The sequence below is a fragment of the Lysobacter sp. 22409 genome (assembly GCF_052045105.1).
Lineage (GTDB): Bacteria > Pseudomonadota > Gammaproteobacteria > Xanthomonadales > Xanthomonadaceae > Lysobacter > Lysobacter antibioticus_B.
Genome location: NZ_JBQEOE010000004.1, coordinates 1 through 57,671 on the forward strand (window position 1 = coordinate 1; position 57,671 = coordinate 57,671).

A 57,671-nucleotide genomic window follows, 5' to 3' on the forward strand; every position below is an offset into this window, starting at 1 on the left:
TGCAGCGGCGAAGACGGCTTGCTGTTCAAGCTGCGTACGCGCAGCTACAGCAAGCCGGTGACCGAGGGCACGACGGCGAAATCCTCGTCTGAAGCCCTGCAGCCGGACCGCCGCGTGTCGGTGGCGCTGGAGCAGCCGGGCAAGGCCGTGGCGATCGGCAAGTGGTCGGTCAGCCTGCCCAACGGCGGGGTGATCTGGGCGACCGAGGATCCCACCCTCGGCCGTCCGGAGATGAACATCAGCAGCACCAGCCTGGTGTCGTTCGACGGCACCAAGGTGCTCAAGCCGGTGCGCTTCTACGCGTACAACAACTACTCCTCGTTCATCCAGCGCGCCGAAGTGTTGATCTACCGCGCCAGCGACACCGACCTGGTCGATCCCTTGGCCAAGGTCGAATTGCCGGTGGGCGCGATCAGCGAAGCGGAATGGGACGGCACCCTGCCGGCCGGTTACGAAGCGCGTGCCGGCGACGAACTGCTGTACCTGGTGCGGGCCTACGGCGCCGACGGCAGCGTCGACGAGACCTATCCGCAACGCATGCAACTGGTGCGGCCGGAGGAAGCCGAACGCGGCCTGCAGACCATGCGCAACGCCATGGAACGCAAGCAGGGCACCTCGCTCGGCATCGAAGAGGCGCAACGCAACAGCCTGACCGAAGCCGTGTTCGGCAGCAGCACCCTGCGCCAGCAGAACATCGGCATCTACGGCTCGCGCATCCGCATCCAGGGCCGCAACATTCCCGAGAATTACTCGGTCACGATCAACGGGCGCAATTTCCCGGTCGATCTGGAACGCAAGCTGGTCGCCGAATACCTCGAGCCGATCGGCCGCCATGAGTACGACCTGCGTCTGAAGGGCGAGGGCGGCGAGATCAACCATAAGCTCGACATCGACGTCAGCGGCCGCTACATGTTCGCCGTCGCGATCGCCGATGTGACCGCGTCCAAGGGCAGCACCTCCGGTTCGATCGAACCGCTGGCCGGCGACGAGCATTTCGACAAGAGCTTCCTGCTCGAAGGCCGCCTGGGCTTCTATCTGAAGGGCAAGATCAAGGGCAAGTACCTGGTCACCGCCCAGGCCGACACGCGCGAGCGCGAAGTCAGCCAGTTGTTCAACGGCTTCTGGAAGGCCGACCCGCAGGACATCTTCCGCCGCCTGGATCCGGACCTGTATTACCCGGTCTACGGCGACGACTCGACCACCTACCGCGACGTCGACACCATGGGCCGGCTGTACGTTCGGGTCGACTGGGACAAGAGCCAGGCGCTGTGGGGCAACTTCGAGACCGGCATCACCGGCACCGAATACGGTCAGTACAGCCGCTCGCTGTACGGCGGTGCGCTCAACTGGCGCAGCCGCCGCAGCACCGTGCTCGGCGAGCCGGGCAGCGAACTGCGGGTGTTCGGTTCCGAGGCGCAGACCGCGCCCGGCCATAACGAGTTCATCGGCACCGGCGGCAGCCTGTACTACCTCAAGCACACCGACGTGCTGCCGGGCTCGGACAAGATCGTGCTGGAAGTCCGCGACGCCACCACCGGCCGGGTCGAGAACCGGGTCGACCTGGTGCGCGGCGCCGACTACGAGATCGACGAGATGCAGGGCCGCATCCTGCTGACGCGTCCGCTGGCGCAGGTGACCCGCGAGAACATCCCGACCCTGACCCGCGACACGCCCCTGGACGGTTTCACCCAGGTGCTGCTGGTCGATTACGAGTTCATCCCGAACGGCTTCGATGCCGACTCGGTCACCGCCGGTTTCCGCGGCAAGCACTGGTTCGGCGATCACGTCGCGCTCGGCGCGACCTATGTCGACGAGAACCGCGCCGGCGACGACTACACCCTGAAGGGCGCGGATCTGACCCTGCAGGCCGGTCGCGGCACTTACCTCAAGCTGGAGCAGAGCCAGACCGAGTCGACCAGTTCGCCGATCTTCTTCTCCGACAACGGCGGCCTGAGCTTCAACGAAATCAATTCCGGCCTCGACAACCGCAAGGGCACGGCGCGCTCGGTCGAAGCGCGCGCCAACTTCAAGGAACTGGGCTGGACCAAGCTGGACTGGTCGGCCGGCGCCTGGTGGCGTCGCGTCGATCCGGGCTTCTCGATCTCGCGTTACGACCTGGGCCAGGAGGTTCAGGAGCACGGGTTCGAGGTGCTGGGCCAGTTCAATCCGGCTTTCAACATCTACGGCCGCTACAGCCGCGCCGAACGCGGCAGCGAATCGCTGACCCAGGCGCAGTTGACCGGCGAATGGCGGATCAGCGACTCCACCACCTGGGCCGCGGAAATCCGTCGCGTCGAAGAAAATCGCGCCACCCTCGACGCCGCCGGCGTGTTGGGCGCCCTGCAGTACAAGCGCCGCTTCGGCAGCAGCTTCGATCTGTACGGCACCGCCCAGGTCACCCTGGACGACGACAACGGCCGTTACGCCGACAACGACGCCTTCACCCTGGGCGGCAAGTACGTGTTCGGCAATCTGTCGAGCGTCGGCGCCGAGCTGACCACCGGCGACCGCGGCGACGCGGCGCAGATCAATGCCGAGTACCGCATCCAGCCCGACCACACGGTCTACGGCAGCTATACCTACTCGACCGATCGCACCGACTTCGATCCGCTGTTCAACAACCGCCTCAACTCGGGTTGGACCCTCGGCCAGCGCTGGCGCCTGTCGAACCAGGTCAGCATGTACAACGAGAGCCAGTTCCTGAAGGCGCCGAACGAATCCGGCCTGGCCCATACCTACGGCATGGATTTCTATCCGAGCCAGGGCTGGAACCTCGGTTTCACCTTGCAGAGCGCCCGCCTGGACAAGGCGATCGGCGAAGTCGATCGTCGTGCGGTCAGCCTCAGCGGCGGCCACACCTCGGCGGCGACGCAGTGGCAGAGCAAGCTGGAATGGCGCGAGGACACCGGTGCGGAGCGTCGCGAGCAGTGGGTCACGACCAACAACCTCACCCACAAGATCAACGAAAGCTTCCGCATCGCCGCTCGCTTCAACTACTCCAAGACCACCGACCAGATCAACGCCGAGGCCGGCGCCAAGTTCATCGAAGGCAACGTCGGTTTCGCCTGGCGGCCGTGGAACAGCACCAAGTACGCGCTGCTCGGCAAGTACACGTATCTGTACGACGTGTCGGCACTGCCGCAGATCGGCGACAACGTGGCGTTCTACGATCAGCGCAGCCAGATCCTGTCGCTGGAAGGCATCTACAACCCGAACCACCACTGGGAGTTCGCCGGCAAGCTGGCGCGTCGCGAAGGCGAAGTGCGTTACGGCCGTCTGGAAGGCCAATGGGCCGATTCGGCGACGACCTTCGCTGCGGTGCAGGCGCGTTACGAGTTCGCCGAAACCTGGCATGCCCTGGCCGAGTATCGCTGGCTGGGCGTGAGGGACGGCGGCGATCGCCAGGGCTTCCTGATCGGTGTCGACCGCGACATCGGCCGCAATTTCCGCGTCGGCGTGGGCTACAACTTCACCGAGTTCAGCGACGACCTGACCAACTTCGATTACGACCACAAGGGGTGGTTCTTGAACATGGTCGGTACGTACTGATCGCAACCGGCTGTATCTCTTTTAGCCGCCTCCGGAGCTCAGGAGGCGGCCTTACGAAGGCGCGTCGACACGGCTTCCCCTGTCGTTCCAGGCATGACTTGGACGCGGAGCTCGAGAAGATCTCACGGCGCGCCATCGAACAGTGGCGCTGGCCTATTTGAGTGGACTCTTTGAGAGCTTGCTATGAAAGATGAATCGTCGGTGGAACAGAACGTCACCATACTGAATGACTTGGAGTGGCGCCGGATCAATGAGGCGCTTCCGTCGAACCTGGCCGCCAGGGCGAGAAACCAAAAGCAAAAATATCGCGGTTTCGTCGAAGCGGTGCTATGGGTGGCCTGCAACAAGGCCTTCTGGTCCGAGATTCCGGCGATGTACGGCGCTTGGCGGCCTATCTACGTGCGCTACATGCGTTGGTGCAAAGCTGGGGTATGGAAGGTAGTGGAAAAGTCGATCGGCCATGAAAAGGCGGTGGTGGCTCAGGCGCTGGGATCGCTCCTGGGGCAGCAGCAGTACTCCCAGCAGAAACGAAGCCTGCGCAGCGCCCGCGGCGTTTCCGAAAGGGTCGATTTCGACCGATAGGGGCGCGAAGATCGAATGCCATGGCCGATTGCGACTCGCTCAGAGCCGCTTCGAAGGTCCCGAATGCCGTCGCAACAGCCGGATGATCGAGTCGTAATCGGCGGACTCGATGGCAGAGCCTCATTGAAGCAGGTGGCCTAGCCCGTGCTTCTCGAGATAGCGAAACAGCTCGTCCTTCGATTTCAAGCCCAGCTTGCGCAGGGCGTTGTACTTGTGGGTCGTGACGGTCTTGTAGCTGCGATTGCTGTCCAGGGCGATCGCTTGAAGATTCTCGCCGCGAGCCAACGCCAGGACGACCGCTTGCTCTGAAGAGCTGAGTTGACGCCATGGGTGACTGTTCGCCGAGGCGATATCGATCGCAGGGTCGGTGTAGGTATTGCCGCGCATCACCGCCAGGACTGCCTCGACTATCGTGCTCGGGTGGCTCGACTTCGAAACGAAGGCGCGGGCTCCGGTTTCCAGCGTGGTCAGCGCAAGGGAGGGAAGTTCCGTCCCTGTGTAGATGATCACTTGAAGGCGAGGCTGTTTCTTCAGTACGGCGCGCAGGAGCGGCACGCTTTGGAGTTCTCCGGGCATGTGCAAGTCCATGACCAGATAATCGAAGCGGTCATCCTCGAGAGCCTGCAGTAGACGTTCCCCATCCGAAACCGAATCGATGCGGATACTGTCCGTATCCAAGGCGCTGCCCAGCATTTCGGAGAGCGCGGCGACGATGACCGGGTGATCGTCCGCGATGAGTACCCTGTCGGGGGGGCGCTGGGTACTCACCGGGGTAGCCTGGCGGCAGCCGGAACGTGGCTATCAATAAACACGGAACTTGTCTCCATTTTTCTTGTCACTCACCTCCGCCCTCGCGAGTCGGTGCTGTGCAGTCGGCCGGATGAACTTGTGAGCGTCGCCGATGTGCCGGCAATGAGCTCGGTTCCGACAGGATCGGCCCATCGGCAAGACGCTTCCAGTAAGTGGGCAATTCTACTAGCTGGACACCATGGCGACTGCCCCGTCGGATACTACCAATCGGCTATGCAGGCGGTCGTGCCAGGGAGCCGGGCGTTTCGTCGAGCCGGATGAGGGGGCATGTGCAGCGATTTGGCGGCCGGTGGTGCGTTCGACCTGAGTCCCGACTTCAGCCGGACGCGATGCTTGTGGGCAATAAGGAACTTGTAGCGGCGGTCGCTGATGGGCGCAATCGCATGAAGATGATCGCTACGTGTTAAAGCCAGCATCGCGTCACGTTATGGCGAAGTCGGCGGATGATCAGGACAGTTCTCCTCTGAGATGGCATCGATGGCAGGATCTGCACAAGGTGTATCGGGAGTAATCGCAGGTAGGCGATCGGCGTTGACGGATCGCGAAGCCTTCGAATGAACAGTTCTCCTTCGAATTCGGTGTTGTCGGCGCAGGGCAAGGAATAAGACCCGGGGGCATGTCGGCTGATCCAGGCGAGGTCGCCCTTCGCGCACGGCATCGCGAATGGGCCGGATTCTTCAGCCGGTTCTGCGTAGGCTCGGCAGGGATCGGATGGCCGATTCGACCGACCTGCGTCATCGGAAACGAAGTCGGGAAGGAACTCCGGCGATTCTTCTGTGCCGAGCGACGGTGCCTAAGACAATTCCCAATTTCCATGCATTGATGTCGAGCATAGTCTGATGAAGCGTACTCCGATAGCGAACTCAATATCGTGCGTTCACCGCGACCTCTCATGTGTGGGCAAACGATTATCGAGCGCAGGTCATGAGGTTGGGTGAAGAGAGCTACGAATTCCCTTCGCGGGGGGATGTCCTCGTCGACGTGGTGGGAATGACCGCATTCGTGGCCGTCGTAGGCGCGGGCAGCTTCACCCGAGCGGCCCAATCGCTGGGCGTGTCGAAATCCGTGATCAGCCGGCGCATAAGCGGCATAGAGAGCCGGATCGGTATGCGGCTGATAGATCGCAGCAGCGCGCGCGTCGGTCCTACCGAGGCCGGAGCGGCTTACTATCTCAAGTGCCAGAGTATTCTCGAAGCGATAGAAGAGGCCAATCACCAGATTGCGAGCTGGAACAGCGGCTTGCGAGGGACGATCGTAGTCTCCGTTTCTTCTTCGCTATGCGTGCCCGCGGTGACGCGGCCGATTGCGGAGTTCGCGCGCTCCTACGCCGATATCAAGCTGAAGATCGATATCGAAGAGCGAGATTCGTCGGTTCGAGAAGCCCGGTTCGACGTCGCGATTCGAAGCGGCAGGTCGGCGGACGCCAGTATGGCGGCGCGGGTGATCGGACATAGCGAAAACATGCTATGTGCCAGCCCGGACTATCTCGAGATGAACGGAACCCCGACATCCGCCGATATGTTGAAGGACCATGATGGGCTTGTACATGCGCGCGAGCACGGGCACGTCGGCGCGTACTGGCTATTGCGCGACGGCGCTCAGTTGCGCTCCTATCCGATCCGCGAGCGGATGCGAAGCGAATGCATACTCCACCTCATGGAGGCGGTGAAGGTCGGTCTCGGCATAGCGCAGTTGCCGGACTACCTGGTGGCAGATGCGTTGCGGAATGGAGAGCTAGTGGCTTTGCTTCCGCAATGCTCGCCTCCTGCAGACCCTATCTCGCTCGTCTATCCGGTCAGTCGCAAGGCCTCGCAGAAGGTGCGGCTCCTGGTCGAGTATCTTGCCGAACGAATGCTGGGTGCGCTGAGCCAGAAAACCGGCGCCGAAGCGATCGCCGAGGCCGGAAATCGTCGTGGTGCGCCGATGAGGCACGAGAAACAGACCTTCAGTTCGAATCGATAGGCGTATTTCATCATCGGCTCCATGAGGCCGACCACAGCTTGATTCTGCGATAAAAGCCGCGCGGGCCCAGCGCGGCGTTTCTTTTGTGCGATCGATAAGCGGCTAGGTTGCTCGCGATGAATGCAGTCGTTGCCGTGCGCGCAACGAGTGCCGAGGCAATCACTCTTATGAATTGAACCAATCGCGTAAATGTATTGGACGAGGGCGGTCGCCTAAGAAAGTCTATCTCCAGATCTTTCACTCAACGAGTAATCAGATGTACAAGCGAAGTTCGCTTTTCCTCATTGTCATCGCCCAACTCTTCATCGGTCAGGCGCTCGCTCAGTCCCCTCTGACCCAGGACAATGGCGCTCCGGTCGGCGACAACCAGAACTCCCAGACGGCCGGGCCGGATGGGCCAGTCTTGCTTCAAGACGCGCATCTGATTCAGAAGCTGCAGCGATTCGATCGCGAGCGAATTCCCGAGCGTGTCGTCCACGCCAGAGGCACCGGCGCCCACGGGCGGTTCGAAGTCACCGGCGACGTGAGCAAATACACCAAGGCCAAGGTGCTGCAGCCGGGTGCGGTTACTCCGGTATTCGTTCGATTTTCGACCGTGATTCACGGCAATCACTCGCCGGAAACTCTGCGCGATCCGCGCGGGTTCGCGACGAAGTTCTATACTAAAGAAGGCAACTGGGATTTGGTTGGGAACAATCTTCCGGTGTTCTTCATCCGCGATGCGATCAAGTTCCCGGACATGGTGCATTCGCTGAAGCCGAGTCCGGACACCAATCTGCAGGATCCGAACCGCTTCTTCGATTTCTTCTCGCACGTTCCCGAGGCCACGCATATGCTGACCCGGGCCTATTCCGACTACGGAACCCCGCGCAGTTATCGCGAGATGGACGGCAGCAGCGTCCACGCCTACAAGCTGGTCAATGAACGTGGCGAGTACGTCTATGCCAAGTTGCGTTGGGATAGCCGTCAAGGCGAGCACAATCTGACGGCGAAACAGGCGGAGCAAGTTCAGGGCCGGGACTTCAATCACGCCACCAACGATCTGATCTCGTCTATCAAGCGCGGCGACCATCCGCGCTGGGATCTGTACATGCAGATCCTCACGCCCGGTCAACTGGACGATTTCGACTTCGATCCGCTCGACCCGACCAAGGTCTGGTCCGGAGTGCCCGAGGTCAAGGTCGGAACCATGGTTCTGGACCGGAACCCGGCGAATATCTTTCAGGAGACAGAGCAGTCGGCGTTTGCTCCGTCCAACCTGGTTCCAGGCATCGAGCCGTCCGAAGATCGATTGCTCCAGGGGCGCTTGTTCGCCTATGCCGATACTCAGTTGTATCGCGTCGGGACCAACGTGGCTCAGTTGCCGATCAACGCTCCGAAGTTGCAGATCAACAGCAACAACCAAGACGGCGAATCGAATGCCGGGGCGCGCACCGGAAGCGTGAACTACGAGCCCTCGCGCCTGGCGCCGAAACCGCAGGACAGCAAGCACAAGTACAGCGAGCTGCCGCTGTCCGGGACTACACAGCAGAAGCGGATCGCGAAGACGCTCAATTTTCGCCAGGCAGGCGAGTTCTATCGGTCGCTATCCGCGACGGACAGGAACAACTTGATCGCCAATCTGTCCGGGGATCTGGGGCGTGTAAGCGACGATGTCGCGCGCTACACGATGCTCTCGTACTTCTACAAGGCCGACGCAGGCTACGGCCAAGGTCTCGCCAAAGCGTTGAAGGCCGATGTCGCCCGCGTGAAGTCCCTCGCAGACGCCTTGAGTGAATAAGGCCTGGTCTTCAGTGGAGTGCGCTATGCAGCGATTTGTATGGGTAATGACTCTTGTACTGGCTCTGCCGGCGGCCGCTCTGGCAGAGGAACCCGCCGGCACGGCGAGGAAATCCAGGCAGGAACTCGCGGAGTATCTGTTCGAAGCGGCACGAATCGGAGACGCCGATCTGATTCGTAGCCTCGCGAAGAGCGGCGTCGATCTCGATGCTCGGAACGCAAAGGGGTTTACGCCCCTGATCCTGGCGACCTACCACGGACGGGACGCCGCGGTTCAAGCGCTGTTGCAAGCTGGCGCTTCCCCCAACGTGGCCGATGGCGAGCGCGGAAACACCGCGTTGATGGGGGCTCTGTTCAGGGGCGTGGACGATGCGGTCCGGCGGTTGTTGGACGATCCTCGCACCGAGGTCAATCAACGCAATAGCGCAGGTCAGACTGCGGCAATGTATGCCGCACTGTTCTCGCGCGACCAATGGCTGGACGCCTTGGCTAAGCGGGGCGCGGATTTCGGTTTGCGGGACGACGCCGGCGCCGATGCGGAGCAATTGGCGCGTCGGCAAGGCAAGGACGAGCTTGCCGAACGTTTATCCGGCTTGGTCAAGGACGGTCGATCGGCAGAGGCGCCTGCGCATAGGTGATCGACATCTTCCGCTGCCCGCTGCCCGCAGGGGGAAGCCGACACTGAGTTCGATGTTCGTATGACGGATAAGAAACGTGCCCGGAGCGGCGCACCTGAGAAAAGGGGCGCCGCAACACCGGGTTCCGACGGCCGCGAAAGTATCGAGTCGTTTCTCGCTCGGGGCGGAGTCAACGACAAGCTTGCCCCTGGAGAGTTCGGCCAATCGGCCAGGACGGGGCGTGCGGGCAGAGCCGGGGCTTCGTAGCCGCTATTGCTGCCGATGGCCACTGCGGCACCGAAGGAATGCCGCTGGGCAGCAACAGCACAGGCTCGTATGTCGCGGCGTGCGGCGACTCGGATCGGTTCAGTCCCTCGGATCTCGGAAGACGGGGGCTGCGCTGCAGCGAAAGGACGAAAAGTAAGTGTAAGGAATAGTGGGTTCTCGGTGTTTCCAACACCGCCCGATGCGAGCGAGAAATTAGACATGACAGAACTGAAGTGCGCCATCTCCTTGTTGATCGCTTTGATTGCGGTGCCGGCTCAGGCCGAGCGGAAGAGCGCTGTGCGTTTGGCCGAACCGGGCGTGCTTTGCGATCGCTACGTATGCGCGAACAAAAAGGGGCTTTCGCGGGTGCTGACCGAGAAGCATAACGGCATGAGAACGGCAATGAATGCATTCGCCGATAAGGACATGGATACGTCCGAGTTCACTTTCGCTAACGGAATATTCTGCGATGCGAAAGAGAAGTCGTGCCATAGGGATCGCTACTACGGGCCGAACGGGCAACGCAGCGCGGTATCCGTGGAATACACGGAACTCCTGTTCGGGAAAAAATAACTTGTCGAGGCTATGACAATGAGCAGAATCAAGGCAATAACGCGTAGATATGTACGCATCGGCATGGCCTTTGCAGTAGGCCTGGCGATCTCCGGGTGCGGCAATGCCGAGAGGCCATCGCTGTCGGGTGCTGGAGAAGAGGATCAGGTGCTGGCCACGGTAGCGCTGCAGCCCGCCTCGGGGAGTAGCGTCAAGGGGCATCTTTCGGTTTCTCCCAATGGACAGACGATGGCCGTGGCCGGAACCGTCACCGGCTTGACGGCCAGTGGGGTGCATGCGATCCACATCCATGAGAAAGGCGACTGCAGCGCGGCCAATGCCAGCAGCGCCGGGGATCACTTCAACCCATACGGGCATCGGCATGGCAGCGTAAAAAATGGCGAACACCATGTGGGCGACATGGAGAATATCGTCGCCAACGCCCAGGGAGAGGCCATCGTCAAGGCAATCGTGCATGGGGCCAGTCTCGGCGGCGGTGGTCCGAACGACATCGGCGGGCGAGCTTTGGTCATCCACGCGATGCCGGACGACTACGCCAGCCAGCCGAGCGGCAAAGCCGGCAAGCGGATAGCTTGCGGAGTGCTGGAGGTGGCGCAGATCGGGGCCGGGAATTCGGCGTCGGGCTGACGGGCGCCGAGAGAGGCCAGCTCTCGCGCGCGACGACCTGAGCGCCGCCGCACGATTGCATAGATCGCGCCGATTGCAACGGCCGCGGAGCCGCGGCTTCATCGGGTCTCGTGACCCACCGCGCCGCTAACGATTACGCGGGCATGCCACCGCTTGCCTGCCGAACAGACCGAGTAAGGAGCGCCCATGGAAGCGCTCGCATGACGATCCAGTCGAATTCTCTGTGTTCCCAGTCACCCCCCGAATGAGCGACTCCTCAATGAATACCGTTCTAATTACTTCGCTGGTCGCCGCCGCGATGGTGCTCTTGCCCGCATCGATGCCTGTGGGGGCCCGCGCACCGATGGAATCGGCTTGTGTCCAGGTTACCGAGCCCCAGGTCGCGGCTTTGTTCAACCGCTGGAACGATTCGCTGCGCACGGGCGATCCGGACAAGGTTCTTGCCAACTATGCCGAGGACGGCGTGCTGTTGGCGACGCTGTCGAACGAACCGCGTACCAGCCGCGCCGCCATGCGCGACTACTTCGTCAAGTTCCTGAAATCCAAGCCGCAAGGATCGATCGACAAGCGCGTCATCAAGATCGGCTGCAACGTGGTCCAGGACCTGGGCACCTACGCGTTCAAGTTCGCCGACGGAAAAACCGTGCATGCCCGCTATACCTATGTGTACGAGTGGCGCAACGGCAAGTGGCTGATCGCGCACCATCATTCTTCGGCCATGCCGGAGCCGATGGCGGGCGCGGACGGTGCTAAACCGCGTCGATGATCGCGGTTGTCGGCGACGCCTGCGAGCCTCGCGATGAGCGCTTCATTCTTCGCTGGCTTCGCGCGAGTCACCGCAGATCCGGCGCGATGGAGCAAGCGCTCGGTATGCCGTCGTCGGTCCATCGAAACAACGGCCGCGTTGCTGTCGGGTTCGCATATGCGGTGGGCCACACTGGTAGAGGCATGGCGGCGACTGGATCTCGGAGATGTAGCTCGACTCCCTTCCGGTTCGTCCGATGCAATGCGTATTCGCATGAGCGTAATAACGCCTTCGCGCACGATCGTTTCGTCGCTTTATGTGATTCGTTGGCTTGAGAATATTGATGAACTAAGAATATTCCTAAGTCTAAGAATGTTCTTAGGGATAAGAATATTCCTATGTCTGGGAATGTTTCCGTGCCGAGGAGCGATGCTGAAAATAAGAGTATTCCCAATATTTTTCTCCGTGGCTGCGTGCCTAAATGCTTCCAGGCCATGGAGTCGCATCCGCATCTTGTGGGTGTTGGGGCAAGTCCCGGCAAAGTCATCGGTTCGATGACGGACCCCTCGATCGAGCTTCCAGTGGCTACAAGCCGGCAGTGATTGATAGCTGCCTCTGATGACGCACCGGCCGCGTCTGCTGTATGCCCGATCGGTATGGATGGCAGTCCGTGACGCCGGAACTGGTAAAGGGAGTTTTACGATGTTGCAGCGTTCAAAGAAGAAAGTCGGCTTTGCCGCGGTAGGCGCGGCACTGCTAAGTTTCGTTCTGGTCGGTGTATCCAGTGAGGGCGACGGAAGCTCTGTCTCCGGAGTCCGCGAAGGGGCGGCCGGTCCTGTCGCTGCCGCGGATGCTTGGCTGACGAAGCTGCTCGGCGCGGAAAAATCGGTTCCTTCCAAGGCGCAGAGTGCGAGCTACGCACTTATCAGCCCCGATGGCGCTCCATTGCAAGCGCGCAATTTGTATGCGGCGAATGGACAGGGCAGTGAGTACCCTCGCTCGGGGTACTCGCATCATCCTGCGGGCATGCGCTCTCGTCCAGGTCCTGCGGCCTCGATGAGCGAAGCGATGTTCGGCGGCGCCCATGTTCAGGGTCAGCCGCTGGAACCGGCCATGGTGCCGCCGAGTCGCGACCCGCAAGCCTATCGGGTCAAGATCGGCGAGGAACAGGAAGCGATAGAAGAGTTCGATCGCAAGCGTCCGTCCCAGAAAGCACAGGCGAAGCGTGCAAGAGAAGGGGCGGGTGCGCTGCACGGGGCCGCGGGAAGCAGCCCGCAGCAGGGGGCCGCCGGACATACAGGCTGCGCATTCGCCGATGCGGTCGGCGCGGATCTGCTGGACAAGCTGAAGCATGCTGACACGGCTTGCGCGAATTCCCAGTTCAATCTCTCCAGGGACGACGCGCTGCGGACCTTCACTAACGAGAAGATGGTCACCGTCGCCGATGAAATCGCCCGGTTAGCCCAGACCTACGACGGCGACAACGACCAGGACATCCTGCAGTTGATCCTCTTCGTCCGAGCCGGATATTACAACCAGTTCAAGTACCGGGATCAGGGCCTTGGGGCGTTCAATGCGGCGGTCGGCCAGTCCGTGCGCGCTGGGCTCGATGCGTTCTTCAATAACAACGTGACCATGGCTTTAGAGAACGATGCGCACGGCGAAGTCCTTGCGGAAGCCGTGATCCTGATCGACTCTGCTCGCGAGAACACCCGGTTTCTTTCCAAGATCCGTACCTTGCTCGGCAACTACGACGCCGCTTACGACAATATGTATTTCATGGAGCGGGCGATCAACAACTGCTTCCATGTCCTGTTCAACCAGGGGGTCGAACTGCCCGACTTTACGAGTCAGGTCGCCGCCACGCTGGCCGATACGCTCTCGGGCTTCATCCGCAGCAATATCGGCAAGCTCGGCGGCGGAAAAGAGTATCTTGTGCTCAACGCAGCGCGCGAACTCTCCCGCCAGATGCGGTATTCGGCAACCATCAAAAACTACGCCAGCACCAAAGTCGACGAACTGGCGGACCTGACGGCATTCAACAACTCGACCGCGCCGCTACGCACTATATTCGGGCAGTACGTCGAAACTTACGATCGCGAGAACTGCCAAAGATACGGCCTGTGTAACTACAAGGAGGAGCTGCGTGCGGCCGTCCTGCCGGTCCAACATGCCTGCAGCCCGACCATCAGCATTCGCGCGCAGAGCATCTCGGCCGAGGAGCTCCGCAAGGCCTGCGATTCCGTCGCCGGCGAGCAGGCCTACTTCCACCGAGTCCTGGCCACCGGCAACCAGGCCGTCCCAAACGACAACAACACCTCGTTGGAAATGGTGATCTTCGATAGTTCGTCCGACTACGGTAGATACTCCAGCGCGATCTACGGAAACGATTCCAACAACGGCGGCATCTATCTCGAGGGCAATCCCGCGGTAGTCGGCAATCAGCCCCGCTTCATCGCCTACGAGGCCGAGTGGATCCGTCCGACGTTCCAGATCTGGAACCTGGAACACGAGTTCGTGCACTACCTCGACGGCCGCTACAACCTGTACGGCGACTTCATGGCGGGCTTCAGCCAAGGAACCGTTTGGTGGACGGAAGGGCTGGCGGAATACATTTCCTGGTCCTACCTGAATCAGGACAATGCCCGTGCTCGCGAACAAGCCGCGCGCAAGCCCTGGACGCTGAGCCAGTTGTTCAGGACCGAGTACGGCGACCAGTCGCGGGTCTATCAGGGCGGCTACTTGGCCGTGCGCTACATGTTCGAGAAGCGCGCCAGCGATGTGAACACGATCCTGTCCTACCTGCGGCCAGGGAACTACGCCGAGTACAAGAACCGCATCGCGGCCATCGGTACGAGCTACGACACGGATTTCAGCAACTGGCTGACCTGCGTTGCCGACGGTACGGCCTGCCAGCAGGTTCCGGAGTGCACCGCGACGGACACGCGTCAGCTCGACAGAAACTGCGCACGGAGCAACATCTCGCAAACGCGCGGCAATCACGCTCACTTCTACATCCTGGTTCCGGCCGGAACCGCCAGCATGCGGGTCACCGCAACGGGCGGAAACGGTAATGCCGACCTGTTCGTCAATACCTTGGGCGGCTCTGATCCCTGGGCATACAAGACCCGCCACAACTATTGGTCGATGAATGCGGGTAACGAAGAGTCGATCGTGGTGAACAACCCGCCGGGCGGTCAGTACGTCTACATCAGCCTCTATGGGGAGCAGGACTTCAGCGGTGTGCGTTTGACTGTCACCTATTGATCGTAAGGGCACGAAAGAAGGGGCGGGCCGTGGCCCGCCCCTTCTTTGTTGCGGAGAAATAGCGAGAAATACCTGCCGACCAGTACGGTGCCAAGAGCATTCCGTATGCCGGGGTCGCCACATCCTCGGTATGCGTGTACGAGTGGCGCCATGGCAACCGCCGCCGGGGCATTACATGCTGTTCGCGATCAGCCAGCCAGGACGGCGTGTATTCGGAAGGGTCCGTGGTGGGGGTGGACGTTTAACCAGCCGGGCACCGGCACCTCGACGAATGAGCAGGTCGTGGGCCGGTGCTTGAGCGATCTATTATCCTCCTCGCCCGACGATTGGATCAGTGGGGGGGGCTTTTAAACTGGCATGGAGCCAGGTATCGGATAAGAACTACTCTGCCGCCGCGCGATTTCGATACGCCTGTACGCGCTCCAAAGTGCGTTGCATTTCGAGCAGCGCGTAATCGGCCCGAGCGTGGAACTCGGTGACGGTGCCCGAATGCTGTTCCAGCGCTTCCAAAGCCGAGGCCGCCGTATCCTCGCCGAGTTGCCGGTATCCCGACTTCAGCTTGTGCGCGAGTTTGCGCAGGGTGTCGCGATCGTCGCTATCGCGGGCGCGGTGCCAGTGCTCGAGATCCGCCAGCGTGCTGTCGGCGAAAACCCCGAGGAGGCGCTGGAGCTTCGCCTCGTCGTTGCCGACGAGCTGTGCGAGTGCGGCGAAGTCCGCCCCGGTCGTGGCCGGTCGGGATGGTTCATCCGCCGGTAGGGGCGGCACGACTTTGGGCAGCATGCGTTCGAGTATCCGTTTCAGGTCCGGCATCTGCAGCGGTTTGGCGAGGTAGGCATTCATGCCCAGGGCCAGACAGCGTTCGCCCTCGCCCAGCAGGGCGTTCGCGGTGATCGCAACGATGTTCAAAGGCGGGCGTCCGCCGGTGGCTTCGGCGCGGCGAATGCGTTCGGTCAGGGCATAGCCGTCCAGGCGCGGCATGTGGCAGTCGGTCAGCAACAGGCGATAACGCTCGGGCTGGGCCTGCAGGAGTTCCCAGGCCTGTTCGCCGTCGATCGCCACATCGCAGCCATAGCCGAGGCGCTGCAGCTGACGGGTGATCACGTCGCGGTTGGTGGCATTGTCCTCGGCAAGGAGGATCTGCGCTTCGGCGTGGTCGCTGCCGGGTATTGCCATGTCCGCGCTGGGCTCGGCCGCGACGGCAGGCACGATCGGGCTGGCCAGACCCAGCGCCTCCTGCATGCCGCGCAACAACGCGCCGCTGGTCAGCGGACTGCCGGCAACCACGGTAATCCCGGGCTCGTCGATGGGTGTCTTTCGTTGGAAATCGGCCCGCACCACGATGAGCGGCAGGCGCGCCGCCGAGGACTGCTGACGCAGCGGGCGCAGCAGCGTGTCGAGGTCTTCGGCGTAGCCTTTGTCGAGCAGGATCAGGCGACGTCGAGAGGGTTCGTCCCCGGCGGTCTCGGCCAGATCGATCCGGCCAAGCAGCTCGCCGAGCGAACCGATGACGTCGATCCGCACGCCGATATCGGCGCACAGATTTGCCAGCAACATGGCTCGCTCGGCCGATTCGCATAGCGCGAGCGCATGTACATCAGGCAACACGTGTTCCTTGGCTTCGAGGTGCGCCATCGCTTCCATCGGAATGATGGCGCTGAAACGGCTGCCCGACGCGACCGCGCTGTCGCATTCGATCCTGCCGCCCATCAGGGTCGCCAGGTGTTGCACGATCGTCAGGCCCAGGCCGGTGCCGCCGAAGTGGCGGGTCGTGCTTGCGTCGGCTTGCTGGAAGGGCTGGAACAAACTGTCCAGCGTGCGGCGGTCCATGCCGATACCGGTGTCGATGATGTCGAAGCGGATCAGGTAGTGCCCACCGTTTCCGTTGCCGGCGTGCGAGGCGCTCACATACACCCGCACGCCTCCCGTCTCGGTGAACTTGACCGCGTTGCCGATCAAGTTGGTGAGGATTTGACGGACGCGTACGCGGTCGCCAAGCACTCGGCGCGGCACGTCCGCGGCGACGAACACATCGAGATCGGTGCCTTTCTGGGCGGCCTGGCCGCGCAGCGATTCGGCCACCGATTCGGTCAGGCGGCGCAACGACAACGGAGTGTAATCGAGCTTGAGTTTGTCGGCTTCGATCTTCGAAAAGTCGAGGATGTCGTTGATGATGGTCAGCAGCACATAGGCGGAATCCTTGCAGACCCCAAGCAACTGCTGTTGCTCCTGGTTCAACGGGGTTTCGAACAACAGCTCGACCATGCCGATCACGCCGTTAATGGGCGTGCGGATCTCGTGGCTCATCATCGCCAGGAAGCGGCCCTTCGCCTCGGTCGCGAGTTGGGCGTCGTGCCTGGACTGCTCCAGCTCGATCAGCTCGCGCTTTCGTTGTGTCGCGTCGCGGTTCACGCCGATCACATACGCGGATTTCCCGGGCCGCCGGTACGGGACGGCATGGCCTTCTATCCAGCGCCATTGGTGCTCGTCATCGGTATCGGCCAGACGGAATTCGAAAGCGACGGGGGCATCGTCGCGCAATGCGCCGGCGATGACATCGCGGACGTGGTTCAAATCGTCCGGATGTAAGCGCGCAAGCACGGTCTCGGCGGATTGGGCGCCGGCCGGGACGCCCAGGATCTTCGACGCGTGCACATCGAGCTCGGCGTCGTCCGTGGTTACGTCCCAGGCCCAGGTCCCAAAACCGGCTGCATGCAGGGCGACGGACAGGCGAGCGTTGCTTTCCTTGAGCTGCTCGCGCAAGGCGCGGTGCCGCCAAGCGACGAACGCACGCCCGATGCCGACCAGCAATGCGATGGCCGCGATGGAATAGAGCAGGTAGGCCCAGGCCGTGCGCCAAAGCGGCGGCGTGATTTCGATCGGCAGCGAGAGTTCGGGGCGACCCCAGCGGCCGTCTCGTTGCAACTGGCGGATTTGCAGCGAATAGTGGCCCGGCGGCAGCCGGTAAAAGCTGACCCTGAGGTCGCTGGGCATGTCGTGCCAGCCGTCTTCGAGGCCGTCGAGGCGATAAGACAGGCGACGCGCGTCGCCCAGCACCGCGATGCGGAAGGCCACGTGGCTGTCGCTGTACTGGGCCTTGATCGGCGACAAGCCCTTGCCCTGAAGGTTGATGGTGGAACGCCCGCCGACCTCGTAGCTGCTCAGCACGACCGGCACCGGGGCCGCAAGGCGTATCGTCTGCGGATCGATCCGCCACAGGCCCGTCCAGGTGCCCAGGTACAGGCTCCCATCCACGCTGCGCAGCATCGCCTTGGGATAGATGTCGCTGTCGGGAATGCCGTCCGCGGGCAGGTAACTTTGAAACCGATCGGTCTTCGGGTCCCAGCGCGCGATGCCGCGATAGGTGCCGACCCATAGCCCGCCTTGAGCGTCGTTGGCGACCGCCGAGGCGGTGATGTCGGGCAGCCCTTCGGCGAGGCCGTAACGCTTGAACGCCGGGCGACCGTCGGGGCCGGTGATCAGCCGATTCAGGCCCGCGCGAGTCGCGACCCACAAGCGGCCGTCCTTGTCGGTGTAGGCCTGCACCACATCGTTGTCCGACAGCGTGCTGGGATCGTTGGGCTTGTGCTCGAAGCGGCGCATCCGACCCGTATCGGGCTGGAAGTTGACCAGGCCGTTGACGGTGCCGAGCCAGAGCGACCCGTTCGGCCCTCCGGAAACGTCGTTGACGATGTAGAACCGGTCGCCTCCGACACTGCGCAGCTCTTGCGCTTCGCGATCGAGCAGCGCGAGCCCGCGCAGATGCGAAACCCAGACACGTTTGCGGTCGTCGATATAGATGCCGCTGATGAATAAATGCCGGTTTTCCCTGCCCTTGAGGAAGTAGCGGCTGGTGGATCCATCGGGGCGCCAATGGAGCAAGCCTTCGCGAAGGCTGCTGATCCACAAGCCGCCTTCGTTGTCGCCGATGATGGCGCGCGACCGCTCCGGCAACGGGGTCGAAGCCGTCAGCGGCCGTTGCTCTCCGGTTTGCCGGTCTACCTCGACGATGCCTCCCGGGCAAAGCCCCATGACCAATCTGCGCCGGTCGATCTCGCCCAGCGAGCAGATCTTCAGACCGCCCTTGATGCGGTAGTGGGCGGGGGGCGTCTGGCTCAGACGCAGGCGCGCCAGCCCGGCGCCGCCCATCGCCACCCACAGGTTGTTGCTTCGATCCAGGGTGATTCCGGTGATCGAGCCCGGACGCAGACTGCGCAGGTCGTTCGGGTCGTGGCGCGCGACCGACAGGGTGCCTCGCGCCGGATCGTACCGATACAGTCCGCTGTCGTAGCCGCCGAACCAGAGTGCGCCGTCGTTCGCGCGGACCAGCCCCGTGGTGAGGGACATCGGCACCGGCATCTGCACGAACTGCGCCGAGCCCGATGCCCAGTGGATGCGCCAGATACCGCGGTCGACCGCGACCCACAGGCCGTCCGCGTCGGCGGTCATCGCATTGACCGGGCCCTGAAACTGTTCGGGCAGCGCGAGCGACTGCGCGATCTTCGAAGGGGCCGCGGTATCGATCGCGATCGCGCGCTCGGGGTAGATCACGAACACTCGCGATCGGTCGGGATTGAGCGCCATCGCCAAGCCGGGTGGCCCGACGCGCGTGGCGACGCCGGTCCGCTCCACGCGCACCACTCCGTCCGGGTTGAGGTACCAGAATCGGCCTTGCGCGTCGGCTTCCAGCCATTCGATGTCGTTCAGCCGGGCGCCGCGCACGGCGAGCTTGGTCAGCTTGCCGGTGCTCGCATCGAGAACCTGCAGCGTGGTGTTGGGCGCAACGATCCACACCGCGTCCCTGGAGGGCGCCAGCAGGTAGTTGAAGCGACTCTCGAGAGTGTCCGGACGAGTGGGGTCGCGATCGAGATCGAAGAAGGTGTGACCGTCGAAGCGATGAATGCCGCGATCGCCTCCGAGCCAGATGAAGCCGTGCGGATCGCTGCGTATGTCGAACAGCTGCGTGCTCTGCAGGCCGTGGGTACGGTCGAAGTACTCGAATTCCGGCTCGCCGGCCGACACCATCCTGACCGGAGGGAGCTGTGCGCCGTTCGATGCCAGGCCCAGGCCGGGCATTGCCCCTGCCATGCACAGCGCGATGATCGGACCGAGCAGGAACCGTCGCATTCAACCTTCCAAGGCAACGCGGGCGACCCGCTCCACGTCGTCTGTTCGCTAGTTCGAGTGAGCCATCCCGGGCTCGCATCGCCGTCGCCAGATTGCGGGGTGGTTCGAGCCGATGTCAAGGTTAAAAGCACGAACAGGCCTTGATTTCAAGGCGTTTTCTGGTTGTTCGTCGCGACTCGGGAAGCTGCCTGCGGTGGCGTTGGATCGAAGCGGCGCCATGCGGATGGTCGGCGAGACCAGACGGCTAGTCGCCCGGGCCGGTGCGGCACAGGCAATCCGGCCGATGAGGGGCTGATGGAGAGGGTGCGCAGGTTTCGAGGCCGATCGGGATCAAGGCTGCGACCTGTCCATGCGCCGCGAGATCCTCGGTGTTCGCCTGTTCGGAACCACGAGGGGGCATGGAACAGCCGATACGGTCGCATGCGAGCTTTGCGAGCGCATATCGTGAATTCCGCGAACGCGCATTTGCCTTGCAAATGCGTCGAATGGCACGAAAGGCGCCGCTCGTCGGAAACTTCATGCGGGCCTTATGAGCTGTCGGGTCGTGAAGCGTCGCTCGGTCGGCCGCGTACGGTTTGAAGGGCGGCGCAACGTGCAATCGCGCCTTGGCATTACTCGGGTCAGCCATCTCGCTTTGGCCATTGCCGGAGTTGGTGGTGCGAGCGCTTGCATCGGATAGCGATGGCAGGCCGGTCCATCGGCATCTTCTCTATGCCCTGCGCGCGAAACGCGAAGCGAAGTCTTCGCCATCGAGTCCCGCACAGCCCGGGCTGTGCGGAAGACTTCACCAGCGGCCGGCTGAACCGGCCGCGTCGAGATCGGCGGCCTTCGTGTACTCGCTAAGTCCGGAAGTACACGAAGGCGGCATGGCGCCGGTTACCAGATCTTGATGCGCTCGGCCGGCGCCAGGTACAGCTGCTCGCCCGGCTTTGCGCCCCAGGCGTCGTACCACGCGTCGATATTGCGCACGGTCTGTGCGCGCTGTGCCGCCGGCGCGTGGCCGTCGGTGAGCAGGCGCTGGCGCAACGCGGCGTCGCGGATCTTGCCGCGCCAGGTCTGGGCGTAGGCGAGGAAGAAGCGCTGGTCGCCGCTCAGGCCGTCGATCACCGGCGCGGGCTTGTCGCCGAGCGATTTGCGGTAGGCCATGTAGGCGATGGTCAGGCCCGACACGTCGGCGATGTTTTCGCCGGAGGTCTGCTTGCCGTTGACGTGTAGGCCGGGCAGCGGCTCATAGGCGCTGTACTGGGCGGCAAGCTTCTTGGTCGCTTCCTGGAAATGTTGCGTGTCCGACGGGGTCCACCAGTTGGCCAGGCGGCCCTGGGCGTCGAATTCCGCGCCGGTGTCGTCGAAGCCGTGGCTGATCTCGTGGCCGATGACCGCGCCGATCGAGCCGTAGTTCGCGGCCGGGTCGGCCTCGGGATCGAAGAACGGCTTGTCGAGGATCGCCGCGGGGAAGTTCATCGCGTTCTGCAGCGGCAACTGCACTGCGTTGACCGTCTGCGGCGTCATCCACCATTCGCCGCTGTCGACCGGTTGGCCGAGCTTGCCGAGTTGGTGCCGGTACTCGTGCAGCTCCGCGCGCAGGCGGTTGCCCAGGGCATCGTCGGCGCGGACCTCGAGCTTGGCGTAGTCGCGCCAGCGCTCCGGGTAGCCGACGCTGACGCGCATCGACTTCGCCTTCTCGCGGGCCTTGGCCTTGGTCTGCGGCGTCATCCAGGCGAGCGAGTCCACCCGTTCGTCGAATGCGGCGAGGATGTTGTTCACCATTTCCTCGACCTTCGCCTTCGACGAGGCCGGGAAGTATTTCTCGGCGTACAGCTTGCCTACCGCGTCGCCGAGCGAGTGGCTGGTCGCGTCGAGCGCGCGCTTGCCGCGCGCGCGCGCCTGCGGCGTGCCCGCGAGGGTGGTGCCGTGGAAGCCGAAGGCGAGGTCGATGTAAGCCTTGGGCAGCTCGCCGGGGCCGCGCAGGGCCTCGTTCCAGGCGGCATGATTCAGGGCGTGGAAAGCGAGGTAGTCCTTCCATGCCGGCAAGGGTTCGCTGCCCACCAGGGCGGCGATGCCGGCGATCGCGCCCGGCTGCCAGACCACGATCTTCGGCTGCGCATCCAAGCCGGCCGCGGCGAAGAACGCGTTCCAGTCCATGCCCGGGGCGCGTTGTGCGAAGGCCACGGTTTCCCAGGGATTATTGGCCTTGTGCACGTTCTGCGAATCGATCAGCGGCGCATGCGCCTTCGCGATCTTGGTTTCCAGTGCGAGGATCGACTTCGCCTTGGTCTCGGCATCGGCGATGCCCGCCTGCTTCAGCAGCGCGGCCACGTAGGTTTCGTAGGCCTTGCGTGCGTCTGCCATCTCTTTGTCGGCGGACAGGTAATACTCGCGGTCGGGCATGCCCAGGCCGCCCTGCATCAGGGTGGCGACATAAGCCCGCTCCTGCAGGCCCTGGGCGACGAACACGCCGAACAGATTGGCGGTGTGGAAGTTGGTGGCGTTGAGCGGGTCGGTATCGGCGCGCACGCTGGCGCCGAGCACGCGCGACAGGTCGCCGCGCGAGGCGATCGCCTCTACCGCATCCAACTGCGGCTGCAGCGCCTGCAGGCCGCGCTTCTCGATGCCGGCTTCGTCCAGATAGGCGGCGTGGAAATCGGCGATGCGGCGCGCGTCGCTGCCGGGTGCCGGTTTGGCGGCGGCCAGTTCTGCGATCAGCGCGGCGTTGCGTCGTTCGGCGGTCTCCAGCAGCACGGTGAACGCGCCGTAGTTGGAGCGGTCCGCGGGGATCTCGAAGGTCTTGCGCCAACCGCCGTTGGCGAACGCGTCGAAGTCGTCGCCCGGCTTCACCGCCTTGTCCAGGCCGGTCAGGTCGATGCCGGATTTCGCCGCCGCGGCCGCGGCCGCGGTCTTCGCTTGGGTGGAGGTAGAAGCGGTGTCGGTCGGGGCCGGCTTGCACGCGGTGAGGCTGGCGGCCAGTGCGAGGGTCAATCCGAGGCACAGAACGTTCGGTCGGTAGGGCATCGTCGTTTTCCGGGGCGGAAGCTTGGAGGGATGGCCGACGTCATCGCCGAAACCCTAGTCGCCGCTCGCGGGGCGGCAGGTTCCGGCCGGCGATCGGCTGACGGTCGGCCGGCGATCCGGGATCGACGGCCGGCGGCCTTCGAATAGCGGCCCATTGTGCTTCAGCTTGTCCTCGGCTTGGAAGTGCGCGGATATTCATAACCGAGCGGAAGCCTCTGATGAGGTTCCACCCGAGCGCGCAAGCGCCGCATCCGGGCGATGAGCCCGTATGCCGGAATGCGCGAGCCGGCTTCGTCGCCCGACTTGCGCAGCGATCTATGAGCCTCGTCGAGTGCGGGCGGATCAGCCCGATTCAGGCCACGCCTCGACTACCATCGGGCATTCGGCGCAGAGCTCAGGTCTTCGTATAGCCCAAGCACGTCGTTGTCATCCACGCCCGGATCGCCGATGGCGTACAGCGATCCGAAAACCGCCTCGTAGGTGGCGCTGCGATAGAGCAGGCACAGGTCGGCGGCCGAAACGCCGGCCGCCAGCGCCCGCTCGATGGCCGGGCCGACCTCGCCGAAGCTGCTATCGGGGCGACGCCTGCAGTTGGCGATGATGGTGTCGAGCCTGGAGGGATCTCCCCGCGGATTGATGATCTCCCGCCAAAGATGCTCGATCAGTTCTTCTCTCGTAGGCATGGGGAACTCCCGTCCGCGATCGGCCCAGGATGAATCATGGATGGGAGGGCGCACAGGACGCCCTCCTGCTATGTGCGAGCTCAGGGTGCGAACTCACGACCGAGTTGATTGAGCCGCTGCGTTGAAGCTCGCGAGCGCGTCCACTACGGCGAGTGCATCAGCGGCGGCCAGGCGGTGTCGCTGCCGACGCCGCGCTGGTTCCATCAGCACGATTGCGTAGCCGCGGAAGTTCGGCGACTACGGCTGTCATGGCGCCGTTCTTCGGATTGCCTGCCCGAAGAGGCGGTGCTGCACTACGACGCTGGCCTCAAGCCTTCGCTTCGACGTAGCGCCCGAAGTTGTCGAGGATGGCCTGCCAGCCGGCGCGTTGCATCTCGGCCGGGTTTTCCGACTCCGCATCGAAGGTGGACTTCACCCGGACGCCGTCGGGGCCGTCGATGAATTCGGATTGGACTTCGCGCCCGTCGTCCATGCGATAGGCGATGGTCCGGTAAGGCTCGATACGGGTGTAGGTGCCCTCGAAGTCGAAGCCGAAACTACCGTCCTTGGCTTCCATGCGCGACAGGAATCGACCGCCTTCGCGCAGGTCGACGGTGCTGCGCGTGGTGTGCCAGTCCTCCTGGGCGGTATTCCACTGTTTGATGTCTTCGGGGGTGTTCCAGGCGGTCCAGACCTGGTCCAGCTTTGCGTTCACGAGGGTCTCGATGGTGATCTTCATTGCATTCTCCTTTGATGCCCGGGGTGGGCTTTCATTACTACGTCGAACAGGGAGGGGTCAAAACGACACGCGCCCGAAAATTTTTTCCGGTCTCGATGAGGCGAGCCCCGACCCGTCGTCCCAGGGGTGAGCCCCTGTCGGCTTGATGTCCCGAGGCGCCGGATGGTTTATCCCGATGCAGGCCGCTTCCGGTTCGGTTCCACTCGGCCATCGACGGGTATCCGCCGGGGCAACGGCGGACGTCGGCCTGACTTGGATCGGGTGCTGCCATGCCTCGCTGGTCGTGGGCGGGCGGATACCATCCCGATCTCAGTCGAGTAGCATGGGCGCAACTACTCATTCGAGCCGAAGCCGCTTGCTGTCTCGGCTTAATTACGGAACTGGCGAGCATGGAAAGCGTTTGGCGCCCGGCAATGTGGGTCTTGGCCAGCATGCTGCTGGCGGGCTGCACCGATGAGGTAATGGATGCCGGTTACCCGGCGACCTCGGATGCGGTAGCGAGCGGTGCGGTAAGAAGGGGCTGGGTTCCTGCGTGGGTGCCGGCCTCGGCCAGGAACCTCCAGGAAGTCCATGACGTGGACACCAACCAAAGCGCGCTTTCGTTCACCCTGGAACGCTCCGGGTGGCGACCGCCCGCGCCGTGTCGACCTGCGGAAGGTGGCGAGTTTTCGGAGCCCGCGTTCGATCGTTCCTGGATTCCCTCCGGGCAGGACCTCACCGCCGCCTATGACTTTTACGGCTGTCCGTCTGGCCATGATGAGCCCATGCTGGAGGCCGTGGCCGTGCAAAGGGAAGGGACGCATGTGCTGCACTGGCGCGTGTTTTCCCGTTAGCGACTCATCCAAGCCGATGCCGCCTCGCGGCTCGGCTTAACACCGGCATCAGCCTGCAGGAGAGCATCATGCGCAGCTTGTGTCTCACCATATTCTTATGCCTTGTCGCCGCTTCGGCGCCCGCACAGGCGCGCGAGCCGATCGTTGGCCTGCCCTGCGAAGGCTGCGATGCGGTCTTCGACGGTTTGCCCGACCAGTTCGGTTCACGCGCTCGTATCGCGCCGATTTCGGAACCGGGCCAGCCGATGCTGGTCACCGGACGCGTGCTCGATCAAGGGGGCAAGCCGCAGCCTGGCGTCATTGTTTACGCCTACCAGACCAACAGCGGCGGGATCTACCCGGAGCCATCGGGCGCTCGCGCATCGCATCGGCATGGTGCGCTCCGTGCCTGGGTATCGAGCGACGCGCAAGGCCGCTACGCATTCGACACCATCCGTCCCGGCAGTTATCCAAGCAGGGACACTCCGCAGCATATCCATATGCATGTGCTCGAGCGTGGCTGCGCCACCTACTACATCGATGACATCATGTTTCTGGACGATCCGCTTCTGGCCAAGGCGGAGGTCGCCGGCCGGCCCAAGCGCGGCGGAGCCGGCATCGGCGCGCCGCTGCGCCACAAAGGCGTCTGGCACATCACGCGCGATATCCATCTGGGCCAGAATATTCCGGGTTACCGGTCGTGTCGCAGCGGCCGTGAGGCCTGACAATCCATTCAAGCCGAAGCGCGTCCCGGCTCGACCTGACTCAGGTGTTCCGAGTCAGGCGGCCTGAGTCGGGCGCTGGTTGGAACGCTAACTTTCAAGGATGACTCGTATGCAAGTGCCGTACTTGATTGCAGCAATTCTTGCCGCGGTAACCGGCGCGGTGCACTCGGTGCTGGGCGAGATTCTCATGTTTCGACATCTCCGCGACGGCACTTTGGTACCGGCACTGCCTGCGCCACCGCTACGTGTGCGCAATGTCCGAATCATCTGGGCCACGTGGCACCTCGCCACCTTGTTCGGCTGGGCGTTCGCGGGCGTTCTGTTGCAGTTGGCGCTCGGTCATCCCATGTCCGCGCAGCTCGCCATCAGCGCGATCGTGTTCGCCTATCTCGGCGGAGCGGTCCTGGTGCTGGTCGGCACGAAAGGGCGGCATCCCGGCTGGGTGGCGCTTGCGGCTGTGGCGGCATTGACGGCCGCAGGTTCCGCCTGAGCATCGATGGCTCCTCCCGCAGGCGCCCTGATCGATCGTGGGCTCCGCCAGCGGCATAGATTCGTCGATGTGCTTGCGATGCCAGGGGCCAGGCACTCGATCGCGCTGGCGCATTGCTCACGGGCAGGCGAAGGCCACGCTGTGGACGAGTTGTTGCGTTGGGTCGGGTTCGATCTGCAAAAAGCAGGCATCCTCGTCGACGCCATAGTGCCAGGTGCCTTTGTCGTCGCCTTCGTAGATTTCGCCCTCGCCCCAACGTTTGCGCGCTTCCGCCAGTGGCTGGCCCGGGCACAAGCCCGAAGGCGTGCAATAGTCCGGCGATGTGGATTCCAGCATGAGAACTCGACCGGGTTCGATCATCTCGATACGCAAGCCACGATAGATCAGTTGATAATCATGATCGCCGGAGGCGCCTATCGTGCTCTGGGGCTTGCCGAGCTTTTTGCGGACCAGGGCCAGAGAATCGCCCAGCTTCAAACCGGCCAAGCTCAGCTCGCCACGGGATGGCGCGGCGGGCGGTGCGCCGCAGGCGGGGCCGGCGAACAGCAACGACATCAGAACGATGGCGCGCCAGTTATGAATCTGCATGGTGTCTCCAGGTCGCGGGTTCATGATCGCCCTTGCTTCGGCGTGCGGCTCATTGAAACCGGCCTAGCCGAACCCCGCTCGCAACGTTGAGCGCGTTGCACCCATCCTCGCCGAAGGCTATCCGATTTGCACGCCGGCCCAGGGCGTTTGTTCCAAGGAGCGATGCGCGGTCTCTCGCCATCCGATGCGGAAGTTCGTGCCCGCGCTGGCGTCCTGGCTGTCGTCGAGGCGCTTGCGGTCCGGGGGCTATCTTGGGGAGGCGGCGTTACGAGGCGTCATCTCCATGGCGGCACCAAGGAACTTCGCGGCTCTACAGCACGGCCGCAGTATGTTTCAGAAAAGAATCGTCGGATTTGTAGTTGCGAATTCGCGATGCCGGACACGGCCCGCCGCGGCCCTCGCTGTATCTTGCCCCTGCGGCAATCTGTCGCAAGCCAAGGAGAGGATGACGATGCGCAACATCAAGTTGATCGTGTTGGGAGCCCTGTTGGCGGTCTCCGCCGGTACCGGCGCGGCAACCGCTTCCGCCGGCTGTTACTGCTCCGTCGTCTACTACGACGCAGCCGGTACCGTCGTCGGCATACGGCAGCCGGCCGGATGCGGCGATCCGGGCTGGGGCATCATGACGATCCGATCGAAGGCCTACGCTGGCTGCATCATGTAGCGCGTAACGCTCGCGATACTGCGAAGCCGCCCAGCGCTTCCGGGCGGCTTCGCATCCCTTGAGTCGAGCGCTCGCCGCTGTGCATCAAGTCGTCGCGGGCGAGTCGTCGAAGTCCGTCTTTGACGGAGAAGCAGGTTGTCCGGCGCGGCCGGATCATCCGCTATGCCGGCCCTGATGCACCGGCCTGCGTTTTGCGCTGTTCCTGTTGAGGCTTGGGAAACATTGCCGGCAGGGCGCCGCGCTCACTTCGCATCCGGTCCTGAGCGGACGACTTGTCGGCTCGGCCCAATAACGTCGGCCACGGACTGAAAAAACGGGACCCGTGCAGGGCCCCGCCTGGAATCGCATCGTACGTAGGCGGCTGCGAATCCCTACATCTCCACGATCGGTCCACCCGGATCCGGTGCCGGTGGGCAACCCCGGTCAGGGCTGCACAGTCCGATCAAACGCCATGCGGCGCCGCGGCACTGATACAGCGAGCCGGGATCGTACGGATGATCGTACGCCACCTGGAATAACTCGCCCTCCCGTTCCACGGTGCAGGCGTAGGTCGGTTCCGCTGCCACGGGCGCAGCCGAGCCGATCAGTCCTGCGAAGAGAGCGAGCGCGGCTCCTTTGGCAATCCATCCCTTCATGCGGTGTTCCTCCATTGAAAGCCGCCTCGCTTGATTCCTCTCTGGGTTTGGGCGGTGACTGTAAGCACGGCCCATCGCGATGACGCGAGCTCCCCGGAAGCGGCGGCGGCCTCCGGAATTCCCTGGAAACGACGCTAGCACAGGGCGTTTCGCCAGTCGGTGCGCAGATGCCGGTACCGGCGAGTTCGAGCAGATCGGCCGTGCTGTCGCCTGGGGGCGCTTGAACGACGTTGCGGGCCGCCGGGCCCTTGGGGCGGGCGGTGGATGCGCTCGGTTGCTGCGCGTCCGATCCGCAAGCATTCGCGGGAGCGAACAGGCGATCGCGTTGCGCTACCCGACCACGCATGCGGTCCGGCGCGGGTGCTGGAGCGGGATGCGACTGTCGGCATGCAGCGACGATGCGGGTGCCGCGGCCGCGTGCTGTTTCGCGATGCGATGTCGGCGACCGCCCGCATCGAGCTCTGCTGGCCGAGGCCTTAGCGCATCAGCCGCAATGGACATCGTCGGCCGATAGCGCGGTTGCCGGTCTATCGAGCCGGGCCGGGTGTCGGTGGGGATGGCCGTGGCGGACCCGGCGGCAGCGGCACAAAGCATGCAGATAGGGACGGGCTGATCCGGCCTGCGGAGAGGCCCATGGACGCTGTATCACGCGCTCTGCCGCCCAGCATCAGGGTGTGCCAGGAAGGGCAATTAGTGACCAAGAATGAGGCCAAAAAGGTCACCTTTGCGGACTGTTAATGGAATTTAGCTAAATTTTGGAGAACTTAGCCGAATTTGCCATTACTTAGGCGCTGCCGACGACTGGCATGATTTTTGTGACGCAAGTCACATAAACTAGATTTGTCGTCCGCCGCCCCCCTCCGGCCGGACGTGACCCAGTTCTCCGCGATTACGGATGGCTGGGCGATGCAGTTTTGCTTTGCGACCTGAGCAAGGTCTGCGGGCACAAGTCTGAACGGGCAGGAAGCCCCGATAGCTTTAGGGGGAGGCTATGTCGACCATCCAGTCCGAGATCCTGCGTTGCCGATTCGTAATGCGGCTGACGCTGTCTACGCGATCCAGCTCGTTAAGCCCAAGTGTCGCGACGGTGGGCCGCAGGACGCAACCTGCCGGTTCGCACGACGTTGCCGTGGCGCATCGCACACGGCGCGCGTTCCCTTTACCGCCCTGGGCGGCCGGATTGGCGCTGATACTGGGCGCAGGCCAGGCATTGGCGGCCACGTATACGGTCACGATGCCGTCCACCGATATCGCCGGCGCGTGCACGGCCGTAGTGGCGGGCGCATCCACCTGCACCTCGCTGCGCGCCGCCATCACCGCAGCGAACCTGACCACGACGGTGGACGACACCATAGCGTTCAGCGCAGGCGGCAGCATCGCCATTGCCTCGGCGCTACCGCTCATCACCGATACCACCACGGTCAATGGCAGCGGCATCACCTTGAACGGCGGTGGCGGGGCGTATTCGGCCATCCAGTTCAGCGGTGCCGGTGCGATCAACAGCCAACTGCAAAGCATCTCGATCGCGAACTTCAATCAGTCGGCAGTCACGATCGGCAATGCGCCTAACGTCGTGTTGAACAACAACACGATCAGCATGCCCAGCGACAGTTCCGATGCCATTCGCTGCTTCAACAGCGACAACTGCAGCATCACCGGCAATAACATCAGCAACGGCTTCTATGGCATCAGCGTGTTCAACGGCACCGCGATCGCCGGCTACAACGCCACGGTCACCGGCAACATCATCACCGGCACGAACTACGGCGTCGGCGTGGCCAGCGTAGGCAACGTTACCGTCGGCAACAATACGATCACTAGCACCAATTTCGCCGGCATCCGCCTGGTGCCGCAGTTCAACCTCAGCAATACCGACAACAACAGCATCACCAACAACAGCCTGACCGGAGGCGCCGGCGCAGGCATCGTGTTCCAGGGGTTCGGCGGGATGGTCGGGCTGAGCACCCTCAGCAACAACCTGATCCAGGGCAACACGATCACCGGCAACAGCGGAGCAGGCATCAGCTTCCAGAGTTCGCCTGGGGTGCTGGCCATCGATGCCAATACCATCACCGGCAACACCGTCACCGGCAACGGCGGCGACGGTGTCGAGATCTCCGGCGCCAATGCCGCCAACAATGCGATCTACGCCAACCTCAATATTTCCGCCAATGCCGGCCTGGGCATCGACCTCAATGCCGACGGCGTGACCTTGAACGATGCGGGCGACGGCGACGCCGGCCCCAACGGCCTGCAGAACTTCCCGGTGGTGACCAGCATTGCCGGCAATACGGTCGGCTTCACCCTCGACACCAGCGCCAATGCGAGCGGCTATCGCATCGATTTCTACAACAATCCCGGCGGCCTGGACCCGACCGGTTACGGCGAAGGCCAGATCTGGCTGGGCAGTTGCATCGTCGCCAGCCCCAGCGCCGTTACCCCAAGCACCTGCACGATCGCCGGGGTCAGCACCACCACCTTGCGCATGACGGCGACACGATGCCTGACCGGGGCCTGCACCTCGGGCGCGACCTCCGAGTTCAACACCATCGTCCCCACGGTGACGCTGACCAAGGGCCTGAGCGGCAATCGCCTGAGCGACAGCGACCAATTCACGGTGCAGATCAAGAACGGTGCGAGCGTACTCACGACCCCGGGCAACGATACCTCCGCGGGCAACGGCAGCTCGGTGACCGCCGGTTCCGGCACCACCGGGGCCACCGCGGTCGCCATAGGCACCGCCTACACCCTGACCGAAATCGCTGCCGGCACGGCCAACCTGGCCGACTACGCACAAAGCATCGCCTGCACCAACGCCAACACCGGCTCGACCACGACGCTGCCGAGCGGCAGCACCCAGCCGTTTACGGTCAACCCGACCAGCGCCGCCGACAACATCAGCTGCACGCTGACCAATGCGTCTCTTTCGAGGGTGACGGTGACGAAGGTGTCCAACGGCGGCACCGGCACGTTCGCGTTCTCGGGCAGCAACGGAGTGGCGAACCACAGCATCGTCACTGCCAGTCCAGGCTTGGGCGTGGCCGGCGCGACGCAGACGCTGACCACGGCCGGCGCCGCGACGACGATCACCGAGGCCGCGCCGCCGGCCGGGTTCGTACTGAGCGCGATCAGTTGCACGGGTTTGGGGGCGGGCGGCACGGCGACGCCCACCATCAATGGCGCCTCGGGCGGCAATATCGTGCTCGATGCGGCGGCGACCGCGGCGGGCAGCAACATCGCTTGCACCTTCACCAACACCAAGCTGGCGACCTTGCGCATCCAGAAGACCCGCATAGGCACCGTCGGCGGCCCGGTTGTCTTCAATTTCAGCGGCGACGGCCCCGGCACCGGCCTGCCCAACGACGACAGTTTCTTCTTCAGCCTCAGCACCACCAGCAGCCAGACCCACGACTACGGCACCGTCAACAGCACGCCCTCGCCGGGCACCAGCGCGCTGAACAATTTGGTGCCAGGCACCTACACCGTCGGCGAGAGCTTTACCGACGGCAACAACAACGACTTCGAATTGACCAACGTCAGTTGCATCAACCAGGCCGGCGGGATCACCGGCAGCACCGTCACGCCGACTTACGGGGCCAACGGCGGCAGTGCCGCGATCAACCTGGTGGGCGGCGCGAACTACTTGTGCACCTTCATCAACACCCGCGATCCGCACATCGTGCTGACCAAGGAAGTGCAGGGCGCCGGCGCGACCTTCGGCTACAGCATCACCGCGACCGGCAACGGTTCGATCACGCCGGCCGCTCCGGCCCTGTCGCCGGTCAGCAACAGCACGGCCTCGGTCGATGTGGATGTTTCGGTGCAGAACAACAACTCGCGCGACGTGACGATCACCGAGAACGCACCGCCGGCCGGGTACGTGCTGGTCAGCGTGTCCTGCACCAAGATCAGGACCGCCGCCAACGGGACGATGACGTCCACCACCTACACCGGCAATACCGCGACCCGCGCGGTCACGATCCTGGACTTCACCCCGGACGACACCGGCTCGTGCAACTTCGTCAATGCCCAGCAATCGACCGTGACGATCCGCAAGTTGAGCATCGGCGGCACCGGTACGTTCGCGTTCACCGGCGGCACCAATGGCCTGCCCGCCAGCTTGAGCCTGAACACCGCTACCGCGAATCCGCAGGCCTCGGCCGTATTCGCGCTGGCCACGCCCGGCCAGCCGGCGAGCCTGACCGAAACCGTGCCGGCGGGTTGGACCCTGACAGGCGTCGCCTGCGTGGATGCCAGCAACAACGGCGTGCCCGTCACGCTGACCGGCAGCACCTTGACCATTCCAGGCGGCTCGACGGGAGGCGGCGAAGCCCTGACCTGCACCTTCAGCAACAGCAAGGCGCCCCGCCTGCGCCTGCAGAAACAGTTACCGCTGGGCCGTTTTACGAGCACCGACCAGTTCACTCTGAACATCGGCAGCAGCGCCGTCACCACCACCGGCACGACCAACGCACCGACCGAAACGGCGACGGTGGACCCGGCCGCGATCGGCACCAGTTACACGTTCGCGGAAGCCGCGGCCGCAGGCGCGGACCTGGCGAACTACGCCGTTACCTACGCCTGCAGCAACGCGCTCGGCGGAGGGCAGGCACCGAGCGGCAGCGTCGGCAGTTTCAGCCTGACCCCGGTCGCCGGCGACGACCTGCTGTGCACCTTCGTCAACACCCGCAATCCGATCGCCGACCTGAGCATCACCAAGACCAATACGCCGGGTTCGGGGCCGAGCGACCTGGCCAACGACAGCCTGAGCCGGGGTGCGAGCACCACCTACACGATCGTGGTCACCAACAACGGCCCGGATGGCGTCACCGGGGCGAACCTGCGGGACCTGGCTTCGGATCGCAGCAATCTGGATTGCACCGCGCCCGCGACGTGCAGCGGCACGGCCTGTCCCTCGGGAACGCTTACGCCGGCGCAACTGGATGCCGGTGTCGTGCTGGGCGCGATGGCGATGGGAAGTACGGTAACGGTTGCGCTGACCTGTGTCGTGCAATGAGAGCGGCCGGCCACTGGCCGCTCTCTACCCGATGCTCCGGGCCTCCGACCCCCGGAACTGCACGATGTCCGCGTGCTTCCGGGGAGTGTCGACTCGATGCGGCAGCGAGCGGAGCTGAGACTTCTACGGAACCTTCCGGCCGATAGCCCAGGCCGGAAGGTCGAACCTGCTGGAGCCGTCATCCATTCGGCTCTACCGGCCGGCGAAGATCGAATCGGCAATGAAGACAGAAATCGGTTCGATAGTCGGTGTACGCACGGTCGTCGGACGGATTGTCCGCCACCCACTGATGCGGGATCTTCGCGCAGGACGGGCAACGGAACTGATCGGCTTTGTCGAGCCGCTTGACCGTGCGCACTGCCAAGACGATCAGGATGAGGACGGAAGCGGCTATCGTAGCGACGGCGACCGTGGTCGAGTGCGCAAGGGAGCCGAGGAGCCCGAAGGCGATGGCGCCATAGGAAAACAGCAGGGTGGTATCGGAGGGCGCCCTCAGTCGGTTGTACTCGTCTAACGTCATGCTTCTAAGGCCCCGTTCCTTCGCTATCTGAGGGCTAAACGATAGCAGTGTCAGTGCCTCCCGGCCGGTGGTCGGTGCGAGGGCTTCATACTGCATCGGCCGAGCCTTCGCCGCTTCGCATTCCCGGCTCGGGTCGGAGTTGCTAGCGGCTCCCGACTTCACTGCTTGAATAACAACAGAGGAAAGCCATGCGTTACTTGATGTATGCGGCAGTACTGGTGTTGCTTGCTGTCGGCGATGCGAAGGCGGAGCCGGTGGCAACCGACATCGTCATTCGGGCGAAGGCCCGGGACGGAAAGTTCATCGGCTCGTCGATCGGAGGCGCCTGGGTTCGCATCAAGGACGCGGACAGCGACAAAGTGCTGGCGGAAGGCTTGACCGAAGGCGGCACCGGCGACACCGAAGCCATCATGAGTACGCCCCGAACGCGTTACGGCGCGATAGCGGGGAACGCCGCCGCATTCAAGGCCAGGCTGTTACTCGACAGGCCGGTGTTTGCGACCGTGGAAGTGCTGGCGCCTTACATCAAGAAGCAGGCCAGGACCGTATCGCAGACGCAACTCTGGCTCGTCCCCGGAAAGCCCATCGCGGGCGACGGCTTGATCGTCGAGGTGCCGGGCATGATCGTCGACATACTGAGCCCGGGCACCCACCTGTACACGCCGCTCAGCCAGGCGCCCTACGAGCTCAAGGCGAACGTGGTCATGATGTGCGGCTGCATCCTCACCGAAGGCGGCACCTGGGACGGCAAGAGCATGGACGTGGCTGCGATCGTCGAGAAGGATGGCCATCCCTATAAAACGATACCGCTGCAGATGCAGGCGACGATGAACACCTTCCGGGCGTTGTTGAAGCCCGATGCCCCCGGCAACTATCGCATCACGGTGTATGCCTACGACCCCAAGACCGGTAACACGGGTGTCGATCAAACCAGCTTCGTGGTAACGAAATAAGCGGAGTCGGCCTCCGCTCGCTAGCGACTCATCCCGTGCCGCGCGATAGACCCAGTCGCGCCATCGCGGCGCGTGGGTATGGCAAACTCGGTCGGCTATGGCGCCGGTCGCCTTCGAGCGACGACCGTACGGCAAGCGACATCGGTTGCGGGTAACGCCGCGGATTGCGAGAGAGCTGGATGGGTATGGAGCGACACGCAAGGGATGGCTGGAGGGGCAAGGTCCTGATGGGAGCCTTGGTAGCGCTCGTGGTCGGGGGAGCGGCCTGGTGGGGATTGGGGCGCGACCGGCGGACGGACGACGAGCATCGCTCGGCCTCGCAAGCGACCCCGGCCGATGCGCCGGGACGGAACTCCGTGCCGGCCGCGGCGCCGCTGCCCCAAGGCTCGTTTCTGGATACCCACAAAGAACTCGAAGTCCGCGCGCGCGCAGGAGACGTGCGGGCCGCCTATCGCCTGGGCCAGGTCATCAGCCGATGTCGTGAGTACCAGTCGATTCCCGGTGGCGCATTTACCGAGATGCTGGCGCAAGCGATCGCCAAGGCCGGCAGCAGCATGCGCTGGGGCGGACGCAGAATGGACGATCCGGACGTGCTGGATGCGTTGCTGTACGGCAAAGACAGAATGGACGCGATCTGCGGCGATGTAGGGGACTTGCCGGCCTCGATAAGCAAGGGCGATGCGCGCGCCTGGTTCGAACTGGCCGCGGAAGGCGGCCATACGAAAGCGATGGTCGATTATGCCGCTTTCGCGTTCGAGGAATTCCCCTCCGAGGCGGACCTGCTGGACAACGCCGCGGAGGTGGTCGCACGGCGCGAGCGGGCCCGTGGATACCTGCGCCGAGCGTTCGAGGCGGGCGAGCCCGAGGCGCTGTTGGCATTGGCCGCGTCCCATGGGCATAACGCGTATCTGGGCCGCAACATGACCGACGCGCTCGCTTACTGGAAAGCGTATCGACGGACGGGCGAAGGCAGCCAGCTGCCACAAGGGCTTGCGAAGATGATGGAAGCGCAATTGCTGGAGCACGCGAACCCCCAGCAGATACGCGATTCCGAGCGACGCTCGCTCGAAATCCAGCAGGCATTTCAGCAAAGGAGGGCACCGCGATGAAACGAGGGGTCGGGTTGGGAGTGTTGGCATTGGCCCTGGGCGGGCTGGCCGCGTGGTTTTATATGAGCCGAGCCACGTCAACGCAGGGCGGCGTTACAGCGCAGGTCGTGATCGCCGAAGCGAAAACTTCCGAGAAGCGCGCAGCGCCGACTGGGCAAGATGCCGCCGCCGTGCTTCGGCAACGCCTGTCGCAATTTCCGCAAGAGTCGGCCGCTGATCGCGCCGCCAGCAAGCGCTTCCTCGAGCAGATGTGGAGCAAGAATCCATCCGGTAAGTGGTGGCTCCCTCCGCTCGACGAAGTCTATGCCGAACTGCGCGCGGCAGCGGAACGAGGCGACGTCCAAGCCGCCTATATTTTGGGAAACCGATCGGACCAGTGCCGCAAGACGGTGATGGACGGCACGCCGGACAAACTGCTGGCCCGGCTGGAAGATGAGATGGAGTCCTCGGGGGCCGCCGAATATGCACAAGCGCGCATGACGACCGTCCACGATCGGTTCACCAGGGAACTCGAGCAGTACGAGTCCTGTTCGCGGGTGGGCCAGGCCGCCCTGGACGAATCGTTGCTGTGGTTGGAGCGGGCAGGTCGGGGCGACGCCAAGGACGCGAGGCTCGCCTATGTGGCCACCTGGTCCGAACAAGCGGGTCGCGACCGCGGTGGATTGATCGCCGACATCGAGCGCGCGGCGCAGCAGCGGACCTTGGCGCACGAGTGGCTGGCTCAAGGCCTGGCCGCCGGCGAGGACCGCGCTTTGGATATCTACATCGATGCGTACTCCGGGAACGGCGGACTATTCCCGCGCGACCGGGTGCAGGAGCTGGCGTATGGCTATGCCCGCGACCTGGTCCGGGGCCGCCGCGGTACGGGGTTCGAGGCGCTCTGGGCGAATGGCCCGACTCGCTTCGGCGACCTGTCATCGCAGCAATGGGACGCGATCGAGGCGCAAGGGCGGGAGATTTTCAAGGCTCACTACGAATCGCGCCCGGTGGGGCCGAATGGTGCGCCGTCCTCGCCGTTGCGGAAGCTCCAGCAACAGCAGCAGGAACGCGCAGGGGCTGTCGATGACGAGCGCAAATAAGGGCGCAGATAAACTAGCCTGGTTTGCGTTCGGCGGCGCGGCCTTTGCGGCGAAGGCTTCAGGCATGTCCCTTGCGAAGGCCGCCGAGGCCGAGTGAAACACGCCGGTGTTCATCGACGGCGAGAACCGACTTGATGAACGAGGCGACGGAAGCGAGCGATCGCTTCCGTCGTTGCCCGAGTGCCTGCATTCGGGGCGGGGATGCCGACCCGGAGCGGGGCCAGCTCAGGTCAGCAGCTTGAGTTTGTCGCGATAGCTGCGCGACAGCTTCAGCTCGTGTCCGGAGTCGAGTAGAAGAAAGTACTCGCCATTGAGGTGGGGGCGCATTTCCTTGACGCGCCCCAGGTTGACGATGGCCGAACGGTGGATACGCGCGAACTTATGCGGATCGAGGCGGCGCTCCAGTTGTTGCATCGTGCCGCGCAGGACGTGGGTTTCGTCGTTGGCGTGGATGCACATGTAGTCGCCGGCGGCATCGATCCAGCGGATCGAGTCGGCATCGATGCGCAGCAGGCGATGGCCGTCCTTGATCGTCAGCTTGGAGCCGGCGCGCGGATCCTCGTCGCCCAGCAGGCCGTCGACCTTCGATCGATGCGTTCCGGGCAGGGTTGCGATGAACTTGAGCAGGCGCTCGTAGTGATCCTCGGTCTTGCGCGCGGCCAGGCGCGAACGCGCGCGCTCGACCGATTCGTCCAGGCGCGCGTCGTCGACCGGCTTGAGCAGGTAGTCGAGCGCGCTCGCGGCGAACGCGGCGATGGCGTAGTGGTCGTAAGCGGTGACGAAAACCGTCAGCGGGATTTGCGCCGCCGGCAGCATGCGCAACAGCTCGAAGCCGTCGATCCCGGGCATTTGCACGTCCAGGAACATCAACTGCGGACGCAAGGCGGAAATGGCGTGGAATGCTTCGCGGCCATTGCCGGCTTCACCGACGATCTCGATGTCCTCGTGGCGGCCCAGCCGCAGCTCCAGCCCCCGCCGCGCCAAGGCTTCATCGTCGACGATCAGGGTGCGGATCTTCTTCATGTCAGGGCTTCTTCATCTCATGGCTACTGCGCGGTCGCGAACGGCAGCCGGATATGCACGTCCACGCCGCGAGGTTCGCGGTTGCGGATGTCCAGTCGTTGGCGCTCGCCGTACAGCACGCGCAGGCGTTCGCGGGTGTTGGCCAGCCCGACCGGGGCATGCCCGCCGGCCATGGGATCGGCCTCGACGAAGCCGGGGCCGTCGTCGCGAAGATGCAGGTCGAGCATGTCGCCGTCGAGCCGAGCGACCAGTTCGATACGTCCGCCTTCCTCGCGTTTCGATACCGCGTACTTGATCGCGTTCTCGATCAGCGGTTGCAGGATCAGGCTCGGCACCAGCGCATTGCGTACGGCCGGTTCGATATCGACGGCCATCTGCAGGCGATCGCCGAAACGCACTTGTTCGATGCCCAGGTAAAGATCGAGCGCATCGACCTCTTGCGCCAGCGCGACCGGCTGCTCGGGGTCGGAATCGAGGGAGCGACGCAGAAACGCCGACAGGCTTGCGACCATGCGATAGGCCGTATCCCGCTGGTCGTCGAGGATCAAGGTGGAGATGGCATTGAGCGTGTTGAACAGAAAATGCGGATTGAGCTGGTAGCGCAGCATCTTGATCTGCGCCGCGTGCGCAGCGTTCTGCGCACGCAATGCGGTTTCCTTCTGTTGTTGCAGCTGCAGCGCGAACTTGATTCCGAAGTACAGCCCGCTCCACGACAGAAGGATGTAGAGCGTCGAGGTGAAGTACCACAGATAACCGAAGATGCTGCGGATCTCGCAGTTGTCGCAATAGCGGAACGCGATGGTCACGTAAAGCTTCATCTGCACCAGTGTGGCCAGCACGAGCAGCACGATCGCGGCGGCGGTCATCTGCGGCACCGACAAGCCCCACAGGCGCCTATAGCCCAGGCGCAGCAGGCTGGTGACGGCGAAGCCGCAGACGGCTACGGAAAGCGAGGCGGACACATAGTGCAGCGGCTTGCCGTCGCCCATCGCGGTGGTGAAGTGGAGTATGAAATAGCCGAACCAGCCGATGCTCTGCAAAGGCCAGAACAAACGCTTCGAGGCTGCCGACATCGAATCGGGCAAGACGATGGAACTCATATGGGGATTCTTCGTGGCAGGCGGCCACTATGAATTACTCGATGCCCAGTGTGAAGGAGGCCCCTTGGGTCCAACGCCTCGTCGCATCTTAGCAACGCTCTGCCGCACGGCAGGCAGACTTCCGCTTTCGGGTCCTGCCTAATGGCCGAATCGATCCGACTCGGCGACAGAGACAACCATGCTGACATTTTCCTTGATCATGGCGGCGGCAGGCGCAGCGGCGCCCGCCCCGGCGAACGTTGATCCGGCGACGGTCGCGGCTATCGAAGCGACCTGCTTCGATTATGTGGACGGCCAGCTCGAGGCCGATCCGGATCGCGTCGCGCGCGCATTGCACCCGGACCTGGCCAAGCGCGCGGTGATCGGGGACACGCCTTACGAGCGGCTCGGCTTGCGGCGCATGTCCAAGGAAGAGCTGGTGGCGTTGACCAAGAAAGGGGTGTTGAAGACGCCGAAGGAACAGTGGGACCGCAGCTGCCGTGTGCTCGACGTGGTCGGCAACGCCGCGTCGGTGCGCCTGGAAACCCAGTGGTTCGTCGATTATTTCCATATGGGGAAATTCGACGGTCGGTGGATCATCGTCAATGCCTTGTGGTACAGCAAGCCGAAGTGAGTCGCGCGCCGTCGATAAGGCCGTTGTCGCGAAATCCATAGGGGATATGTAATGAGAAATACGGTCCTGATGGCGCTCTGCGTGCTGGCGCCGGCCTGCACGCCGATGAATCCTGCCGAACCTGCGGCAGCTTCAGCCCAACCCTCGGTGGCCGTGCAGAAGCCGGGTGCCGCGCTGGGCGGCGAGCGTCAGCTGGTTTCGCCGCAGGCCGATGCCCCGCGCCTGCTCGGTGCGGATTGGTTGTCGGGCATGCGCAACGATTACAACCTCAGCACCGATTCCGTGCAGCGCGCGATGGTGTTCGCGCGTTCGGCGGCGAACTTCAAGGACAGTCGGATCTGGTTTGCGCGACGGGACGGCAGCGGCTGGGGAGAGGCTGCCGAGGCGCCGTTCACCGACCCGCGCTACCGCGACTCCGATCCCTGGTTGACGCCCGACGGCCGAACGCTCTATTTCGTTTCCAACCGTCCGCTCAGCGGCGAGGCGCCGAATGCCAGCCTGGACATCTGGCGCGTAGGCCTGGAGGACGGAAGTTTCGGCGTGCCCGAACGCCTCGCTACGCTGGCCAGCGATGGCGAGGAACTCGGTCCGGAGTTGCACGATGGTTGGCTGTACTTCAACAGCTCGCGCAAGGGCGGGCCGGCGAAACTGGCGATCTACCGAGCGCGCGTGAACGGTAGTGGCTTCGATGCGCCGCAGCCATTGGGTGCCCCGTTCAACGACGGCGCGATTCAAGGCGACTTCACCCTTTCGTCGGATGGTGGCCTGGCCGTGTTCTGGAGCCAGCGCGGCGGCTCCGCCGATGCGGATCTGTTCGCCGCCTGTCGAACGAACGACGGCTGGTCGGCGGCGGTGCGCTTGCCGTCACCGATCAACGCAGCCGGCATGGACTTCACCCCGTCCCTCACCACCGACGGCAAGGAACTGCGTTTCGCCAGCATGCGCACCTCGGCGCACGCCGACGATGCCGCTCAGGTGTTGAACGGACAAGCCAATATCTATGTGGTCCCGACGGCATTGGCGACTCAGGCACTCGCCGGAGAACTGAGCCAGGCAGGCTGCAGTCCGGCGGCCGCGCGCGAATTCTCCGCGGCGGCGCGGCCCGTCGGGGCAGGGCGTCGCTCGTAAGCAGCGCCTGCACGGGCGGTTTCGCCCCTGCGCCCTCGTGCCGCCGAGCCCCGGAGCCACCGCCGCGGAGATCGGCCCGTCTCGTGGGGCCTCAGCCGCGCCGAGCCGCCTCGATCGTCGCGATGTCGATCTTGGTCATCTCCATCATGGCGTCGAACGCCCGCTTGGCGGCCGCCGGGTCGGGATCGGTGATCGCCGCGGTCAGGGCGCGCGGCGTGATCTGCCAGTTCAGCCCCCACTTGTCCTTGCACCAACCGCAGGCGCTGGTCTGGCCGCCGTTATCGACGATCGCATTCCACAGGCGGTCGGTCTCGGCTTGGTCGTCGGTTGCGACCTGAAACGAGAAGGCCTCGTTGTGCTTGAAGGCCGGTCCGCCGTTCAAGCCGAGGCAGGGGATGCCCATCACCGTGAACTCGACGGTCAGCACATCGCCTTGCTTGCCGGACGGAAAGTCGCCGGGCGCGCGATGGACGGCTCCCACCGCACTGTCGGGAAACGTCTCGGCATAGAACTTCGCGGCGTCCAGTGCGGTGCCGTCGTACCACAGGCAGATCGTGTTTTTGTTGGCCATTCCGATTCTCCTAAGTTCAGTGGCATGCATCGTTCAACGGTGTGCATCGGGTTGCGCGGGAACTCGAACTGCGTCGTCGTCTTATCGGCCCGGGGCGCACGCGATCGTGGCGCACCTCAAGAGGCCGGGCAGGGATCGGCCCGGGGCAGCCGTTCGAGGATCGTACTCTTGTGGGGGAAGCATCCGCTGGTCGGACGCCAATGATCGATCCCGGGATATTCCGGCGCTCTGAAACGCTCGTTAAAAAAGCATGGAGCCGCAGCGCCAGGCACCCGAGGCAGCCGCGTGAGCGCCTCGTAACGCCGTCCTTTCGATTACCCTGTCGCCCTTCAAGGAGGAATGCGATGAAGCTTTATCACCGGATCAGTCTCGTCATCAGTCTGCTGTGCCTGGGGGCTTGGGTTTACGCCCACCTGGGCTATCGCTCGCCCGGGGCTCACGACGGCCAGGGTCCCGATCCACTGGGCATACTGCTGTACCTCGCGGTGTGGGTGGTGGGCGGCTTGCTGCTGCATTCGACCCTGGTCTCGACGTGGTTGGCGACGAGCAAGCGCAACGCGGAGCGGGTGCGCGAAGGTCGCATCGGCCTGTGGATCCAGGCGGCGGCATGGGCGGTGCTGGCGTTCTGCGTCTGGCCTTGGGTGTCGCAGTAAGTCCCGCTGCAGGCCCCGACCATGCGTGCCAAGACCGCATTCTCCACTGCCTTCCTTGCGACGATCTTCATCGCGTTCCTGGCCAATGCGGTTCCTTATTTCCTGACCCGTCGCGCCTATCAACGCGATGGCCAGGAAGTGGCCGGCTTTCCCTTCCTGTTCCGCAAGGTCGGAGGGGACTGCGGCGTATCGGCCTGCGACAGCTACGGCTTTCATGTCGTTCATTTCGCTGCCGACGCGGGGCTTGCGCTGGCCTGCGCCCTGTTTGCCGGATACATTGCGCTGCGATGGGCCGGGCGCGTTCGTGCAGGGACTTAGCGATTCATTCAAGCCGTAGCCGTTTCGCTGTTGGCTTCAATCCGGGCGTTGGGGGCGTCGAAATCCGCATGGCCAAGCTCAAGATCATCTCCGTGCCCCCGGGAGAAGCGCCCGATTGGGTGCGGCAGCATTGGGTGGGGCTCGCTTTGCCGCTGCCCGACGGTTGCGAAGCGCCGGTGACGCTGCCCACCTTCGGCGTGCTTAGCGCTCCCAAGACTCGGATCGGTCAATACCTGGCTCGCTTCTTCGGCCGGGCTCGCACCGAGACCGGATACCTGGTCGAATCTCTTCCCGCGTTCGAACTGCTGGCTCAATCCAGTCGCGAAGCCGCCGACTGGTGGCGCGCCCATACGCCGGAGCTGGCGCAGCCCGGACAGTATTTGTTGTTCCAAATCGGCGTCGGCCATGTGCAGCCTTCGGATGCGTCCGAGCAGTCCATTCAAGCCGAATCGGTTCCACAAGCCAGCCTTACTCGGGCGTAACGCCAGAGGCGGACGACTTCATGGCAATCGCGCTTAGGCCAACCCATATTTTGCTGTGGTCTGCGGCGATCGCCGGATCGGCAGTGCTGGGCATTGCTCTGCTCATGCAAGACGCGAGACCACTTCAAGTCGTGGCTGAACCGTCGTGCCTGGCGCTACCGTCCAACCTCAGGAGGCTTGGGCCGGCTTTGGCGTCGAAGGAGATCGTCCGCGCTCACGTAAACCCGGAGTGGGAGGCGCTCAAGGCCGGGATGCATCCCGGAGATACCGTTCACGAGTTCGAGACTGGAGTGACAGGCGGCTTGCTCATCTTGCGGGGTAATTGCTACCTCGGGCAGACCGTGGACTCGATACGCTGATCTCCGGTATGCGGAACTGCGGTAAGCTTGCCCCAGGCCTCAGATAGCCGAACGCAATGTCCTTACCCAGGATCTACGCCGACTTCAATGGACTCGTACGCGGCGTCAGGAATTCGAAACGAACCGCTGTGGTGCTCTACACCTTCGGTTCTCTCCGGGATCTGGCCAATGCCGGCATCGTGCTGCGCGAAGGACTGCCGCTTGTCGTATTCGATGAGTCCGACGATGAGGAAGACCTCGAAGGTCACAGAACGGCGCAGTACGACCTGGCCAGAGGCTGGTGGGTGGTAGAGTTCGATGAGCTGGGCGTCAGGTATGTGCCCGCCGGTGACAGGCACCAAGTAGATCATTTCATGTGCGTGGTCTGTCGAGAAGATCTGCCCCAATGGAACAGTGTGCCGGCGGTTTTCACGAAAGGCGCTGCTTGTTCGAGGTGCGGTGCAAAGGTGACGCTTCCAGTGGCCCCTCCCGGATCGGCCACCTGACAATCCATTCGAGCCGAGGCAGCTTCGCGGCCCGACCTAACTCAAGCCCTGGATCCCGCCACCACTTCTACAGCGCTTACGAGTAAAGCCATGGTCAATGCACTTTCCTTGATCGTTGCTGCGATCATCCTGGCCACGTTCCTGTTTCTGGTCGTGTATGTAACCCGGCTCTTCATAATCCGCCTTCGTTCCAAAGAGTCCCGGCCAAAATCGCTGCTGCGCTGGCTGAGGGATCTTTTCGATCTGGCGCAGGGGCTGTAGGCCGCGGCCATGTTGCAGTAGCCGCGGGCGAGGTCTTGGCCATTGGGCTTAAGAGAGAGCAGGTCTGATGATTCGCTCGGGCCGGGCCGCTTCGGGGTTCGGCTTAATCAATTCTCGAATCGTAGGAGCATTCTATGAAGCGCACCTGGACCATCATCGGCGTCGCCGACGTTGCTCGCAGCTTCGGCTGGTATCAATCCCTGTTCGGTCAAGCCAAGAGCGCTCCCGCTCACGACTTCTTCGGGCAAATCCGCGATGCGGACGGAACGGTCCTGATCTGCCTGCACCGATGGGGTGCCCACGACCATCCGACTCTGTCCAGTCCCGCGCAGGCGCAGCCCGGCAATGGATTGTTGCTGTTCTTCCGCGTGGATGATTTCGACGAGACCCTGGTCAGGGCCCGTGCGCTGGTCGCAGCGCTGGAGGAAGAGCCCGGTCTCAATCCCAGCACCGGAACGCAAGAGTTCGCGTTGCGCGACCCCGATGGGTACTACGTGATGGTCAGCGCGCTTTCGGCCGATTGACACCCGCAGTCGCCAAGTTTCGGCGGCCTGTTTATCGAGCCGGCGAATCTCATGCCTCCGGCCGTATCCGTTGAAGGCGCCCTTCGATCCCGCCGACACAGGAGCGCCAGCGCATCTTGCAATGACGCAGGGATACGGACGCTGGTTCGCGGTGGTGCCGAATCAAACGGCGATCGCAGCGGGGGACCAAACGGACGGGCTGCGACGACTGTGATTTCTTTACTTCAGTTCTTAATTTCATAAGCAAGAATCAGGATCCGGCATGCATTTCTGAGTAGCCTGGGTTTGCCGTTGGCGTCGATGCCGATGCGGTCGAAGACAGATCGCCGAGGCCGGGAAATCGGGCGTCCGGGCGAACTTCGACCGCCGTAATCCACTGCCGGCACGGACCGTGACAGGTGCGCTTGCAGGCAAGAAGCCACCGCGAGCGGTTCCTAACAGGATGAACAGTATGAAACAAACCCTACTGGGCTTGGCTCTGGCGATGCTCGCGTTCGGCGCGAACGCGCAGGGACGAACCGCAAACACGGCGGCGGCCGCCTACGTCTCGCCTTACGCACCGGTGGATCCGTCCAAGATGAGCGACGCCGCGATGCGGGTCGCCGCCTCGATCGACCGGGGCGGCATGGCCGACATGTGGGATGGCGCCTCGAAAGCGATGCAAAGCCGGGTCAAGAAGAAGGACTTCGTCGAGCGGATCGGCGAACTGCGAAAGAAGCTTGGGCCGGTCGTCGGCCGGTCGTGGATCGTCGTGCATCGGGAAAAGGGGGGCGCCGGCACGACGCTGCCCGCAGGTCAGTATGCCAGCGTGGAATTCGAGTTGGCCGCCGCCAGCGGGGTAAAAGCCAAGGAGCTGGTGTCCTTTACGTTGGATGCCGATGGGGTGTGGCGCGTGGTGGGCTACACGCTCAGATAAGCATGCGCAGGGCGGCGGCGCGCGCGAACCTGCGTAGCGCCGATCGTCGAACCTCACGGGTCGGCCTACGGTCGGGATCGGCCGCAGTCGCGCACGAAATCGACGATCAGCTCCGCACCAGCTTCGGCGCGGGTCTCGAGTAGGAAATGCGGGCCGTCGAGCACGTGCGCTTGCATGCGCGGCAGGTCGCGCAATCAGGACAGAACTTCGGCGCGGTCGAAGACGCTGTCGTGCCGCCGTTACAGCATGGGCGCGGGCGGCCGCATGGCCTGGCGAAGATCGCTCGCCGACGATGCGGCCGCAAGCCGAAGCGGTCAGTGCTTGGTCGAGTCCGCAGGGCTTTCCGTGTGCATCACGCAACGCCACTGGTCGCCTACCTTGACCCAGGTCGAGGTGTCGTAGACATCCATCTCCGTGGTTTTGCCTTCCATCTCCACCTTCTGGAGCACGCGATAGCTGGCGACGGCCACATCGTCCGTAGGCAACAGGACGTCCATCGCGGATATCTTGTAGTCGAGCAGCTTGACTCGGTCGTCGCTCGCCATCTTGGTGTAGGTGGCATGGTCGAACTTGTGCGCACCATGCCCGCTGACCATGAGGGCCGGCTCGGTCAGCATTCCGGTGGCCACTTGCGGCGATCCCTCCAGTATCGACTGCCAGAACGCTTTCTCCAGCCGCTCGATCTCGCCTTTCTGTTTCGTCGTGCTCATGGCATTGCTCCCTAGTCGGACCAGGAGTGCACAGGGATAAATGCGAGCGCGTTATCCCGTCGTGAGAGGGATGCGGTCGCCGTATAACAATTCGTTCCAACCGCATCGCGGCTTGCTGGCTTTGGACAATGAATGCGCCGGTCCGAGCGCCGCCAGACCGGAGGGGCGTCACGTTTCTGGCCGGCTCATGGCGTCGAGCAGTGCGAGCCATATGGCGCGAACGCTCTTGTTGCCGCCGGGCCGAGTCGCTACACGACCCAGCGCGCCATGCATGACGGATGGAACTGGCGCTGCGGCTTGGGCATGCGGATCTTCGGATGAACCGGGGCGGTCGATCTGCCGCAACCTTCGACGTCCATCAGAGGAGATTCTTATGAAAGCCGGTATTTTATTTCTGGCCTTGACCGGCCTGTCGATCGGCTGCGCCGTAGCGGCGCCGCCGGCCGTCAAGGGCGACGCGGAGCCCTTGCGTTCCCGGCTCGTCGGTACCTGGCAAGTCATGGAAGTGGTCGATACCGATCCCGCCGGAAAGATCCAGCATCCTTATGGCGAGCGCCCCACGGGATACATCGTCTACGACCCGACCGGCCATCTGCATGTGCAGCTCATGCGGACGCCGGCGACGCCGCCGTTCGCCGAGGGCGACCAGAAAGGCAGCGACCGCGAAGTCCGCGCCGCTTACGACGGCTATGTGGCCTACTTCGGCACTTACCGGGTCGACGAAGCGCAGAGCAGGGTGATCCATGAGGTGCAGGGCAGCCTGATGCCGAGCTACACCGGCACCGACCAGCCCCGTCCATTCAAGCTGAGCGGGGATGATCTGATCATCGAAGGGAAAACCCAGGAAGGCGGTTTCTACCGGCGGTTCCGCAGAGTCAAATAGGTCGCAGGTCCGGCCGAGTCTGCAGCGAATGCGGCGCCGGGCGGGACTGGTGCCGTAGCGGGTGTCATGCCGAATCGTGATCGCCTGCGTGCTTTTTCGAAGGCGCCGTGGATTCATGGGGTAGGGGGTAGGCGAAAAGCCGGGCTTGGTTGCCAAAGCCGCCTGCGCGGGGCAACGTATGCGCCGTTTGCATGCGTATCGATCGTGCATCGACGCAGCGCGCTCCCCTCCACCGTCAAGAAGTAAGTAGTAGGCGCCATGAAAAATCACTGTTTTGCAATGCTCTTCGCGGCAGCGGCACTGTCTCCCGTCACGGCAATCGCCGCATCGCGCAGCTACACCTATCTGGATGCGGGCTATGGAAAGCAGACGATCGAGTCGGCCGACTCCGATCCCTTGCTGCGCCTGGACGATATCGATGCCGACGGCGGCTATGTCGGCGGCTCGGTCGAGCTGGGGCGCGGGATGTTTCTGACCGGCGCCTTCCACCGGGGCAATGGCGATGTCGACGTGAGCTCCGGATCGCAGGTGCTGACCCGGTTGGACGTGGACGTGCAGCAAGTCGCGCTCGGCCTGGGCTACCACTACGAGATCAACGAGCGCCTCGATTGGACCGCGGAGCTGGGTTATCTCAACACCCGCTTCGAGTACGAGAACCGCGCCCTGTCGTTCACCGAGAAGCAGGATGGCGACGATGCCCGCGCATCGGTCGGACTGCGCGGCAACCTGAGCGAGCGCCTGGAGGCCTGGGGCAAGCTCAGGTACACCGACGGCGATACCTACGACGGCGAAGTCAGCGGCGCGGTAGGCGCTTTGCTGAAGTTCAACGAGCTGTGGGGCCTGACGGCCGAAGCCGGGGCGGGCGCAGGCAATCGCCAGTACACGCTCGGCGTTCGCGCTTCGTTCTGAGCCAGGCCTTGAATGCTGGGCGAGTATCCAAGCGGTGCCGCAAAGTATCTCGGCCTATTCAGCAAGCATCGGGTCAGTCTGGCGGTGGGGCTCGTTGGTATCTGCTCCAGGCTCAGGCGTTCGTCCCGAGGCGGACGCTTGAGCGAGTAGTCGGAGGCGGGAGTCCATGATTCCCTGTGCCGTCTTCCCGGCTGCGATCAACGCGATCGCGCGGCAATGGGGTACTCGGGGGGCTTGTCTGTTGCGGTTATCGGCTGCGGTGGAACCGGGCCCTGTTCGTATCGCCGGTTCTGGGGGTTCTGGTCGATAGTGCCTGCCGGTAGGATGTCGATGGTGCGAGCACTGTACGAAGTGCTTGCTGCCTTGGAGACATCCCGCCAGGCAATTCAATAGGGTCGTTACTGTGGGAGCGGTTCTGAAGCGAATGCCCGCGGTCTTCTGGATGGTCATCATCTGGTGGGCGGGCTACGCAATTGCGTTTGCCGCCCAGATCGTTCGCATGGGCGGTCCAGAAGGCATGCCGATGTCCTGGCCGCAGGCGCTTCGCTTCAGCTTCGGCAGTTGGATGATGTGGGTGCCGGTAACCTTGGGGTTGTACTGGCTGGTGCGGCGCAGTCCGATTGAGCGCGGCCGGATACTGCGATCCTTGGCGATCCTGCTCGGTGCGTCCGTTCTGACGGTGTTGCTCCGGGGGGGCTATATCTATGCGACAAGCTCCGTCTTCCAGTGGTTCGGTCATCACCCGCGTCCAGGATTCACCGAGGTTTTGACGAGCAGCTTGAGTTACAACTTTATGCTCGCATGGGTCGTGATCGGATTGGCGCACGCGCTCGTCTTCTATCAGAGGAGCATGGAGAGGGGGCAGCAGATCGCGAGGTTGCAAGCGGGCCTGACCACGGCAAAGCTGGAAGCGCTGCGCGCGCAAATGAACCCCCACTTCCTTTTCAATACATTGAACTCCGTCGCCGAAATGGTTCATCAGGATGCGGAACTGGCTGACCGAATGCTGGTTTCGCTCTCGGTCCTGCTTCAAGCGGGGCTGTCCGTCGATAGCGTTCAATTTCGGACCCTCGGTGATGAGATCGAGCTGGTCAATAGCTACTTGATGATCGAGAAGGTTCGTTTGAACGATCGGCTAAGGGTCGAATGGAGCGTCGAGGCGGAAGCCTTGGGCGTTTCAGTGCCGGCGTTGATCCTGCAACCCTTGGTCGAGAATGCCGTAGTGCACGGTATTTCGCGACGGCGAGCGCCGGGCATGCTGAGCATCAGCTGTGAATTGCGTGGCGAGACCTTGGTCGTCGAAGTGTCTAACTGTGTCTCCCCCGATGGGGCGGCGCCTCATGGTTCGGGCATCGGCTTGGGAAGTGCGCGCAGCCGTCTGCAGCTCTTGTATGGAGCGCGAGCGGCCATCCAGCAATGCGCGACGGAATCCGGGAGATACCTCGTTCGAGTAACCATGCCGGTGGAAAAGCATGGGGCTGCCAGTCTTCCGGGCAGGTCTGCGGCATGACCTTGATGCGCGCGGCCATCGTCGATGACGAGCCTATGGCACGGGTCAGGTTGCGTCGTCTGTTGGATAGAGTCGGTCGGGATCTGGTATCTGTCGTGGCCGAGTGTGTCGACATCGGGGAGCTATCGGCAGTGGCGGTAAATCTGGACATCGATGTTCTCTTTCTGGACATCGAGATGCCGGGTGGAGATGGATTCCAGGCTCTGGCCCGGTGGCCTGGGCCCCGGCCGCAAGTGGTGTTCGTGACGGCATACCCGCAGCACGGCGCCCGCGCCTTCGACGTGCGTGCCGTCGATTACCTGATAAAGCCGGTATCGGGCGAGCGTTTGCGAGATACGCTGGAAAGACTGAGTGGGACTCGGCCGAAAGATGGCGTTGTCAACGAAGTCGTCGGCGACGCCGATCGCATTCCGTTGAAGGTAGGAAGCCGAGTTCATCTGGTGCAAGCCAACAAGATCGATCTTGTCGTTTCGATAGGAAATTATCTCGAAGTTCATGCGGACGGGGCGGTCTACACCGTGCGTGGAACCTTGACGGATTTTCACTCGCGGCTCGGTCATGTCGAGTTCGCCCGGTTGCACCGCTCGGCCGTTGTACGCATAGCGGCCATTCGCCAGATCGTCCCCGCCGGTTCGGCCAGGTTCCGGATCGTGCTCCTCTCGGGGCAGCATCTGTTCTCCGGACGTCAGTTCCGCAGCAAGGTGGACGAGCTGCTGGTATAGCGCGAGCCCAGGAAGTCTGCCTGCATGGAGCCGGTCCAGCTGACGACCGGGCACCTGTTCGTGCCGTTCGTCCGATGACGCTTCACCGGGTAACTTCGAGTCGACGCCATGGCTCGGCCACAACGTCGTCGATGATGGCGATGGCGCCCTCAGGCGAGCCGTGCGTCGTCGGGGGGGATAAGGTGTGCGGATGCGCATGAATATTTGGCGCTGTCATACCCCTCCATGGAGGACTACCGATGCCCTTCCGAACCCGTCGAGTGATCCTGTTCGGCGACTGCGACCCGGGTGGGGTCGTGTACACGCCGCGCATCGCCCACTTCGTCGTCGAGGCGGGGCTCGATTTTCTGTCCCACGCGCTCGGCGGACCCGCGGCCAGGCGCTTGTTCGCCATGGGCATCCTGCCGCCCGCGCGCGCCCTGTCGATCGAATTTCTGCATCCGATGGCCTGGGACGATGCGATCGATATCGAGGTCTCGGTCGACAAGATCGGCGACCATTCATTCGCTCTCTTGGTCAGCGCGTTCAACGCCGCAGGCGACAATACTTTCCGCGCCACGATCACGCAGGTCTCCATATCGCCCGAGACGCGACGGCCGGTGCCGCTGCCGGCTGAACTGAAGGCCGCGCTCGATGGGGCGCGCGACTGCTGACGGGTCCGATGTCGGCTGGATGACGCCATCAAGACGGGTTGTACGCAACCCAGCCCTTGAAGGTAAAGCCGGCGTAGAACAACTCGACCTCGTCGAAGCCCGCTTCTTGCAGCAAGGCCAGGTCCTGTTCGGGTGCAAGCGCCGGCAGTCGGCTGCCGATCGCGGCGATGGCATTGCCCGCATCCGCGGCGGGAATCCCGGACGCCACTGCGAAGGCCGCGTAGCGATTCAGCCAGCGCGCCTTTTGCTGTTCGTCTTGGGGAAAGCTGTGGTGCGCCACGATCAACGGCGCGCCGGGCTTCAGGCGTCGCCGGAGTTCGATCAAGGTATGCAGGCGTTGCTCGGCCGGAAGAAAATGCAAGGTCAGCAGGCAGGCGGCGCCGTCGTAAGGCCCCTCGGGCGCGGTGTCGATGTAACCCTCGACGAGGTCGGCGCGCGAGGCGAGCGGCCCCAAGGTGGCGCTTGCGAGTTTCAGCATCTCGGACGACGGGTCCACGCCGACGAAACGCCACTGAGGCTGCGCTTCGGCAAACACCTTCAACTCCAGGCCGCCGCCGGCGCCGAGGACGAGTACCCGGCCATCGTGGGGTACGCTCTCGGCGAGCAGCAGCCTGGCCATCTGTTGCAGCGCATGAAAGCCCGGCACCTGTCTGACCGGGCCGAGCGCGTAGTGGGCAACCGCCTGGGGGTCGGAGAACGACAAGGCAAGGCTCCTGCGCGGATGATGGCGACTGATGCTACTGCAGATGCCCCCCGACCCGACCTGGAGGCAGACCGAGGCAGCCGCCTTCGATGAGGCGTGGCGCTTCTGGCTGCGTCCCATAGCCGTCATAGTCAGACCTTGACGCATGGAGAGCCGGGTGTCGCACTGCTGCGGTGCACGGAATCGATGCGACAAACGATAATGCGAAGCCGCTTTGCGCAGCGGATCGACCGAAAACGTTGGACTTCATTGGAGAGTTTTATGCGATGGATCGTTGTCTTCGCCGCCGCCGGCCTGCTCGCTGGCTGCGCGACCAACCGCCCCGCCGGGCTCAGCAGCCAGTCTTTGGCAGGCACCTGGCGCTGTGGGCCGATCGCGATACCCGACCCGAATTACGACTTGGTCGTCAGCACGGAGACGATCAATCGGGCCGATGGCCGTTACACCAGCCTGACCACCTCGGTGATCACGCCGCATGGCAAGTCGCCGGTCGTCATCCAGGACCGGGCATCGGGCACCTGGCTGCTCGAGGGCGACATCCTCGTCTCCAAGATAGAGGAGGTGAAGTTCCTGTCGTCGTCCGATTCGTGGATCAGCAACGAGCGCGGGCAGAAAGTACAAGACGACATGCTCAAGAAGAAGTCGGTGTACCGGTCGCGCATACTGAAGTTCACCGGGCGGACGCTCCGCATCGTTCCGGTGGAACCGACGTACAAGGAGGCCGAGGTCGAGTCGCTCTGCAAGCGGGTTTGAGGATGCAGATTCGTTGCTCGCCCCACTCGGGCTCCGCTCGACCTTGGCGGCCTTCGACCTTTGAGCTAGTCGAAATCGTCGGGCGTTCCGCTCACGATGTCGCCAGGCTTCTTCGCGCGGGAGCGGTGCGGCCGGAGCAGAGCGTCAAGGGGAGGGTGTTGGATTTCCAAGCCCCTGAGCTACGGAAGCTCTGGCTGGCGCTGAGTCGGTCGGGCGGCCTGCGTGCGTTCGGGTTTGCACAAACGCGCGATTGATTCTCGGTAAGGCATCCGCGCTATCGCGGCCGGCCGACCGGTGTGACAATTATCACGAAAGCAGGTTCGTCGTCGTCGGCTCGAAGAACGCGATGCTACTTTGACTCCTGCGCGCAAAGCGGGTCGGGCTCCCCGCGTTTTTCGCAAGCTGGCCCGGATTTCCTTGGGGGGAAAACGATGGACGCTCGCTCGATGGAGGCCGCGCGGCGGCTGCCCACGCTGGCGGTGGTGGAAGACGACCGGACATTCCGAGAAGACGTTCTTTTGCCGGTGTTGGCCCATTCCGGGTTCTCCGTCTTCGGGATGGCGGGCGCGCTTGATCTGTACCGGTCGATGACGCTTCGCTCCTACGACCTGGTGCTGCTCGATGTCGGCCTGCCCGATGAGGATGGCGTCAGCATCGCAGCGCATCTGCGCAAGCTGTCCCCGCGTGTCGGCATCGTCATGTTGACCGGATACGATTCCGGCCCGGACCGGATGCGCGGGCTGCGCGCGGGTGCGGACGCTTATCTGTCCAAGCCGGTCGATATGGAAGAGGTGGTAACGACTTTGCATAATCTGGCGCGATGGGTCGTGCCGGAGACGAACCCCACGCATGCGCGTACGAAATGGCGTCTGGACGACAGGGGCTGGTGCATCCTGACTCCCGGCGGCGTCGAGATCGAGATGAACCTGGCCGAGCGACAAGTGATGGCCATGCTGGCCGCGGCGGCCGGCATTCCGGTGCAGCGCGAGACCCTGATCGCGAGCCTGGTCAAGAATGCCTACGACTTCGATCCGCACCGGCTGGAAATGCTGGTGCATCGCCTGCGCAAGAAATGCCAGCAGATGGCGGAAGAGGAGCTTCCGCTGCGCGCGGTGCGCGGCATCGGCTATGTGCTCAACTGGTAGCCGGTCGCCTCGGCGCCCTGCCGGCGAAGGGAAGACCCAGGGTGAGTAGTCTCAAGGCCGGCTTGCGCCTGAGCTTGTCGGCGCTCGCTCTGTGGGTCCTGTGCGGTTCGGCTTTGGCGTCAGCGGAAGTGCAGCCGCGCTATCGGGTGGGCGTGCATGCCTTCACCGGGGACGATGGCTTGCCGCAAGGCGGCGTCAATGCAGTGCTGCAGACCCGCGATGGTTATCTGTGGATCGGTACCTTCGGCGGTCTGGCGCGTTTCGACGGCCTGAGCTCCAGGATATTCCGCGCCGAGCCGTCGCTCGATGCCTCCGGTCCACGACACGGTCCGCAGGCCGGGCCCGCCAGCGATCGCATCCTGGCGCTGCATGAAGACGAACGCCAGCAACTGTGGATCGGAACCCAGGACGCCGGTTTGAGCGTGTACCGGCAGGGGACGTTTCGCCATTTGCCGATCTGCGGCGGCACCTGCCAGATCAATGCGATCGTGCAGACGCCCGACCGGACGTTGTGGATTCTCAGCAATGTCGGCCTGTTCACCCTGGATCCTCTGCGCCGGCAGCCGACCTGGGTCGATGCGCAACGCACCGGGCACACCCATTTGGTGCGCGACCGGCAGGGGCGCATCTACGTCGGCGGTGGGGAGGGCTTGTTCGTCCTCGACGATGGGCGACTGCGCCGTCTTGCATTGCCGGCCGGGGACGGCTGGGTGCAGGTGTTGAAAACCAACGGCGACGACTTGCTGGTCGGCACCAACCGCGCGCTGTATCGCTACCGGCCCGGATCGGGGCAATGGCAGCCCTTGGGTGTGGCAAGCCCAACCGCGGCGGTAGAGGATGCCGATGGCCGATGGTGGGTGGCGACGGCGTCCGGGCGAATGCTGAGGGAAGACGACAGCGGCTGGCGGGATCTTCCGGAACTGTTCGGCATGGGCGTGATCAGCCTGGCGCGGGACGACGAAGGCAATCTGTGGTTGGGCACCGGCAGCAAGGGGCTGTTGCGCGTGCGCAAGCCGGTGTTCGGCTCGATCCCGGCTTCTCTCGGCGGCGTCGACATGGCCGGCCGCGCCGTCGTTGCCGACGGACAGGGCGGCCTGTGGTTCGGTTCGGCTTGCGGCGGGCTGCGTCATTGGCGACAGGACGGCAGCCTGCTGCGGCAGCCGGTGCTGCGGGCCGCGGGCGACGAATGCGTCGCCAGCCTGGCCTTGGATGGCGATGGCGCGCTCTGGGTCGGTACCGCGGAGGGGCTGCTGGTGCGCATCGCCGACGGCCGGCCGACGCTCGTGGGGCAATGGCCCGGGGGCGGGGCGGTCAATGTCTGGCGACGCAGCGAGGGACGTTTGTTCGTCAGCTCGGGCCGCTCCGTGCTCGCGGTCGAGATCGATGGCGAGCGACGTATTTCCGCGCAGCGGCGCATCGAAGCGCTGCGCGACATGAGCATCAATGCCATCGTCCCTGCGGCGAGCGGCGGCGACTGGTTCGTCGGCGACCGCGGCGTGTGGCGTCTGCTCGGCGAGCGGGTGGTCGAGCGATGGACGCCGCGCGAGGGCTTGTCCTCGCGCTTCGCACGCGCCGTGTACGAGGACCGTGCCACCGCCACGCTGTGGGTGGGCACCTACGGCGGCGGTCTCAACCGGATCCGCAACGGCCAGGTGCAGCGTTACGACAGCCGCAACGGCCTGTTCGACGATACCGTGTCGTGCATCCTGCCCGACGGCCAAGGGCGCCTATGGCTGGGCGGCAACCGCGGCATCACCGTGTTGCCGACGCCGGGCGACGCCGGCGCCAAGATCGAATCGGTCGGCTACGCCGCGGGCGACGGCCTGGTCCCGGCCGAAATCAATGGCGGCCATTCGACCGCCTGCCACCGCGACAGCCGGGGCCGGCTGTGGTTTTCGCTGGTCGAAGGGTTCGCGGTCGTCGACCCCAAGGATTTTCCGGTGGTGGCGCCGGTGCCGCTGAGGGCCCGCATCGAACAGGTGGCGGTCGCCGGACGCAGTCAGCAGATCGCAGGAGATTCCCTGGCCCTGGAGCCGTTCGCGCGCAGTCTGGAAATTCATTACACCGCCATCAATCTGAGCCGGCCGCGCGAAACTTATTTCCGTTTTCGCCTGCTCGGATTCGATCACGGTTGGGTGGATGCCGGACAGAACCGCAGCATTCTGTATCCGCTGATCCCGTGGGGAGAGCACCGCTTCGAAGTGCAGGCGCGCACCCTGGGGGGACGTTGGTCGCCGGTACCGGCCCGTCTGAGCGTGCTCAACCCGCAGCCCTGGTATCTGCGGCCGTGGGCGCTGATCCTGGCGACGGCCCTGGGCTTGCTGGTATTGGTCGCCGCCACCCACATCGGCACGAGCCAGGACAGGATGCCGGCGAAGCCTCCGGATTGAGCGACTGAGCGAGTGGCGACTAAACGCGTGCCGATGAGCGCGCTGCGCGGTCGCGGCGATCAGGGGGCGGCGGCGTGGCGCGTCATGGCCGACTCCGCCGCTACCGCCGCCGAGATCTCGTCAGGGCCCGTCCTGTGCGGTGTCTGCGCAAACTCCCAACCGGCCTCGTCCCGAAGGCCGTCTTCGGGCTCGGCCAGCGGCAAACGGATTCGGATGCGGGTGCCCGCGCCGGGGGCGCTGTCGGCCGTTATCGCGCCGCCGTGGTCGGCGACGAAGCGATGCACGGTCGCCATGCCGATGCCGGTGCCCTGGTCCCGGGGCTTGGTGGTGAAGAACGGCTCGTACAAGCGCGCGAGCACTTCCGGCGTCATGCCGATGCCGGTGTCTTCCAAGCCGATGCAGGCGTGATCGCCGTCGGCCTGAAGCGACAACGTGAAACGGCCGCCCTGCGGCATCGCATCGCTGGCGTTGCTGGCCACGTTCAACAGCGCCAGTACCAGTTCGTCGCGGTCGGCCTTGACCCACAGGCCCGAGACCGAGGTATCCAGCGATACTTCGATCGCGCGCGGGAATATCGGCAGGATCAACGGCCGCACTTCTTCGATCGCTTCGGCGAGATCGAAGGTGGACAGGTGTCGCGTGTGCGTGCGGCTGAAGCTCAGCAGGCGCCGGGTGAGGGTGGCGCCGCTGCGCGCCGCCTGGCGTATGCCCGGCAGCACCGCGTCGATGTCGCCGCGCCGGCCCACCGAGGTGGCGTGGCCCAGGATCACGCTGAGGATGGCATTGAAGTCGTGGGCGATGCCGGTCGAAAGCCGGCCGATGGTTTCCATTTTCTGCGTCTGCACCAGACGCTCGTAGGCGCGTTCTTTCTCTTCCACTTGGCGCTGCAGCTCCAGGCACAGCGCGTTGAGTTCTTCGCTGCGGCTGATCGCCCGTCGCGACGACAGGATCAAGCGGTCCAGGATCGCCACCAGGACGAGAAAATTCATCCCCGACAAAAGCAGGTTGGTCGAGGCTTCCGAGGCCTGCATGGAATCGGTCGCGAGTTGCAGGTCGGTGCGCGCCCCGATCGCGAGTGCGGCCGCATAGGCCAGAGCGGTCCACCAGACCGCGGTCCTGCCCAGGAACAATCCCGACAACAACAGGGGCAGCAGGTGGGTGATCTGCAGCCCGGACTGCGAGCGCAATCCGTAGGCGTGGTAACTCACGGCCATCAGGATCACGCCGCCGATGACGGTCAGGCTGGTCGACAAGCGGAACAGCCCGTGGCGCAGCAGATAGAAACACGCCCAGGTGTAGGCGCTGACGATCAGCAGCAGCCAGTGCTCCGTATAGCCCGCCATGTCCGGCGCGGCGGCGCAGGAGCCGATCGCCATCAACAGCGTGGTGACCGCGACGACGGCGAGTATCGCTTGCAGCGCCATGGCATTGCGTTTGTCGCGCGCCGCGCGGATGGGCACGCGTTGCATCCAGCCGATGAAGCGATGCCAGAGGAGAGGAAGCGATTTGCGAGCGGTCATCGATACGGTTGATGCAGGACAGCGGTTGAAGGCCGGGGCACTCGGGCGTCGCGACGGGGCGGCCGAGCAGCGGTCGGACCGTTCCGATCCGGCGCCTGCGCGGTCGCTGCGCCGGGCCCGGCAGGACGGGTCCCCTTCCTTGTATGACTACCGCTAGGCAGCCTAGCACCGCGATCAGACAGGACGCGGACAACCACCGCTTCCGGCGAAGAACTGCGATCCGTATCACCCTTCATGCGGCTCCGGGCGGCCGAATCGCGCAAACCCGGCGATCGAATCCTCACCGTGGGTGAGGATTCGAATTCGCCGATGGATACCGCGGCGTATCGGCCCGGCTCGTGTCGGTGGCGGCCGCCCTGCGCAAACCGGCCGACGATGGCCGACAGGGCTTCGACGAACGCCCCCTTGGCCAAGCGCTGTGCCGTCGCGACCCGAG

The 57,671-nt window shown here is 63.9% G+C and carries 47 protein-coding genes; 33 read left to right on the plus strand and 14 right to left on the minus strand.

Translation table 11 applies throughout. The features are described from left to right. Positions 1-3,549: hypothetical protein (locus tag ACTJJK_RS03020; RefSeq protein ID WP_440729422.1), on the plus strand; the 3,549-nt coding region annotated here is incomplete at its 5' end. A gap of 183 nt (positions 3,550-3,732) precedes the next feature. Then, complete coding sequence (locus tag ACTJJK_RS03025) at positions 3,733-4,131, plus strand: transposase (RefSeq protein ID WP_051884863.1); 399 nt, start codon at positions 3,733-3,735, stop codon at positions 4,129-4,131. A gap of 120 nt (positions 4,132-4,251) precedes the next feature. Here the strand turns inward: ACTJJK_RS03025 and ACTJJK_RS03030 are convergent, their stop codons facing one another. Next, the gene (locus ACTJJK_RS03030; protein ID WP_440729423.1) at positions 4,252-4,899 is read right to left on the minus strand and encodes a response regulator transcription factor; all 648 of its coding nucleotides are present in this window, start codon (positions 4,897-4,899) and stop codon (positions 4,252-4,254) included. A 966-nt stretch (positions 4,900-5,865) separates the two neighbouring features. On the opposite strand from ACTJJK_RS03030, the gene ACTJJK_RS03035 reads away from it, so the two are divergent. The 7 genes from ACTJJK_RS03035 to ACTJJK_RS03065 all read left to right on the plus strand — a co-directional run bounded on the left by ACTJJK_RS03035 (position 5,866) and on the right by ACTJJK_RS03065 (position 14,778). After that, positions 5,866-6,903 (plus strand): LysR family transcriptional regulator, encoded by a 1,038-nt coding sequence (locus tag ACTJJK_RS03035; protein WP_440729424.1) that lies wholly within the window; start codon positions 5,866-5,868, stop codon positions 6,901-6,903. Between the two features lie 256 nt (positions 6,904-7,159). Then, a complete protein-coding gene (locus ACTJJK_RS03040; protein ID WP_440729425.1) occupies positions 7,160-8,683 on the plus strand; it encodes a catalase in 1,524 nt (507 codons plus the stop codon). A gap of 46 nt (positions 8,684-8,729) precedes the next feature. Then, complete coding sequence (locus ACTJJK_RS03045; RefSeq protein WP_081930818.1) at positions 8,730-9,320, plus strand: ankyrin repeat domain-containing protein; 591 nt, start codon at positions 8,730-8,732, stop codon at positions 9,318-9,320. Positions 9,321-9,785: 465 nt separating this feature from the next. Further along, positions 9,786-10,139 carry a YcgJ family protein gene (locus ACTJJK_RS03050; RefSeq protein WP_440729426.1) on the plus strand — a complete coding sequence of 118 codons (354 nt, stop codon included), beginning with the start codon at positions 9,786-9,788 and terminating at the stop codon, positions 10,137-10,139. Between the two features lie 18 nt (positions 10,140-10,157). Next, on the plus strand, positions 10,158-10,766 hold the full coding sequence (locus ACTJJK_RS03055) for a superoxide dismutase family protein (protein WP_440729427.1): 609 nt from the start codon (positions 10,158-10,160) through the stop codon (positions 10,764-10,766). 223 nt (positions 10,767-10,989) lie between these two features. Further along, complete coding sequence (locus ACTJJK_RS03060) at positions 10,990-11,532, plus strand: SgcJ/EcaC family oxidoreductase (RefSeq protein WP_440729428.1); 543 nt, start codon at positions 10,990-10,992, stop codon at positions 11,530-11,532. 639 nt (positions 11,533-12,171) lie between these two features. After that, a complete protein-coding gene (locus tag ACTJJK_RS03065; RefSeq protein ID WP_440729429.1) occupies positions 12,172-14,778 on the plus strand; it encodes a collagenase in 2,607 nt (868 codons plus the stop codon). A gap of 381 nt (positions 14,779-15,159) precedes the next feature. Here ACTJJK_RS03065 and ACTJJK_RS03070 read toward each other — a convergent pair whose 3' ends face one another. The 4 genes from ACTJJK_RS03070 to ACTJJK_RS03085 all read right to left on the minus strand — a co-directional run bounded on the left by ACTJJK_RS03070 (position 15,160) and on the right by ACTJJK_RS03085 (position 24,312). After that, the gene (locus ACTJJK_RS03070) at positions 15,160-19,902 is read right to left on the minus strand and encodes an ATP-binding protein (RefSeq protein ID WP_440729430.1); all 4,743 of its coding nucleotides are present in this window, start codon (positions 19,900-19,902) and stop codon (positions 15,160-15,162) included. An 876-nt stretch (positions 19,903-20,778) separates the two neighbouring features. Next, positions 20,779-22,911, minus strand: a complete 2,133-nt coding sequence (locus ACTJJK_RS03075) for a M13 family metallopeptidase (protein WP_440729431.1) — start codon at positions 22,909-22,911, stop codon at positions 20,779-20,781. Positions 22,912-23,279: 368 nt separating this feature from the next. After that, a complete protein-coding gene (locus ACTJJK_RS03080) occupies positions 23,280-23,594 on the minus strand; it encodes a hypothetical protein (protein ID WP_440729432.1) in 315 nt (104 codons plus the stop codon). A gap of 307 nt (positions 23,595-23,901) precedes the next feature. Beyond that, positions 23,902-24,312, minus strand: a complete 411-nt coding sequence (locus ACTJJK_RS03085; protein ID WP_223620872.1) for an SRPBCC family protein — start codon at positions 24,310-24,312, stop codon at positions 23,902-23,904. A gap of 389 nt (positions 24,313-24,701) precedes the next feature. Here ACTJJK_RS03085 and ACTJJK_RS03090 point away from each other — a divergent pair, with 389 nt between their 5' ends. The 3 genes from ACTJJK_RS03090 (at position 24,702) to ACTJJK_RS03100 (ending at position 26,339) form a co-directional block, all read left to right on the plus strand. After that, positions 24,702-25,145: a hypothetical protein gene (locus ACTJJK_RS03090; RefSeq protein WP_440729433.1), complete on the plus strand. Its 444-nt coding sequence runs from the start codon at positions 24,702-24,704 to the stop codon at positions 25,143-25,145. Positions 25,146-25,213: 68 nt separating this feature from the next. Further along, the gene (locus ACTJJK_RS03095) at positions 25,214-25,849 is read left to right on the plus strand and encodes a dioxygenase family protein (RefSeq protein WP_440729434.1); all 636 of its coding nucleotides are present in this window, start codon (positions 25,214-25,216) and stop codon (positions 25,847-25,849) included. A 109-nt stretch (positions 25,850-25,958) separates the two neighbouring features. Next, complete coding sequence (locus ACTJJK_RS03100; protein ID WP_440729435.1) at positions 25,959-26,339, plus strand: hypothetical protein; 381 nt, start codon at positions 25,959-25,961, stop codon at positions 26,337-26,339. A gap of 117 nt (positions 26,340-26,456) precedes the next feature. On the opposite strand, the gene ACTJJK_RS03105 is transcribed toward ACTJJK_RS03100, so the two are convergent. Further along, positions 26,457-26,927 carry a hypothetical protein gene (locus ACTJJK_RS03105; RefSeq protein WP_031371829.1) on the minus strand — a complete coding sequence of 157 codons (471 nt, stop codon included), beginning with the start codon at positions 26,925-26,927 and terminating at the stop codon, positions 26,457-26,459. 451 nt (positions 26,928-27,378) lie between these two features. Here ACTJJK_RS03105 and ACTJJK_RS03110 point away from each other — a divergent pair, with 451 nt between their 5' ends. Together ACTJJK_RS03110 and ACTJJK_RS03115 are read left to right on the plus strand one after the other, a co-directional pair. Continuing rightward, positions 27,379-27,591, plus strand: coding sequence for a DUF6289 family protein (locus ACTJJK_RS03110; RefSeq protein ID WP_057916470.1), 213 nt, complete (start codon positions 27,379-27,381; stop codon positions 27,589-27,591). A 1,869-nt stretch (positions 27,592-29,460) separates the two neighbouring features. Beyond that, positions 29,461-33,243, plus strand: coding sequence for a beta strand repeat-containing protein (locus tag ACTJJK_RS03115; protein WP_440729436.1), 3,783 nt, complete (start codon positions 29,461-29,463; stop codon positions 33,241-33,243). Between the two features lie 178 nt (positions 33,244-33,421). Here the strand turns inward: ACTJJK_RS03115 and ACTJJK_RS03120 are convergent, their stop codons facing one another. Continuing rightward, a complete protein-coding gene (locus ACTJJK_RS03120; protein ID WP_440729437.1) occupies positions 33,422-33,859 on the minus strand; it encodes a hypothetical protein in 438 nt (145 codons plus the stop codon). A gap of 92 nt (positions 33,860-33,951) precedes the next feature. On the opposite strand from ACTJJK_RS03120, the gene ACTJJK_RS03125 reads away from it, so the two are divergent. The 3 genes from ACTJJK_RS03125 to ACTJJK_RS03135 all read left to right on the plus strand — a co-directional run bounded on the left by ACTJJK_RS03125 (position 33,952) and on the right by ACTJJK_RS03135 (position 36,904). Beyond that, positions 33,952-34,716, plus strand: a complete 765-nt coding sequence (locus tag ACTJJK_RS03125; protein WP_440729438.1) for a hypothetical protein — start codon at positions 33,952-33,954, stop codon at positions 34,714-34,716. 185 nt (positions 34,717-34,901) lie between these two features. Then, positions 34,902-35,825 carry a hypothetical protein gene (locus ACTJJK_RS03130; RefSeq protein ID WP_440729439.1) on the plus strand — a complete coding sequence of 308 codons (924 nt, stop codon included), beginning with the start codon at positions 34,902-34,904 and terminating at the stop codon, positions 35,823-35,825. Beyond that, positions 35,822-36,904, plus strand: a complete 1,083-nt coding sequence (locus ACTJJK_RS03135; RefSeq protein WP_440729440.1) for a hypothetical protein — start codon at positions 35,822-35,824, stop codon at positions 36,902-36,904. Before ACTJJK_RS03130 ends, ACTJJK_RS03135 begins: the two co-directional genes overlap by 4 nt. A 225-nt stretch (positions 36,905-37,129) precedes the next feature. Here ACTJJK_RS03135 and ACTJJK_RS03140 read toward each other — a convergent pair whose 3' ends face one another. Both ACTJJK_RS03140 and ACTJJK_RS03145 read right to left on the minus strand, forming a co-directional pair. Further along, positions 37,130-37,927, minus strand: a complete 798-nt coding sequence (locus ACTJJK_RS03140; protein WP_031371836.1) for a LytR/AlgR family response regulator transcription factor — start codon at positions 37,925-37,927, stop codon at positions 37,130-37,132. Between the two features lie 23 nt (positions 37,928-37,950). Continuing rightward, positions 37,951-39,027 carry a sensor histidine kinase gene (locus ACTJJK_RS03145; protein WP_440729441.1) on the minus strand — a complete coding sequence of 359 codons (1,077 nt, stop codon included), beginning with the start codon at positions 39,025-39,027 and terminating at the stop codon, positions 37,951-37,953. A gap of 199 nt (positions 39,028-39,226) precedes the next feature. On the opposite strand from ACTJJK_RS03145, the gene ACTJJK_RS03150 reads away from it, so the two are divergent. Both ACTJJK_RS03150 and ACTJJK_RS03155 read left to right on the plus strand, forming a co-directional pair. Beyond that, positions 39,227-39,640, plus strand: coding sequence for a nuclear transport factor 2 family protein (locus ACTJJK_RS03150; protein WP_430536906.1), 414 nt, complete (start codon positions 39,227-39,229; stop codon positions 39,638-39,640). 51 nt (positions 39,641-39,691) lie between these two features. After that, positions 39,692-40,768, plus strand: coding sequence for a hypothetical protein (locus tag ACTJJK_RS03155; RefSeq protein ID WP_440729442.1), 1,077 nt, complete (start codon positions 39,692-39,694; stop codon positions 40,766-40,768). A gap of 91 nt (positions 40,769-40,859) precedes the next feature. Here ACTJJK_RS03155 and ACTJJK_RS03160 read toward each other — a convergent pair whose 3' ends face one another. Next, positions 40,860-41,339, minus strand: coding sequence for a VOC family protein (locus ACTJJK_RS03160; RefSeq protein ID WP_031371840.1), 480 nt, complete (start codon positions 41,337-41,339; stop codon positions 40,860-40,862). A gap of 344 nt (positions 41,340-41,683) precedes the next feature. On the opposite strand from ACTJJK_RS03160, the gene ACTJJK_RS03165 reads away from it, so the two are divergent. The 3 genes from ACTJJK_RS03165 to ACTJJK_RS03175 all read left to right on the plus strand — a co-directional run bounded on the left by ACTJJK_RS03165 (position 41,684) and on the right by ACTJJK_RS03175 (position 42,792). Beyond that, positions 41,684-41,992 carry a hypothetical protein gene (locus ACTJJK_RS03165; RefSeq protein WP_031371841.1) on the plus strand — a complete coding sequence of 103 codons (309 nt, stop codon included), beginning with the start codon at positions 41,684-41,686 and terminating at the stop codon, positions 41,990-41,992. A gap of 21 nt (positions 41,993-42,013) precedes the next feature. Then, on the plus strand, positions 42,014-42,310 hold the full coding sequence (locus tag ACTJJK_RS03170; RefSeq protein ID WP_440729443.1) for a hypothetical protein: 297 nt from the start codon (positions 42,014-42,016) through the stop codon (positions 42,308-42,310). A 68-nt stretch (positions 42,311-42,378) separates the two neighbouring features. Next, a complete protein-coding gene (locus ACTJJK_RS03175) occupies positions 42,379-42,792 on the plus strand; it encodes a hypothetical protein (protein WP_440729444.1) in 414 nt (137 codons plus the stop codon). A 421-nt stretch (positions 42,793-43,213) separates the two neighbouring features. Here the strand turns inward: ACTJJK_RS03175 and ACTJJK_RS03180 are convergent, their stop codons facing one another. Continuing rightward, the gene (locus ACTJJK_RS03180; protein ID WP_223620855.1) at positions 43,214-43,501 is read right to left on the minus strand and encodes a hypothetical protein; all 288 of its coding nucleotides are present in this window, start codon (positions 43,499-43,501) and stop codon (positions 43,214-43,216) included. Positions 43,502-43,726: 225 nt separating this feature from the next. On the opposite strand from ACTJJK_RS03180, the gene ACTJJK_RS03185 reads away from it, so the two are divergent. The 3 genes from ACTJJK_RS03185 (at position 43,727) to ACTJJK_RS03195 (ending at position 45,337) form a co-directional block, all read left to right on the plus strand. After that, complete coding sequence (locus ACTJJK_RS03185; protein ID WP_223620854.1) at positions 43,727-43,897, plus strand: hypothetical protein; 171 nt, start codon at positions 43,727-43,729, stop codon at positions 43,895-43,897. A 134-nt stretch (positions 43,898-44,031) separates the two neighbouring features. After that, the gene (locus ACTJJK_RS03190; RefSeq protein ID WP_440729445.1) at positions 44,032-44,421 is read left to right on the plus strand and encodes a VOC family protein; all 390 of its coding nucleotides are present in this window, start codon (positions 44,032-44,034) and stop codon (positions 44,419-44,421) included. 451 nt (positions 44,422-44,872) lie between these two features. Further along, complete coding sequence (locus ACTJJK_RS03195) at positions 44,873-45,337, plus strand: DUF4019 domain-containing protein (protein ID WP_440729446.1); 465 nt, start codon at positions 44,873-44,875, stop codon at positions 45,335-45,337. Positions 45,338-45,651: 314 nt separating this feature from the next. Here the strand turns inward: ACTJJK_RS03195 and ACTJJK_RS03200 are convergent, their stop codons facing one another. After that, a complete protein-coding gene (locus ACTJJK_RS03200) occupies positions 45,652-46,047 on the minus strand; it encodes a nuclear transport factor 2 family protein (protein ID WP_223620852.1) in 396 nt (131 codons plus the stop codon). A 373-nt stretch (positions 46,048-46,420) separates the two neighbouring features. On the opposite strand from ACTJJK_RS03200, the gene ACTJJK_RS03205 reads away from it, so the two are divergent. The 5 genes from ACTJJK_RS03205 (at position 46,421) to ACTJJK_RS03225 (ending at position 50,724) form a co-directional block, all read left to right on the plus strand. Further along, positions 46,421-46,930 (plus strand): lipocalin-like domain-containing protein, encoded by a 510-nt coding sequence (locus ACTJJK_RS03205; RefSeq protein ID WP_051884873.1) that lies wholly within the window; start codon positions 46,421-46,423, stop codon positions 46,928-46,930. Positions 46,931-47,188: 258 nt separating this feature from the next. Beyond that, positions 47,189-47,839, plus strand: coding sequence for an outer membrane beta-barrel protein (locus tag ACTJJK_RS03210; protein ID WP_440729447.1), 651 nt, complete (start codon positions 47,189-47,191; stop codon positions 47,837-47,839). Between the two features lie 424 nt (positions 47,840-48,263). After that, complete coding sequence (locus tag ACTJJK_RS03215; protein ID WP_440729448.1) at positions 48,264-49,349, plus strand: sensor histidine kinase; 1,086 nt, start codon at positions 48,264-48,266, stop codon at positions 49,347-49,349. Next, positions 49,346-50,071 (plus strand): LytR/AlgR family response regulator transcription factor, encoded by a 726-nt coding sequence (locus ACTJJK_RS03220; protein WP_031371850.1) that lies wholly within the window; start codon positions 49,346-49,348, stop codon positions 50,069-50,071. Before ACTJJK_RS03215 ends, ACTJJK_RS03220 begins: the two co-directional genes overlap by 4 nt. Positions 50,072-50,331: 260 nt before the next feature. Beyond that, positions 50,332-50,724 carry an acyl-CoA thioesterase gene (locus ACTJJK_RS03225; protein WP_440729449.1) on the plus strand — a complete coding sequence of 131 codons (393 nt, stop codon included), beginning with the start codon at positions 50,332-50,334 and terminating at the stop codon, positions 50,722-50,724. Between the two features lie 28 nt (positions 50,725-50,752). Here the strand turns inward: ACTJJK_RS03225 and ACTJJK_RS03230 are convergent, their stop codons facing one another. Continuing rightward, a complete protein-coding gene (locus ACTJJK_RS03230) occupies positions 50,753-51,427 on the minus strand; it encodes a class I SAM-dependent methyltransferase (RefSeq protein WP_440729450.1) in 675 nt (224 codons plus the stop codon). Positions 51,428-51,688: 261 nt separating this feature from the next. Between ACTJJK_RS03230 and ACTJJK_RS03235 the strand changes: the two genes are divergently transcribed. The 3 genes from ACTJJK_RS03235 to ACTJJK_RS03245 all read left to right on the plus strand — a co-directional run bounded on the left by ACTJJK_RS03235 (position 51,689) and on the right by ACTJJK_RS03245 (position 55,715). Continuing rightward, a complete protein-coding gene (locus ACTJJK_RS03235; RefSeq protein ID WP_440729451.1) occupies positions 51,689-52,180 on the plus strand; it encodes a hypothetical protein in 492 nt (163 codons plus the stop codon). 431 nt (positions 52,181-52,611) lie between these two features. Then, entirely contained in the window at positions 52,612-53,325 is a 714-nt protein-coding gene (locus ACTJJK_RS03240; RefSeq protein ID WP_036148500.1) for a response regulator transcription factor, read from the plus strand. A gap of 41 nt (positions 53,326-53,366) precedes the next feature. Then, entirely contained in the window at positions 53,367-55,715 is a 2,349-nt protein-coding gene (locus ACTJJK_RS03245; RefSeq protein WP_440729452.1) for a ligand-binding sensor domain-containing protein, read from the plus strand. A 59-nt stretch (positions 55,716-55,774) separates the two neighbouring features. On the opposite strand, the gene ACTJJK_RS03250 is transcribed toward ACTJJK_RS03245, so the two are convergent. Next, positions 55,775-57,175, minus strand: a complete 1,401-nt coding sequence (locus ACTJJK_RS03250; protein WP_440729453.1) for a sensor histidine kinase — start codon at positions 57,173-57,175, stop codon at positions 55,775-55,777. Positions 57,176-57,671 lie beyond the last annotated feature (496 nt).

Coding starts and splice junctions, on each gene's coding strand:
- ACTJJK_RS03160 (WP_031371840.1), bottom strand. CDS start 41,339: ATGGCCAACAAAAACACGATCTGCCTGTGGTACGACGGCACCGCACTG.
- ACTJJK_RS03235 (WP_440729451.1), top strand. CDS start 51,689: ATGCGATGGATCGTTGTCTTCGCCGCCGCCGGCCTGCTCGCTGGCTGC.
- ACTJJK_RS03125 (WP_440729438.1), top strand. CDS start 33,952: ATGCGTTACTTGATGTATGCGGCAGTACTGGTGTTGCTTGCTGTCGGC.
- ACTJJK_RS03105 (WP_031371829.1), bottom strand. CDS start 26,927: ATGCAGATTCATAACTGGCGCGCCATCGTTCTGATGTCGTTGCTGTTC.
- ACTJJK_RS03075 (WP_440729431.1), bottom strand. CDS start 22,911: ATGCCCTACCGACCGAACGTTCTGTGCCTCGGATTGACCCTCGCACTG.
- ACTJJK_RS03210 (WP_440729447.1), top strand. CDS start 47,189: ATGAAAAATCACTGTTTTGCAATGCTCTTCGCGGCAGCGGCACTGTCT.
- ACTJJK_RS03085 (WP_223620872.1), bottom strand. CDS start 24,312: ATGAAGATCACCATCGAGACCCTCGTGAACGCAAAGCTGGACCAGGTC.
- ACTJJK_RS03140 (WP_031371836.1), bottom strand. CDS start 37,927: ATGAAGAAGATCCGCACCCTGATCGTCGACGATGAAGCCTTGGCGCGG.
- ACTJJK_RS03095 (WP_440729434.1), top strand. CDS start 25,214: ATGCGCAGCTTGTGTCTCACCATATTCTTATGCCTTGTCGCCGCTTCG.
- ACTJJK_RS03240 (WP_036148500.1), top strand. CDS start 52,612: ATGGACGCTCGCTCGATGGAGGCCGCGCGGCGGCTGCCCACGCTGGCG.
- ACTJJK_RS03070 (WP_440729430.1), bottom strand. CDS start 19,902: ATGCGACGGTTCCTGCTCGGTCCGATCATCGCGCTGTGCATGGCAGGG.
- ACTJJK_RS03165 (WP_031371841.1), top strand. CDS start 41,684: ATGAAGCTTTATCACCGGATCAGTCTCGTCATCAGTCTGCTGTGCCTG.
- ACTJJK_RS03110 (WP_057916470.1), top strand. CDS start 27,379: ATGCGCAACATCAAGTTGATCGTGTTGGGAGCCCTGTTGGCGGTCTCC.
- ACTJJK_RS03220 (WP_031371850.1), top strand. CDS start 49,346: ATGACCTTGATGCGCGCGGCCATCGTCGATGACGAGCCTATGGCACGG.
- ACTJJK_RS03200 (WP_223620852.1), bottom strand. CDS start 46,047: ATGAGCACGACGAAACAGAAAGGCGAGATCGAGCGGCTGGAGAAAGCG.
- ACTJJK_RS03045 (WP_081930818.1), top strand. CDS start 8,730: ATGACTCTTGTACTGGCTCTGCCGGCGGCCGCTCTGGCAGAGGAACCC.
- ACTJJK_RS03065 (WP_440729429.1), top strand. CDS start 12,172: ATGGCAGTCCGTGACGCCGGAACTGGTAAAGGGAGTTTTACGATGTTG.
- ACTJJK_RS03205 (WP_051884873.1), top strand. CDS start 46,421: ATGAAAGCCGGTATTTTATTTCTGGCCTTGACCGGCCTGTCGATCGGC.
- ACTJJK_RS03090 (WP_440729433.1), top strand. CDS start 24,702: ATGGAAAGCGTTTGGCGCCCGGCAATGTGGGTCTTGGCCAGCATGCTG.
- ACTJJK_RS03145 (WP_440729441.1), bottom strand. CDS start 39,027: ATGAGTTCCATCGTCTTGCCCGATTCGATGTCGGCAGCCTCGAAGCGT.
- ACTJJK_RS03080 (WP_440729432.1), bottom strand. CDS start 23,594: ATGCCTACGAGAGAAGAACTGATCGAGCATCTTTGGCGGGAGATCATC.
- ACTJJK_RS03170 (WP_440729443.1), top strand. CDS start 42,014: ATGCGTGCCAAGACCGCATTCTCCACTGCCTTCCTTGCGACGATCTTC.
- ACTJJK_RS03215 (WP_440729448.1), top strand. CDS start 48,264: ATGCCCGCGGTCTTCTGGATGGTCATCATCTGGTGGGCGGGCTACGCA.
- ACTJJK_RS03035 (WP_440729424.1), top strand. CDS start 5,866: ATGAGGTTGGGTGAAGAGAGCTACGAATTCCCTTCGCGGGGGGATGTC.
- ACTJJK_RS03055 (WP_440729427.1), top strand. CDS start 10,158: ATGAGCAGAATCAAGGCAATAACGCGTAGATATGTACGCATCGGCATG.
- ACTJJK_RS03120 (WP_440729437.1), bottom strand. CDS start 33,859: ATGCAGTATGAAGCCCTCGCACCGACCACCGGCCGGGAGGCACTGACA.
- ACTJJK_RS03180 (WP_223620855.1), bottom strand. CDS start 43,501: ATGATCTACTTGGTGCCTGTCACCGGCGGGCACATACCTGACGCCCAG.
- ACTJJK_RS03175 (WP_440729444.1), top strand. CDS start 42,379: ATGGCCAAGCTCAAGATCATCTCCGTGCCCCCGGGAGAAGCGCCCGAT.
- ACTJJK_RS03040 (WP_440729425.1), top strand. CDS start 7,160: ATGTACAAGCGAAGTTCGCTTTTCCTCATTGTCATCGCCCAACTCTTC.
- ACTJJK_RS03155 (WP_440729442.1), top strand. CDS start 39,692: ATGAGAAATACGGTCCTGATGGCGCTCTGCGTGCTGGCGCCGGCCTGC.
- ACTJJK_RS03190 (WP_440729445.1), top strand. CDS start 44,032: ATGAAGCGCACCTGGACCATCATCGGCGTCGCCGACGTTGCTCGCAGC.
- ACTJJK_RS03135 (WP_440729440.1), top strand. CDS start 35,822: ATGAAACGAGGGGTCGGGTTGGGAGTGTTGGCATTGGCCCTGGGCGGG.
- ACTJJK_RS03130 (WP_440729439.1), top strand. CDS start 34,902: ATGGAGCGACACGCAAGGGATGGCTGGAGGGGCAAGGTCCTGATGGGA.
- ACTJJK_RS03150 (WP_430536906.1), top strand. CDS start 39,227: ATGGCGGCGGCAGGCGCAGCGGCGCCCGCCCCGGCGAACGTTGATCCG.
- ACTJJK_RS03050 (WP_440729426.1), top strand. CDS start 9,786: ATGACAGAACTGAAGTGCGCCATCTCCTTGTTGATCGCTTTGATTGCG.
- ACTJJK_RS03025 (WP_051884863.1), top strand. CDS start 3,733: ATGAAAGATGAATCGTCGGTGGAACAGAACGTCACCATACTGAATGAC.
- ACTJJK_RS03115 (WP_440729436.1), top strand. CDS start 29,461: ATGCCGTCCACCGATATCGCCGGCGCGTGCACGGCCGTAGTGGCGGGC.
- ACTJJK_RS03185 (WP_223620854.1), top strand. CDS start 43,727: ATGGTCAATGCACTTTCCTTGATCGTTGCTGCGATCATCCTGGCCACG.
- ACTJJK_RS03195 (WP_440729446.1), top strand. CDS start 44,873: ATGAAACAAACCCTACTGGGCTTGGCTCTGGCGATGCTCGCGTTCGGC.
- ACTJJK_RS03100 (WP_440729435.1), top strand. CDS start 25,959: ATGCAAGTGCCGTACTTGATTGCAGCAATTCTTGCCGCGGTAACCGGC.